We start from the raw sequence: 57,671 nt of genomic DNA, 5'->3' as shown, positions 1-57,671 counted from the left end.
ACAATGGGACCTTCTGCATGCTCATAGTGAATTGTGCTCGCATCAGTTAAGACTTCATTGTTACTTAACTCACGAATTTGCAGCGGAATATCTCGCCAATGAGGATAGACTGTTAAGTTATCGGTTTTTAGAAGTGGTTGATGAAGTAATGATTGCTGAGTTGGCTCCGCCAGCTTCAGTAATGCTTCGGCCGCTTGCCCTGCATTGTGCATTGTGACTTCATGCATAGAAATCATACCTGCACACATCATGCAAAGCGGGATAAAACTATTTACACCTAAGGTTATTAATAGAAAAATAACTCCCCACACTTGATAACTACGCTTGAGGCTAAGTTTAGGCGCTTGCATTGATATCATCTCTAAGGCTTAAACCGACGCCACGAATCGTATGTAATATTTGCCGTTCAAAGGGGCGATCGATCACTCGGCGCAAAAGATGAATATGGCTGCGCAAGCTATCACTATCAGGTGTACTGTCGGGCCAAAGCATTCGCTCAATCTCTTCTCTACTCACCGTTTCTGGACTACGCCTAGCTAATAAAGCCAAGATCTGCCATCCGGTTTTAGACAAAGCCAGCAGTTGCCCTTGCCGATACACCATGTGGTTTGCAAAATCGATTTCTAGGTCGCCAATCGTCAACCTTTGGGGCGCGGGACGACGCTGAGCAACCACCTTCAATCGCGCGACTAGTTCCTCCATTGCAAATGGTTTTACTAAATAATCGTCCGCGCCCACAGCAAACCCACTCAAGCGATCATTCAGACTACTACGTGCAGTTAACATGATTACTGGTGAAGTAATGCACTGTGCTTTCCAGCGTTCACACGCTTCAATCCCATCACCATCCGGCAAATTTAGATCGAGAATAATAGCGTCGAACTGCTGCTGACTAATGAGCATATCCGCTTGTGCCAGGTTGAAAGCGTAATCACACTCTATACCACTCAATTCAAGATATTGAATGATGTTGTTAGAAAGAAGTCGATTATCTTCAACCAGTAATATCAACATTTTTAAATCAACTCATATTGATGGGCTAAATGGATTAAATTTGCTCTATTTGTAGCCCCAAATTTCTTACGCATAGATTCCATATGATATTCAACTCCTCTGACACTTATCGGGAGCTGAGTTGAAATTTCGTCGTTTTGAAGACCGTTTGCGACCATAAGTAGGATATCTCTCGCATTATCTTTAAGCAGAGAGCTTTGTAGAAATGGATTGAACAATTGTTTATTACATTCAAAAAGCTTGTTCTGAGCCTCTTTTAAGGTTGCACTCAAACCCGTTAATAGGATGTCTGAATCACTCAGATGACTCAGCAATATAAAACGACCCGCCCAATGTCGATTGCTATGACATGTAACGGGCCAACTTAATACGGTTTGAATATGATGCTTACTAAAAAGTAGGCTAGCTTTATCACCTTTATCACACGACAAGCGATACATATAAGATTTTGAAGTATCTAACGAAAAACCAAAATTAAAATCATTAGCGGCAACCTGACTTAGATAAAAACGCTGCAGTTCAGCAACTACAGGTGATGAAGCTACGCTGGCATTAGATTTACGCAGCGAAGCTTGTGAGAACAGATTGGTTTCTTTTGGAAAGTGATAGTTTTCATACGCGCAATGAGGGACTCCTTGAAACCAGAAACCACAAAAACCATGTAGCTTCAAAGAGTAGTTTATCGCCTGAATAACGTCCTTCAGCGTTGATGCCGTATCTGCATTTGATCGCGCCAGTTTAGCGTCCATAAATACCCTCCAAACGAAATAACATAGAAAGGTATCTCAATACAAAAATAAACAAAACCCATTGATACAGATACTTACATCTTGTCGCAAAATTAAAACTTATTCATTTTTACGCAGTATTTTTGACATAATTTTGACATACACAAAGATATAATGGAGCAATGCTTTTAACCTTTTTAAATATCATCCAACAAGCCTGGCGCCTCTGCCCTTGCCAAACACCATACTTGAACATGCACATAACGCGCTTCGAATAAGCGAGCAATTTCAGAGACTGTAGTGCCGGTGGTCACCACATCATCCACCAATGCAACACGCTGGAACGCAAAATCATCCGCTAACATAAAGGCATCATGTAAGTTGCGTCGTCGCTGTGCACCCGAAAGCCCCGCCTGCGATCGAGTGTCTTGTTGGCGCGTTAACCCTTCGCTCACTAACGGCAGTTGCAAGAGCTGTGATAACTCATGGGCAATTAACCACGCCTGATTAAATCCCCGTTGTTGTAAGCGTTTTGGATGCAATGGGACTGGCACTATCGCTTGAGGCAGCGAGATTAATCCTTGCTGTTCTAATACCTTAATGCGTGCCACTAAGGCGCTACACAGCACGGGCAAAGCGGCAAGTTGACCTTGATATTTAATCGCACCAACCCAAGCACCCAAACCTTGATGATAACTACAAGGCGCAATGACTTTACGTGGCTGGCGCTTTTGGCATTCACCGCAATAATCGACTTCTATTTGCATCGACTTACCGCAACCTAAGCAAATAGGCCCATGATATAAGCCAGATTGAAGACAAACGGCGCAAATGCCAGTCTCGGGAAGTGATATGGATTGGTGGCACAGCAGGCAACGGTTAGGTAAACTGCCCGCCAACCACCTTGTACCGAGTTGATAGCCTAAACGCATTATCCGTAAAGCAGATTGCGGCCAAATCCTTTTGACAAAGTGCGGCATACATTCACCTAATCCATTTTTGAGGCACTCAAGTGAGCCAAGTCACATCCACAAACCAAGCAAATTTGCATATTGAAATCAGCGGCCAAGGGCCAGATCTGGTGATGCTTCACGGTTGGGGAGTGAATAGCGCTGTGTTTACGCCATTACATGAGTCACTGTCTCAGTATAGGGTGCACTATGTAGACTTGCCGGGCTTCGGCCATAGCCAAATGGTTGAAGGTGGCCTATCAACCTGGGTCGATACCTTAGTCGCTGCATTACCTGAACACGCTATTTGGGCCGGCTGGTCACTCGGTGGGCTCGTTGCGACTCAGGCAGCGTTAAGTTATCCACAAAAAATCAAAGGCTTGATTACTATTGCCTCATCCCCTTGCTTTATGGCAAGGGAAGACGAAGCATGGCCGGGCATTCCGCCACAAGTCCTTAATCAATTTAGAGAACAACTCGGCCAAAATTTACCTAAAACTATAGAGAGATTTCTGGCGATTCAAGCCATGGGTAGCGAAACCGCCAAGGAAGATATCAAACAACTGCGCGATCTTGTCCTCGCACGTCCTTTACCCAATACCAGAGCCTTAACTCAAGGCCTAAATATGCTAACCGACGTCGACTTAAGGCAGCAACTGATAGAGTTGCAACAACCTTGGCTAAGGATCTGGGGCCGACTCGACGGGCTAGTGCCCAAACGCGTACCACCTAAAATGCCCATCACAGCTCAAAGTGTGGATGTGATGCTCGCCAAAGCCTCTCACGCGCCCTTTATTTCCCATCAGCAGGAGTTTTTGCAGGTATTTATGCCTTGGTTAACGTTACAGACACGTTAACGCTTTATCTTTGAGCGATTAATGACTAGTATTTAACCATTAATGTGCCAAGGAATTTTCCATGTTAGTTGTCAGTAACTACCCCCAAGTCCCGCTAGCGACCAGTAATGTCGCGACGGACTCGGCTCGGGTCGACAACCAACTGAAACCTGTGGTCATCCCACCACAAGCGGCAACTAAAGGTCACGAAGAACGCGCCTTTAATCCACAGAATGAACGCACTGCGGATCAAGCTCAACAACAGGCAAAAACGCTCGAGCATAATCAGCAGCAAGTTCAAGAAAAACAGCAGCAACAGCAATCCTCACAGCAACAGAACCAACAACAGCAAGAGAAAAAAGCGCCCCTTGTAGTGACCGAGCGTGTTTTACCTAAAACGCTAAAAATTGCAGCAAGAGGCCAAGCGGCGCTGCAACGTAAGGATATACGCTTAAAGGTCAGTCAAGGTGCAACAAGTTATGCCAGTAGTAGCGCTAAAGCGAATACCAGCAGTACGGCAAGGCAATCGCTTCAAGGCGAATCGAGTCAATTTTATCAACAACTTGGGCAGCGCATTGGTCAGTTCTATCAACAACAGACTCAGCCAGAGCAAGAATCTATTATGTCGACGTGGATTTAACCTATTCCAATCGTATGAATCCGTTTGCGCACAAAATTAACCTGAATGATAAACAAAAATGCCGCTAAAAATAGCGGCATTTTCCATTCTGTTTAACGCTTATTTAGGCAAACGATACAGCTCTTGCTGGTAGGCCAAACTGCCCCACAATGCCCAACTTAAGGCTTTCTTCTCTAGCGCGGCAGCTGCGGGTGGATGAGGCGTTAACTGCTCGGTTTTTTCGTTATACTCGAAACCTTGAGCCGCTTTTTCTGGCTGCAGGATCACAACCTCTTTGCCTTCCATCAGTGCAAAGTTTTTATCGTATTGCATTAACGCGCGCCCCGGCCAATCATCACTCACTTGGGTTAAATCTCGGCCCAGCATAGGATAAGAATCTGAAATACCAATCAATGATAACAGTGTTGGCGGTAAATCAATCTGGCTCACAATACGATGATCGCGTTTTGGTGCAACATTATCCCCAAGAATTAATCCCGGAATACGAAAACGTGACACTGGCACCAGATCCGCACCACCCACTCGACTGTCATGGTCGGCAACTACAATAAAAATCGTATCTTTCCAATAGTCCGCGTTTTTCGCCAATTTGAAAAACTCACCAACCGCATAGTCGGCATATTTCGCCGCATTATTGCGAGTTTGCTTAGGTTGTTCATAAAGTTCGATACGATCATCTGGGAATTCAAATGGATCATGGTTACTCGAACTAAACACCAAACTAAAGAAAGGCTTACCTTCGCTATGCAGACGCTCAAACTCACTGTTCGCCTTGCGCATTAAATCTTCGTCTGACGCGCCCCACGAACCCACGAAGGCCGGAGATTTGTAATCTTTCTGATCTATGATGTCACTAAAGCCGTTGCCCAAGAAGAAGCTACGCATATTGTCGAAATGGCTCTCACCACCATAAATAAACTGCGTTGTATAACCATGATTTTTAAGTAATTCAGCAATACTGAAAAAGCCAACTTGGCTCTTACCTAGCTTCACCACAGCACGAGCTGGCGTTGGCGTAAAACCTGTTGTCACGGCTTCGATTCCGCGTACAGATCGTGTACCAGTAGCGTACAAGTTATCGAAATACCAACCTTCTTTAGACAAGGCATCGATATTCGGTGTCAGGGGTAACCCACCTAAACTACCGACAAAACGGGCGCCTAAGCTCTCTTGCAGTAGGATCACTAAGTTCTTTGGCTTACCAGTATAACTGGCTTGGTTAAAGCTCAGTGATGGGATATCCGTTGAAGTAAAGGCACTTTCAGGGCGACCACTTTCCAGCCTAATCGTTGCAATAACCTCCGCGTTATCTAGCTTGCCATACACTTTAGAAGCATCTTCTTCACTATCCATCTGCTTGATGGCAAACACCAAGGAATAAGCAGAGTTAATCACTAAAGAGTTCACTAATGGATCGTCAGCAAAGGCCACCAGAGCGGGGTTAAGCGGACGATGACCCAAGGTTGAACGGGCACCTAATATCGTAATTGCGATAACGATTAACGCTAATACTGGACGCCAATACCAGCGTGGAAAGCGCAGGTTTCTCGTCAGTTTACCGCTGAGAACCCAACCGCCCCAGAGTGTACCTATGGTTAATAATATTGAGAAAATAAGCTCAAGCTTACGACCCGCCCACAGCATAGAAAGCACTTCTTTCGGGTAGATCAGATATTCCACATACAAACGATTCGGACGAAAACCGTATTCTTCAATAAAAGCGGGGGTCGATGCTTCTAAAAACAGCATGATCCACAGACCGACGGTTAACCACACCCGTAAAATCGGCTGCCATAGACGGCCAATAAAATGATCACCTGAAAATAATGCGGTTCCTAAGGCAGCAATACCCCATAACCAGCACAGAGTTGCAATATCGACGCGTAAACCTTGGATTAAGAGATGCGACCAACCATCAACAGCGGCCACGCGATCGGCTTGCCACAGCCCTAAAGCGATACGGCTCGCGGTGGCAATGAAAAGCACTAATAACGAAAAGATAAAGATGGCGCGAAAAGGCCCATGGGCATTGTTTCGCCCGCGAGGTGATAAACCAGATTGCATGTGTTACCCCAAAACGTGTAAAAAGAGCCACTCTGCTTTGGAGTGTCAATATTGAAAAATCGGTGAATAAGCTGTGCTATGACAACCGATTTTGCTTAACGTTGCATTAAATGCCGACTTTATATTCCCTAAGACGACATTTATGCAACAATTTTGTGAGTAACAGGTTAAAAAGTCGACTCGGACATGACGTATGTCCGAGTATTTACATTACAGCGTCTACTTTTTCAGCTTAGCGAAGGCATCGGCAAAGGCATTGCCCATGGCCGCGTTTGCTGGCGCTTTAGGTGCTTGCTTTTGCGCAGGACGCGCAGCCGGTTTCGCTGACTGCGGTGTTTTACCATGATTAGTTCTGGCAGGATTGTGTGGTCTTTGCTGTGGCTTGCTCTGGTCGATAGCTTCATCCAAACGCATGCTCAAACCGATGCGGCGGCGCTCAACGTCAACTTCCATCACTTTGACTTTCACCACATCTCCCGCTTTCACCACAGTGTGCGGGTCGCTGATGAACTTGTCGGTTAGAGAAGAGATATGCACGAGCCCATCTTGATGTACGCCAATATCAACGAAGGCACCAAAATTAGTCACGTTGGTCACTACGCCTTCGAGTACCATTTCAGGTTTCAGATGTTTAAGTTCTTCAACACCATCTTTAAACTTGGCAGTTTTGAACTCACCGCGGGGATCGCGTCCTGGTTTATCCAGTTCGGCTAAAATATCCGTGACCGTCGGCAGGCCAAATTCCGCCGTAATAAACTCTTCAGCCTTGATGCTGCGCAGCAAATCTGAGTTACCCATCAGGCTCGCCAACTCTACTTGCTTAGTCTTAGCGATAGTTTCCACTAGCGAATAAGCCTCTGGATGCACAGACGAGGCATCGAGTGGATTGTCCCCTTCTCGAATACGCAAAAAGCCCGCCGCTTGCTCGTAGGCTTTAGGCCCTAAACGCGGTACTTTCAGCAGCTCTTTACGATTCTTAAACTGACCATTGGCATCGCGATAATCGACCACGTTTTTCGCTAACGTCTTATTTAAACCAGCCACTTGTGACAATAACGGCACTGAGGCCATGTTGAGATCTACACCCACGCCGTTTACACAGTCTTCCACCACGGCTTCCAACGAACCCGATAATTGGCTTTGACTCACGTCGTGTTGGTATTGACCGACACCGATAGACTTAGGCTCAATCTTCACCAATTCGGCTAATGGATCTTGCAAGCGGCGGGCGATAGACACAGCGCCACGAATCGACACATCAAGATCAGGAAACTCCAACGCCGCCAATTCCGATGCAGAATACACAGACGCACCCGCCTCACTGACCGTCACTTTGGTCAAATGTGGATGGGTATCTTTCACTTCGGCAATCAGCTCAGCGGCCAGCTTGTCAGTTTCCCTTGATGCAGTGCCGTTACCAATCGCAATCAACTCAACCTTGTGCATTTTGACTAAGTTAGCCAAAGTACGGATCGACTTTTCCCACAGATTTTGCGGTGCATGTGGGAAAATAGTCGCATGGCACAACAACTTGCCCGTGTTATCGACCACAGCGACTTTAACACCCGTACGCAAACCAGGATCGAGTCCCATGGTGGCTTTCGCGCCCGCAGGAGCGGCCATCAATAAATCACCTAGATTACGGGCGAAAACTTTAATCGCTTCGGCTTCAGCGCGTTCGCGCATTTGCGAAATAAACTCAGTTTCCATCTGCAGGGCAATCTTAATACGCCATGTCGCCGTCACCACGGTTTTCAACCATTGATCAACGCTGCTATCGCCTAATTTCAGCCCTAAATGATCACAGATAATCACTTCGCAGTAACTACCTTGGCCCGCTTCAGCGGCTGGGTCGGCATTCATAGATAAGGTTAAGAAACCTTCATTACGCCCACGCAGCATAGCCAGCGCACGGTGTGATGGGATCTTAGCTAACTGCTCTGTATGCTCAAAATAATCGCGGAACTTCGCACCGTCTTTCTCTTTGCCAGCAATTAAACGGCTTTCTAACACACTGTTTTGGCTTAAATACTCACGCACTTTACGCAGTAATTCAGCGTCTTCGGCGTAGCGCTCCATCAGAATATAACGCGCGCCCTCGAGCACAGCTTTAACATCGGCAAAACCCGCTTCGCTATTGATATAGCCTGCCGCGGTGGTCTCGACATCTACGCTACGATCAGCCAGTAATGCATCGGCTAATGGCTCAAGCCCAGCTTCGATAGCGATTTGGCCCTTTGTACGACGCTTAGGTTTGAAAGGCAGGTATAAATCTTCGAGACGTGTCTTACTGTCTGCCTCGTCAATCGCCCATTGTAATTCTGGCGTTAACTTACCCTGAGCTTGGATGCTAGACAGGATCACTTGGCGTCTGTCGTTCAGCTCACGCAGGTAACCTAAACGTGTGTACAAGGTACGCAGTTGCGTATCGTCTAAACCGCCTGTGGCTTCTTTACGGTAACGGGCAACGAAGGGAACTGTCGCGCCATCGTCGAGCAGAGTGATGGTTGCGGCAACTTGTTGCTCACGAACATTCAGTTCTTGAGCGATAATCAGAGCGATGTTATGTGCATTAGTTTGCATAAATAAAGTGTCGTGCCTAACTGTAAAGTAAATCGTTATTGCGCCAAAGATACCACAGGCGCCCCGTATGTTTCATGCTAAAGCCTAGGTCAAATCAGAGAGTTTGATCTTTCCCGCAATCCAGTGACTACCGCCGCTATTTTAAGAGCGGCAAGTCTGTGGTTAATTCGCCTCGCTGGCGAGAGTAGTTTCAAAAGGGGTATAACGGATCTGATTGATATACCACTCTTTTGGACCCGATGGCGTTTGCACTAGCACCTCATCATCCACTTGCTTGCCGATTAAGGCACGCGCCATGGGCGAGTCGATGGTGATATAGCCTAATTTTGTATCGAGCTCATCTTTACCGACGATCCGATAACGCACTCGATCACCTGCTTCATTTTCAAGCTCAAACCAAGCGCCAAAGAATATTTTGCCTTCCTGCTGCGGCGAGTAATCGACGATTTTTAATTCTTCTAACCGCTTAACTAAGTATCTGACTCGGCCATCAATTTGTCTTAACAAACGCTTGTTGTAGGTGTAGTCCGCGTTCTCACTACGGTCGCCCTGCGCCGCCGCTTCTTGGACTTTAAGGGTGATTTGCGGCCGATATTCCTTCCACAAATACTTCAATTCTTTATCTAAAGTTTGCCAACCCTGTCGGGTGATCAAATGCGCTTTCATACTCATTACTCAATCGTTGGATTAAACGACCACAATTGATGCGGGATAATATATTAGACTGATGATACTCAGACTGGACGCTAAAGTTAACTCACTAAATCATCTCTGTGCATAATGGCTTTTAAATCACCTCTTTTACTGATGCCAATTTAGTTACAATTTCAGCTATAGCGTGAATAAACGCGAGTATTCCCATGCAATTTCATTTGCTTAGTATTAACATTGGGCAATCAATGTCAGCATTTATCGCATTCAAGTTACTAAGGTGAGCTAGTCGCCTTGGTTGAATGCGGCTATATTAGGCAGATTCGTTTTCAATTTCAGCCAGTTGGTTAATCTTAACTGTTTCTCGTCAGTAGAATAAGCACCAATCTGAGCAATTAAAGGACATCCCATGGGACAAGAAACCTCGAAAATCCTCGTCGTCGATGATGATATGCGCCTGCGAGCGTTACTCGAGCGTTACCTGATGGAGCAAGGTTATCAGGTGCGAAGCGCGGCCAATGCCGAGCAGATGGACCGCCTATTAGAACGCGAAAACTTCCATTTACTCGTGCTCGACTTGATGTTGCCCGGTGAAGATGGCCTGTCTATCTGTCGTAGACTGCGCCAGCAAGGTAACCCCATTCCGATCGTGATGCTGACGGCCAAGGGCGATGAAGTCGACCGCATTATTGGTTTAGAGTTGGGTGCTGACGATTATCTGCCAAAACCTTTCAATCCACGGGAATTACTTGCGCGGATCAAAGCCGTGATGCGTCGCCAAACCCAAGATGTGCCCGGTGCGCCCGCTCAGCAGGAAGCACAAATTAGCTTCGGTGAGTTCTCGCTGGATTTAGCGACCCGTGAGATGTACCACGGCGACGAATCCATCGCACTCACTAGCGGTGAGTTTGCCGTACTTAAAGTGCTCGTCACCCATCCACGCGAGCCCTTGTCTCGGGATAAGTTAATGAACCTCGCCCGTGGCCGCGATTATTCGGCGCTAGAACGCTCCATCGACGTGCAAGTGTCACGTCTGCGCCGCTTAATCGAAAAAGATCCCGCGAATCCTCGCTACATTCAAACAGTTTGGGGTTTAGGTTATGTGTTTGTACCCGATGGTGCCGCGCGTCGATGAGCCGCGCCGCCATCTTAATCTACTGCGGTTATTGAGCCCACGATGAAACCTAAGTTTTGGTGGCGGTTTGTTCCACGCAGCGCATTTAGTCAAACCGTGATGCTGATTGGTTGCCTATTACTGATCAATCAGCTGGTGTCTTACGTCACGGTAGCCGTCTATGTACTTAAGCCAAGTTACCAACAAATCAATCAGTTAATCGCTCGCCAAGTCAAATTGCTGTTTGTCGACGGCATAGATATTGGCCGCGAACACTTAACCATAGTCGATGCCCTTAATGCCAAAGTCCACGACGATGGCATGAAAATCTACAATCAACAGCAAGCGCATGAAGCGGGTATTGAGCAAGCCACTTACTATGGTTTCTGGTCATCGCAGATGTCGGAATATCTTGGCGGCGATGCTGAAGTCCGCGTCACCCATGGCAGCGTATTACAGATTTGGATCCGTCCACCACAGGCGCCCTCGATTTGGATAAAAGTGCCACTTATCGGCCAAAATGTTTCAGATCTTTCGCCACTCACCCTTTATTTAATGGTGATTGGCGCACTTAGTGTCGCTGGGGGATGGTGGTTTGCTCGCCAGCAAAACCGCCCACTTAGGCGACTACAAAAAGCCGCGATTTCAGTCTCCCGCGGTGAATTTCCCGATCCCTTGCCGCTAAAAGGTTCGAGTGAAATTGTCGAAGTTACCAATGCTTTCAACCAGATGGCGAACAGCATGAAGCAACTGGAGCAGGACAGAGCGCTATTGATGGCGGGGATCTCCCACGACTTGCGCACACCGCTCACCCGTATTCGCCTCGCCTCTGAGATGATGGTTGAGGAAGATCAATATCTTAAAGATGGCATAGTCAATGATATCGAAGATATGGACGCCATCATCAGCCAGTTTATTGCGTATATTCGCCAAGATCAGGAAACCAGCCGTGAGCTAGGCCAAATCAATAAACTCATTCAAGATATCGCTCAAGCAGAAGCCAATCGCGCTGGTGAAATTGAAGTGGTGTTAACTGACTGCCCAGAAGCCCAATTCCAAGCGATTGCCATTAAACGGGTACTGAGTAATTTAGTCGAAAATGCCTTTCGCTATGGTTCAGGCTGGATCCGCATTAGCTCACAGTTCGATGGTAAACGTATCGGTTTTAGCGTTGAAGATAACGGCCCTGGGATCGACGAGTCACAAATCACCAAACTATTTCAACCCTTTACCCAAGGTGATATCGCCCGTGGTAGTGTTGGTTCGGGCCTAGGCCTCGCCATTATCAAACGGATTATCGACAGACACCAAGGGCAAATTACCCTCTCCAACCGCGCCGAAGGCGGTTTAAAAGCCCAAGTGTGGCTGCCGCTGGAATAACGCGAGATCACATATTTGCAAATCAAATGACAACGCTGACATCCAAGTGAGCACTTGTCATATTAATGTCACCTTAAATTCATAAACTCAGCACAGTTACTGGCTCTGACCATTATGAAGATTGCAAAATGAAAATTTCAACGCTGTCGCTTTCTGCTTCTGCCCTGTTGTTATTGCTCGCGGGATTGCTAGCAGCCGTAGTGCTGTGGAGCAGTGATCAGCGGCAACAAATTGAGCAGCAAACACTTACATTACAAGCTATTCAGCAGGATTTTCTCGTCGGTGTACGCCGCGATCTCGATGGCTATTTAGCCAGTGGCAACGCTAGCCAACTTGAACAAGCGAAAACCAAACTCAGCGCCATTAAGAACCAGCTCACGCAGCTTAACCTCGCAGCCATGGGCGCTACCGACAATGACTTGCAAGCCAGCCTAAGCAACTTCATTCAAGATTTAGATACCAAGTACCGCGCCGCGGGTAAACTCGCAGGCAATCCTAGGCAACTGCTCGCCCACGCCGAATCTGAAATGCTCGACTACAACCGTCGTCTGGGCAGCTATGCCGATAAAGGCTTAGCCACAAATGCGGCGGTCGCCGAACAATATCTGCAATTGAGCCGCGATTTACCTTCTATCGTCTACCAACTTTCCCAGCTGACCGATGGTTATCTGATCGGTAAAAATCAGCAGCTCAAGGGTATTTTAGACAGCACCAGCAAAGAGCTAAATACGTGGCACGACTCCCTCAGCGCACTGCCGTTAATCGGCGTATATGAACAGCAAGAAGCAGATGAATTTGCACTCGGTGCCAGCGAACCGGAACAAATTGAAATAGGCGAGAGTGACCGCAGTGAACTGCTCAGTCTCGCCAATCGATACAACAAAGAAGTCGCCAATACCCACCAATTACTGCAAACCAACCAAGAGATGCAAGATCAACTCATTCAAGCGATTAGCAATGTGGAACAACAGCTTATTGGTTTAGGTGAGGCTCAGGCAGCAAAGAACCAGCAGCTGAAATATGAGTTACAGCTAATCCTCTACACCATGGTTTCCATCATGGCCTTGTTTGCGATTGGTTATTTAATCCTGCAGCAAAATCGTGTCGTCAAACCGCTAAAACGTCTCAACCAAGCTTTTATGAAATTAAGCGAATCGAACAGCCGCGAGCGTTTAGATATTAATCGTCGCTGCGAGACGGGCCAAATCGCAGGTCATTTCAACCAGTTACTGCACAGGTTTGAACAGGAAGACGAGGCACAGCGCCAGCAAATCACGAAGGTTTCTCAATCATTAAGCCAACTGGTAGCGCGCATTACTCAGCTATCACAACACACAGAGCACACCCAAACGATTGTGGCCGATACGCAAACACAGACCGAGCATATCCGCAGCCTCGCCAATGAGGTGAGCCACACTTCGGCACTCGTGGAAGACAGCGCAGCCGAAACCATGCGCCAAATGCAGTCGAGTCAAGCACAAGCAGAGGCGGTATTGAGCGCGACCGAGCAAACACAAACCGCGGTCGGTCTGTGCAATTCGTCCCTTGAAAGCCTAAATAACTCAGTGACGGATGTATCGAAAATCATTGATGTGATTGGCAATATTGCCGAGCAAACTAACTTACTCGCCCTTAATGCTGCCATCGAAGCTGCGCGGGCTGGCGAGCAAGGTCGCGGCTTTGCCGTGGTGGCCGATGAAGTGCGTAATTTAAGCCAACGCACCCAAGTGTCTTTGAATGAGATCGTGAAAATTCTGCAACAACTTACCCAATCAAATCATGCTCTCAGTGAGAGTGTCGATGGCATAGCACAGGCCACCAGCAGCCAGAAACTGCGTGCTCAGAGCCTGTGGCAAGTGGCGCAAACAGTGCAAAACCAAGCAAGTGAAATGGCTAATACCGCCAAACAAGGCTCGCTAAATGCCAAAGAGCAAGTCGATTATCTCGATGAATTTGTTCGCACTATGGATAGTTTAAAAGAACAAGCGCAAACCAGTTCACAGCAAAGTGAGGTCATCGCCCAAGAAGTACAGCAGAGTGTAGAAGATATTGAAACCAGCTTGGGGATTGAGCAAAGCCAAATAAACCGTGCGGCCTAAAACCGCACGTTTACTCACTTAATTTCTCTATTTGTGTTTAATCGTCGATTCGACAATTGTGGATATTAGAGCCATCGAACTGACATTCGACATCAACCCATTTGCCTTCAAATGGCGTTAATGAAGCATCAGTCGCTTGATAGCCCCACAAGGTCTTTTGCATCACTAAACCCGACAAATCAAGCTCATTGCTTCGCACTTCAAGGTCAACTTCTTTCACTAACCACTGGTTGTCTGCGAGTTCAACTCCTTCTATTTGAATCCATTTTTGGTCAAGTGTCGCTAAAGTTAAACCGTCATCGAATTGAGTTCTGGCATCAATATCAAATGTAAATCCATTAATTTGTAGCTGATTATTGGTAGTCAGTGTCGCCAGACCTTCTAGCTCGAACTTTTTACCTAAGGTTGGAGGTATTCCACCATTATCATGTGATGTTTCAAATTCAACTTCTCTGGCCCATAAACCCTGCGGCATAGATTGAATATCTACATCGACTAGCTTGCCTTCAACCAAGTTAGCTTGCTTGCCATCTTCAAATTGAGTATTTGTAGTGACATAGAGTCGAGTACGGGCATTCAGCTCAAACTGCGTTTTATCTTGGTTGACCCAAGTAATAGTCCCTTCTAGCTCCATATCGTTAAAAGACGCCGTATCTTCCACTTCGACTTCAGAGGCCAAAAATGAAGCACCACTTTGCTGGCCTTCCACTTCAACCCATGCGCCTTCCTGTAAGCTGCCTTCTAAACGTGCGTTGGCATAATTAATCACTGCCGAACCGATATTGAATTGTTGCGCAGTCTTATTTAATCCAGAGACACGTCCCTCGATTTCAGCAAACACAAAATTGGGGATAAGGTTTATAGAATTAACCTGCCATTCTCCCATTACCGTTGGATAACCATTTACCGCCACCCAATCGCCTACTTTATACTGGGTCGCGTCCGCTGGTTTAACGACTAAATTAATCCCATTAACGGCAATAGTATTTTGAATAACGGAACTGATTTCACCCACAAGGCTTGGATCTAATATGACATTTTTAGCCTGTTGGCCTTCATTATCTATTTTGACCCTCATCCCCATTTGAATGGCATTAACCGCTAACGGCTGTCGTCCATAGTGAATCTTAGCATTAGCGATATTTACGCTATATCCGTTGACCGTAATCGAATTATTGTCAGAAGCGATATTTGTTACTGTACCGTTAATTTTTGCGGGTAACGTAGGTTGTGGAACGATAGGATCGGGTTTAGAGGTGTCTGTTGATGAATCATTACCACCACAACCTGCCAGCAAAATGGCCGTAATACAGACTAAGAGTTTATTCATTTTCTTCCCTATTATGTCTTGTTAAATCAGTGCTGGGCATCTTAGTATGAAGATCGTCAAGCAAATGTGAAGAAATTAATTAACCTATGAAAGTATTAATTGTTGATGATAATCATGATGTTATTGAAACAATCATGGATTATTTAACCCTAGAGGGTATTATTGCCGACTGTGCATATCACGGGGAAAGTGCAATCAATTTAATTCAACAAAACCATTACGATGTCATCATAATGGATATTATGATGCCCAAATTAGACGGTATTAATACGGTCAAAAAACTGCGTGAAGAAATTTATTGTAATACACCGATTATATTTTTAACCGCCAAAGATAGTCTGCAGGATAAAATTGATTCTTTTACATCAGGTGGGGATGATTTTTTAAATAAACCTTTCGCGATGGAAGAATTATGCTTACGACTGCATTCACTGCATAATCGTGGCCCACGTTTAGATGTGGGTATTTTGCGCTTCAGTGATATCAGTTTAAATTTGCAAACCCATCAAGTTACCCGTGCTGGTAAAGAAATTAAGCTCAGTAAAATTCAGCGCACCATTCTTTCACTGTTACTAAAACATGCGCCCGCTATCGTGAGTAAAGAGCAATTGGTAGATACCGTATGGGGAGATGATGCTCCTTCGAGTGACTCACTTCGCAGCCACATATACAGCTTACGCAGTGCACTCGATAAAGGTTTTTCAGACTCAAAATTAGAGACTATCCATGGCCAAGGTTACCGACTTATCCCCTGAGCATTTTCCGAGTTTATATAAAAAAATCCGCCTCACTTTTTTAGTATTAACTAGCTTGATGTTTGCCATTTTTTGGAGCCTCATTTATATCGCCGAAGAACAAATTGAGAAGATTAGCCTCGAGCAAACGCTGGCCACAGAGACTCGCGAATATCTAAAGAATTATCAAAGGTTTGGTGATAAAGCACAGCTCCCCGATATCAATGAATTGAAAACATATTGGAGCAAAGAGTTTGTACCAGCTTGGCTGCAACCTTATCAAAATACCGGATTTTACGAACATCAACTGGGTGACGAAGATAAACACTTTTTGATATCCGCTCATCCTTCTGGGCAAGGGCTGTTGTATGTGGTTTATAAGGATGACGCGGACGATTTCCTTGATAGCTATGAAGATAGAATGCACATTTTGATCTCTATTATGGGGATAGGTTTGCTCCTGTTTATCATGGCGTATGGATTGTATTTTGTACGTCTGCTATCCAGTCCACTCGCTGAGATTGAAAATAAAATCAATCAACTATCACCAAAAAGACCGACATCAACACCGAGTACTTCATACCGTGAAACCCGCCAGATTGAGCAAACCCTATTAAGCAACAAAGCTAAAATTGCCGCCTACTTCACTCGGGAACAAGAATTTAGCCGTTTTGCCTCCCATGAACTACGCACGCCCATTATGGTGATCCAAGGTTCGGTCGAATTACTCAAAAAAATCCCCAATGCGACAACCGAGGCTCAACAATTAATGGTCAAAAAAGCCATTACACGTATTGATTACGCAGGGCATCAAATGAAAACGCTCACCGAGGCCTTTTTACTTCTCGGAAAAGAAGACATTGAATCCCAGCACTACAGCCAAATTGATTTAGCACCACGCCTTGAACACATTTTAGCTGAAATGGCGCAGCATTTTGCCAAGCAAGAAATCACCTACAGCTTAACGCTTAAAGATTGCTTGAGCATCAAGGCGCCACTGAGCTTTATTGACATAGTGATAGGTAATTTAATTAAAAATGCTTTCAATTACAGTGCCGGAAACATTGAAATTACGATGCAAAGCAACCAATTATGGATACTGAATCCACTAAGCACTCAAAGTACTGATACATCAGGCTATGGCTGCGGATTAATTATTATTGAACGTATTTGCGAGCGAATGGGCTGGGCATTTTCAACCCAAAACGATGGTGCTAGCTATCAGGCTTATGTTCAGTTTATAGATAATGCCCATTAACTGAAGTTAGCTTGGATAAATGACCTCGTTTTAGCAAATTCTGAGTTGCAAACCCAATCTTCACAACCGCTTCACGCTTGTCTTGGCACTATGCTCGCAACACTGTAATAGCCATTGAGGCTGAGTTACATAAAACCATAGAAAGGACAAACAGATGAATAAAATGACTCTTACCGTTTTCGCAATGGCACTTTCATTCACGACTATGGCCAGCCAAGCAGGCTTTCAACCTACAACGGGTGAACCTCAAATACAGGGTGGCTTCCAAGGGCCGAGCGCAAGACAAGTGATTCATGATGTGGTGAGCGCGCTCAATGCCAGTGATGACGCCCAAATTGAGTTAACGGGCCATATCATTTCTTCCATTGGACACGATGATTATATTTTCCGTGACGCTACGGGTGATATTAAGGTCGAAATTGATGATGATTTATGGCGCGGCAACACAGTAACACCTGAGACTCAGGTCATTATTCGTGGTGAAGTGGATAAAGATTGGTCTGAAGTGACCATAGATGCAGACAACATTCAAATCGTACAATAAATTGATTTAGTTAAAGCCAGCCAATGAATGGCTGGCTTTGGTCACATTCAAACTTCATGTCTTAAATACGCTTAGATAGCAGCCAAAACAACTTCAGCTTTACTGGCTTCAAAAGCCTTTGGCTCTTCTACATTCAGTAGAGTCACTACACCATTATCGATGATCATGGCGTAACGTTGTGAACGCACGCCACCAAAACCGGCAGTATCCATCTCTAAACCTAAGGCTTTAGTAAAGCTGGCATCGCCATCGGCTAACATCATTAATTCAGAGGCATTTTGGGCTTCGCCCCACGCTTTCATCACAAAGGCATCGTTCACAGCAACACAGGCAATCAAATCCACGCCTTTCGCTTTAAATTGATCGGCTAATACCACATAGCCAGGTAAATGCGCTTCAGAACACGTTGGAGTAAAAGCACCTGGCACTGCAAACAATACGACTTTTTTACCCGCGAACAATTCGGTAACTTGGTGATTCACCATGCCATCTTTAGTCAGTTGACCTAATGTGGCCGCGGGTAATGTTTGACCTTGAGCAATCATGTCTTTCTCCATTTAGTTAAAATAACTCATCCATACTAGCCCTATTTACCGCAGATAAACACCGAGAGAAATAAGGGCGATTAGACTCGAGTTCGATTCAACCGCAGCCCCGCACACAAACTAAGACATAACAAACCTAATACTGAGAAGGCGCCGCCACTTTCCTCAACAACGATAATGTCGGGCTCTCTGTCTCGATCGCTACTCTCCAATGGCAGCGCATACAAACTATCGGTCTCATCGGCGCTAATGGTCGCAACAATATCGCTGTAACCCACTTCATACACATCAATCAACACATCATAGTGATCCGTCGCATAACCCGTGTAGAGCGTGGTCAACACTTCGTAATCGTCCTGTGTCGAATCGCCGTAAATGGTAAATACGTCTGTGGTGTAGTAATGCACCCAAGGGCCACCATCACGACTGAGATAAAGCTCGGCAAATAAATCAGCTCTTTCATTAAGATATGAACCATTGACATCAACGTCGAAGGTCACGCTAAACGTTTGATAAAAACCATCGTAGTCAAAGTCTTCAAACAAACGACTGCTGGCATCAAAAATCGAAAAGCTGTGATACACAGGTGCGCGGTAGGGATCTTCACTGGTCGCGCTCGAACTCGGAATCCCTTGGCTCGCATGTTTCGCAGTTACTTGCTCACGCGTCATAGGCGAGGCGCCCATAAGTTGCACTCGGTTTGTCGTCGGCGCTTTGGATGATAAGGCTGCTGGCGCCAAGGATTTCACGGCCGCAGCGGCGACTTCAGTGACATTTTTTGCGGGCGCGGCTTGTTGTAACAAAGCTAAAGCTTGTTGTTCCTGCTCGGCAGCTTGCTCGCTATTTTCCGCTTTTTTAGCAATGCCAACGCTGGCTGCAGTAAATGGCGTTAAGCTTTGCGATGACTCCAGTTCGCGGGGCTGAGCGCTAGCGACAGATGACGCTAAAAACAGCGCAGCAATAGCCGTTGCCATAAACAGCTTAATATTAACTGTGGCTGCCATATCTTGCTTATTGAGTGTGTTCATCTTGAATATCCTATGGATAACCCGTTCAAATTGGAGCTATTAAAGTGCAATGAAGGTGAACATAAGCTGAACATCAACGCCCACTGTTCTCAGCCAGAAGATACGTTCAGCCCGAGTTCATCTGGAATGGGTAACACTTACAAAACTTAAACGATACAAGCGCGAGCATAGAGATAGACTCGCCAACAGAACTTCAGTTCTGTCACGAATAACAAAATAACTGCCAGAGTTAATTTTGAAGGAATTGTGCCAACCAATTGGCTGATCTCTATGTGTTTGTTAAGGTGATGAGGTATTCTTAGTCGACTCGATAAGTTATCCATCTCACTCATTAACTTAAGATCGCTGAACATTGCGGGTACCCGATATGAAACTTGGTTTGACCTTGGCCCTAATCACTTGCTTATCAGCCTCCTTTGGTTGCATAGCTGGTAATGATAGACATGATGATCGCAATCAGCCTCGTAACCAAGGTGCGAAGAATGAGCAGCGCCGTCTAGCGGTCAATAGCCCTGATCAAGCGGTGGCAATGGCGCAACGACAATTTCAAGGCAAAGTATTGAGTGTACAATCCAGCGGATCGGGATATCGTATTAAAATCCTCAATAATGATGGCCAAGTATTTTCTGTTTCAGTAGATGCCGCAACGGGCCGAGTCTCGAGGAACTAACGATGCGATTGTTACTAGTTGAAGATGATATAGAACTACAGACTAACTTAAAGCAACATCTCCTCGATGCCCATTACAGTATCGATGTGGCGAGTAATGGTGAAGAAGGCTTATTTCAAGCGCTCGAATACAACTATGATGCAGCAATTATCGATGTAGGTTTACCTAAACTCGATGGTATCGCCTTGATCCGTAGCGTGCGTGAACAAAAACGCGACTTTCCTATCCTGATTTTAACCGCAAGGGACAGTTGGCAAGATAAGGTTGAAGGACTCGATGCCGGTGCCGACGACTATCTGACGAAACCTTTCCATCCCCAAGAACTCATCGCACGACTAAAAGCCCTGATCCGTCGCTCCGCCGGTAAGGCCAGCCCCCTGATCTACAACGGCCCCTTTAGCCTTAACACCAGCAGTCTAGAAGTACGTAAAGGCGAAGAACTGGTTAATCTCAGTGGTTCTGAATACAAGCTATTCGAATTTTTTATGTTGCATCAAGGCGAAGTCAAATCAAAAACTGTACTCACAGAGCATATTTACGATCAGGATTTTGATTTAGATTCTAACGTCATCGAAGTCTTTATCCGCCGGTTACGCAAAAAACTCGACCCAGATAATCAATACAACTTAATTGAAACTCTGCGCGGCCAAGGTTATCGCCTAAAAGCGTTAACGTCCGGGCAAGCAGCCGATGAGTAAACGCGCCATGGCGTGGCAAGTGTTGAACTCCCTAAAAGCACGCTTAGTTGCCAGCGCGCTATTATTTATCTTAGTGTTATTACCTTTGATCGGCGTTGCCTTAAACGATGCCTTTACTGAACAAGTTAAAAGCGCAACCAAGAATGAACTCAGTGCCTATGTCTATTCGATTCTCGCGGTGACTGAAGTCGAAAACAAACAAATCTCCATCCCAGAGTTAGTGTTAGAGAATCGTTTTAACCTCATTCAATCAGGACTGTATGCCATTGCAACCACTGAAGACGCCAGCGGCAAACAAGATATAGTGTGGCACTCGCAATCTTTTATGGGGATTACGCCACCGCCACATTTTACCATCCCAGCCACAGGTCAAAGCGCATTTGAGCAAATCGAGCTCGCCGATCAACTCCATTTGATTTATAGCTTTAGTGTCAGTTTTGCCAGCCAAAATCAAAACGTGCCAGTGACAATCCACATCATTAAAGACGAGCGAGAATTTCAGCAGCAAATTGATCAGTTTAATCAACAGCTTTGGACTTGGCTGCTGATCTTAATGTTAGTCATGTTAGTGTTTCAATTAAGTTGGTTACTGTGGACGTTGCGACCTTTAGCACGCTTTACCCAAGAGTTACATTCCGTCGAGCAAGGTAAGTCGATGCAGCTAAGTAGCCAATACCCCACTGAATTACAAGCGGTTGCTCGGCAGCTTAATATTTTGCTCAATACCGAACAAACCCAACGAAAACGCTATCGTAATGCCTTGGCCGACCTAGCCCATAGCCTCAAAACACCACTGGCGGTGATCAAGAGTCAGGCCGACTTAAGCGAATCCTCTAGTGAGCAAGTATCAGTGATCAGCAGGATCATTGGCCACCAGCTAAAACGCGCCCAAACCGCAGCGGCGGCCTCGTGGCATTTAGGTATTCGTGTCGATGAAGTCGCCGCTAAGTTATTACGCACATTAGCTAAAATTTATCGAGAGCCACAAATCAATCTCAGCGGCGAGATGGTAGAACACGCAGTATTCAAGGGGGATGAAGCAGATCTGACTGAAATTCTAGGCAATTTACTCGACAACGCCTGTAAAGCCGCGAAGTCTACGGTGACATTAACGGTCACAGGCGATGCCTATCAACTGCTAATCTGTATCGAAGATGATGGCCCAGGGATCAGTGAAGCCCTGCAAAATCAAATCTTTGAACGTGGTATTCGCGCAGACTCCTACCTTCAAGGTAATGGTATTGGGCTTGCTATCGTGCGCGATTTAGTCGACAGCTATAACGGCAGAATTTCAGTCTCTCGTTCAGAAACCTTAGGTGGTGCCAAATTTAGCATCAGCTTTGCACACTCAGTTTAAGTCTTTATTTTCAATGCGATAGATTTATGACTTCTCTTAAAGTTTGGCTATGAATAAATATTTAACTGCAAAACACTTTCAGCTTATGTTCATATTCACGCGCCTAATATGCCCATAACATCCTCGAACAGGATTATTGGAGCAAACCATGAACAGACTACATCGATGGAATTGGCTAGTGTTAACGGCGGCATTAGTGGCCTTGCCTTTCACTACCACAGCACAGGCTGCGGGCATATCTGTGAGCCAAGGCTCGAGCACAGCGGCAAGCCAAGCCGAACTCGAACAAATGCTGGCGCCTATTGCCTTGTATCCCGATAGCTTACTGACCCACATACTTATCGCTTCAACTTATCCACTCGAATTAGTGCAGGCGCAGCGTTGGTTAACCCTGCGCCCCAAATCATCGATCGACCAAATTATGTCGCAAGCCGAAGATCAGGACTGGGACCCGAGCGTCAAAGCCTTGCTGGCCTTCCCGACTCTGCTGCAAAAAATGAGTGAAGATCTCGAATGGACTCAAAGACTCGGTGAAGCCTTCTTAGAAGATGAAAGCCAAGTGATGAACAGCATTCAGTCCCTAAGACAACAGGCTGATAAAGCGAATAGCTTAGCGGACATGGATAACATGGCAATTACCCGCGCCAACAATCAGATCATCATAGAACCCGCTAAGCGAGAAATCGTCTACGTCCCCTATTACGATCCACGCGTGGTTTACGGCACATGGCGTTGGGGTGTGGCTTATCCACCTGTATATTGGGAATTTGGCGGCTATGCTGGCTATCCCTATCGTCCGAGTCATAACCATTTCTACTGGTCACCGGGCATCCATATTTCCTTTAACTACTTCTTCAGTTCGTTCCACTGGCACAACCATAAAGTGGTGGTGATCGACTATCGCCATTCACACCGATATCGCCCACGGGAAAGATACAGTGTTAGCCATGGCGCACAACCTTGGAAACATAAACCCGAACATAGACGCGGTGTGAGTTATCACAATCCAGTAGTGAAACAACGCTATTACAATGATGATAAATATCGCGGCAGAGATTCACACTCAAGCGGCAGTAAACAGCACTTCAATAGCCAATATTCGAAGTCTAAAGAACGTCAAGATACCCATAGTAATCTGGGTAATATGAGTAATCAGGGCAATAAAAGTCGTGATAATAAAGACTATCATAACGTCAGCCGTGAACGTGATAACCGCGCGCCGAGTTATCAGAAAACGCAAGCCGAGTTAAAGGAACGTCGCTCCGCCCCTATGGTACAAACACCAACCCACAAGGAGCGTAATGACATGCAATCAAGACCCGTGCAGTCAAAGCCAATGTCATCAAAGGAGCCTCAGCAAAGGCAATACCAAACTCGGGAGTCACAGCCGCGTAATGTCGATCAACAAAGGGCACAGTCACAAAGGCAAGAAAAACCAAGAACTATGACCCCAAGAGTTGAAACGCCACGGCCTGAAACAAGACGTACAGAGCCACAACGGATTGAACAACCAAGACAAGCGGCGCCTAGACAACGCGAAGAAGTGAGAGTGAGACAAAGTGAGCCACGCCAAAATGCGCAAACCGCTCGCTCGGTAGAACATAACCAAGGTCGATCAATTCAAATCCAAGAACGTCGTCATAGGGAATAACAAGATATAAACTGAAAACGAGTGCCCAGAAGACTCACCCTCTTACTGGGCATTTTTATGGATTATTTATCTGTAACATCACCTCACAAAGGCAACTTCCTCCAGAGTTAAGATCCTAAATATATCTCATATTCCAAAATGAACTACAAATAACAATTTTAATAACCAAATTTGTAGATATAGTCAGAGTGCGAGTCAAACAGGCTTCATCCGGTCGTCATTTGGCTCTCTTATAAACTCACATCTTGGAGGATGAAATATGGCAACCTTATTAATTGTGCCAGGGTTTGGTGGTAGCGGCCCTTTACATTGGCAAAGTTGGATTGCACAAAAATATGAATCAGCTATATGGGTCAATGACTTACCACTATTGGAGCCTAAGATTCATATCTGGGCCAATGCCATTTACCGCGCAATCGATCAAATCGAAGGTGAAATCCTCATCCTCGCCCACAGTTTTGGCTGTTTAGCGACAAGCCTTGCCATCGCTCATCATCCACAGCGGGTAGCAGCAGCTATTTTAGTCGCGCCAGCATCACCAGCACGATTTTCTGAGAATGGACACATTCTGCCTGAACACGATGGCAATCAAACGATCAAACACTTGTTGCCAAAACATCCCTTAGGTGTCGCAGGGCTTGTCATTGCCAGTGAAAACGATCCTTGGATGCCCTTTAATCAAGCTGCAAAACTGGCAAAAAAATTGGGATTCCCAACAATCAACTTAGGGTTAAGTGGCCACATTAATGTCGATTCCGGACATGGACAGTGGCCCCTCATTGATGTGCTTATTGGTAATCTTATCTATCAAATAGAAAGTGCAACTCAGAGCCAGTCTAACGATCTCGTAAACTCAAACACACAAAAGACACACTTATTACATAAAAGAATATCAAATCGCAAAATGTAACTTTTTAGTTATCAATATTTGATTATAATTCCAATTACGTTGTCAAAAACCACTTACATGAGGACTGATATGGCAACCAAAGAAGATCTACAAACCGTGATCCCCTTGCTCGTCAATAGTTTAGAAAAACTACTGGGTAGAATTGAGTTTGGGACAGTGGAATTAACCTTTCACCATGGGAAATTAGTGCAATTAGAAAAGAAAGAAAAAATTCGTTTAGACCAAGTTACGCCGTCGAAATAAAACGAAATTTACCACCCAATCAACACAGTTAGACCACATCGCTGACCGGTCAACCGGAAGCCTTATTAAATAATATGAGGATTTCGGTATGAATATTTTATCTCACCTACAAAAAGCAACACTCACCTTAGTTTTGGCCTCGGCTAGTTTTCTCGCACTCGCTGAAGATACGCTATTGAATGTTTCCTATGATCCAACCCGTGAATTCTATCGGGAATATAACCAACTCTTTAGCCAATATTGGCAAAAACAGGGCCATAAAGCCCCAACCATACGTCAATCTCATGGTGGTTCAGGCTCGCAAGCTCGCTCAGTTATTGATGGATTAGAAGCGGATGTTGTCACTCTGGCACTGGCCTATGACGTTGATGCATTAAGGCAAAAAGCGGATTTAATTCCTGAAAATTGGCAAAGTCGCCTGCCACACAATAGCTCGCCCTATACCTCGACCATAGTGCTATTGGTTCGCAAGGGAAATCCCAAAAATATCCATGACTGGAATGACTTAGTTCGAGAAGGTGTAGAGGTCATTACCCCAAATCCTAAGACTTCAGGCGGGGCGCGCTGGAACTATCTCGCCGCTTGGGGTTATGCACTGAAGCAATACGGCTCAGAAGAAAAAGCGTTAGAGTTTGTCACTCAGATTTATAAAAACGTACCTGTGCTGGACTCTGGCGCCCGTGGCGCAACCAATACCTTTGTACAGCGTAAAATTGGCGATGTGTTCATCGCTTGGGAAAATGAAGCCATATTATCTGTTGAGCAGTTAGGAAAAGGTGAATTTGAAATCATTGTTCCAAGTGTCAGTATTCTTGCCGAGCCACCAGTGACAGTGGTAGATAAAAATGTCGATCGCAAAGGGACACGTAAGTTAGCAGAAGCTTACCTAGCACATCTCTATACTGATGAAGCACAACACCTAGCAGCAAAACACTTTTATCGCCCGACAAACCCAGACGTTGCGTTGCAATACAAAGATAAATTTCCACAACTGACGCTCTTTACCATTGATGAAGTTTTTGGTGGCTGGAACAAAGCACAAAAAACGCATTTTAATGATGGTGGTCAATTCGATTCTATTTTAACCAAGATTAGCAAGTAATCTTTTACGCGGTTTCACTCATACGAAACCGCCCATTGGTTTCACTTATCTCGCGACGGAATAATGATATGAGCAAGGTTGTCATAAAATCTGTGCTACCTGGATTTGGTATTACCTTAGGCTTCTCAGTTTTATATTTAAGTTTGCTATTTCTTATTCCTGTAGCCGGATTAGTTCTGTTTACGCTGCAAATGAGTTGGGCTGACTTTTGGGTCGCAATTAGTCATCCTCAGGTTGTAGCCTCATACAAGCTGTCATTTACGGCGTCTTTTATTGGCGCCAGCATTAATGCCATTTTTGGGACTCTCGTCGCTTGGGTGTTAGTACGTTATCAATTTTTTGGTAAAAAAGTCGTCGATGCTTTAGTCGATCTGCCTTTTGCCTTACCGACGGCTGTCGCAGGTATCGCGCTCGTAACGCTTTATTCGACTACCGGGTGGGTAGGTCAATATTTACACTTATGGGGCATTAAAGTCGCCTACAGTCAAATTGGTGTTGTAATCGCCTTAACTTACATTGGATTGCCCTTTGTCGTACGAACAGTGCAACCGGTTTTGGCTGACTTTTCAAAGGAACTTGAAGAAGCCTCAGCATCCCTCGGTGCTAATCGATTAACCACCATAAGAAGAGTAATCCTACCTGCGATATTACCTGCATTATTAACGGGTTATGCCTTAGCCTTTGCACGTGCAGTGGGCGAATATGGTTCCGTCATTTTTATCTCGGGCAATTTGCCCTATCGCACCGAAATTACTCCGCTACTGATAGTGTCCAAAGCTGAGCAATATGACTATAACGGCGCAGCGGCTATCGGCGTGGTCATGCTCGCAGCAGCTTTCCTCTTATTGTTATTAATTAATAGCCTACAGTGGTGGGCGAGTAAAAGAGGTTAAGTCTATGGGTCAAATATCGACTGTAAATCATCACGCTACCACTGAGGCACCTTGGATAAAGTGGAGTTTAATCGGGATCGCATTAAGCTTTCTCGCACTGTTTCTGGTTTTGCCATTAGCGGTTGTGCTCTACGGCGCCTTCGAAGCGGGTCTCAAGGTCTGGTGGCAAGCCGTGACCGATCCCGATGCGCTCGCTTCCATTCGCCTCACCTTGTTAGTGTTAATTATTGTTGTACCCACTAATGCTATTTTTGGTGTCGCCATCGCTTGGGCCATTGCTAAATTTGAGTTTAGAGGCAAAACCATACTGATCTCGATAATCGATATGCCCTTCGCCATTTCACCCGTAGTGGTCGGGCTGATTTTTGTGATCCTCTTCGGTGCCCAAGGCTGGTTTGGGCCTTGGCTTGCTGCCCATGATTTAAAAGTGATTTTTGCCGTTCCGGGCATAGTCATTGTCATCATGTTCGGCACTTTACCCTTTATTGCCCGTGAACTCATCCCACTGATGCAACAACAGGGCAAAGATGAAGAAGAGGCCTCACTCACCCTAGGTGCCAGTGGTTTAAAGACCTTTTGGTACGTCACACTGCCTAACATTAAGTGGGGCTTACTCTACGGCGTGATCCTGTGTAATGCCCGCGCTATGGGCGAGTTTGGGGCAGTAGCAGTAGTCTCAGGGCGCATTCGAGGTGAGACCAATACTATGCCGCTACACATAGAAGTGCTTTATAACGAATACATGTTTACGGCCGCGTTTGCCGTGTCATCCCTACTCACAGGTTTAGCACTGGTCACTATCGTGCTGAAAAGCCTTGTGGAGTGGAAAGATGAGCGCAAACATCAAATTAACTAAACGCAAAGTCCTTAGGAACAGAGCATTATGAGCATACACATTCAACAAGTTAATAAGCGTTTTAGTGATTTTGTTGCCGTGGACTCGGTCAATTTAGAGATCAAAACCGGAGAGTTGACGGCCCTTTTAGGTCCATCCGGCTCAGGCAAAACAACTTTACTCAGGATTATTGCCGGACTCGAACAGGCCGACAGTGGCATAGTCAGATTTAATGGCGAAGACATCACCACACAGCATGTGAGTGAACGCGGTGTCGGTTTTGTATTCCAACATTACGCCCTGTTTAAACATATGACTGTATTCGAAAATGTCGCCTATGGACTCACAGTCAGACCACGAAAGACACGTCCGACTAAGGCAGAAATTGCCGATAAGGTGCATTCATTACTCAAACTCGTCCAATTAGATTGGACTGCTAATCGCTATCCATCACAACTTTCAGGCGGTCAAAGGCAACGCATCGCACTCGCCCGCGCGCTTGCGGTCGAACCTAAGGTTCTACTGTTAGACGAACCCTTTGGCGCGCTCGATGCAAAAGTCCGCGCAGAATTACGCCGCTGGTTAAGACGCTTACACGATGAGATTAATGTCACTACCGTATTTGTGACCCATGATCAGGAAGAAGCACTCGAAGTCGCAGACAAAATCGTAGTGATGAATCAAGGGCGTATCGAGCAGCAAGGTACGCCAGAAGAAGTCTATGATAATCCAAGCAATCCTTTTGTGTACGAGTTTCTTGGCAATGTGAACCTATTTCATGCCCGGGTAAAACAAGGGAATAGCACTATAGGCAATATCCACATACCCTCACCTGAACACACAATTAGCGAAGAGCAACAAGGCTTGGCCTATGTTCGCCCACACGAAATCGAGGTACTGACACAACCAACTGAAAATGCCCTTAAAGTCAGTTTAGACTTAGTGACCATAGTTGGCCCAGCAGTGAGATTAGAAGTCCTAACTGAGCTAGATAACCAACTGATCCATGTTGAATCATCTAAAGTGCAATTTAAACAGCTTGGCATAAACAAAGGTGATAGCGCTTGGATCCAGCCGCGCTATACCAAAGTCTTTTTAGGGGAAGGTATTTAGCCACTCACCGCCCTAATCAATAGATTAGAACTTCAAGGTCAAGGACTGACCTTCTCCCATTCCCTGCCACTCAACACTCAAATCCATAATCTCATTGAGAATATGATCAAAATCTGTTTGGTTAACAGTAGGAACGGCCAAGTCTCGACTGCTACAGGCTTGCTCTAACAGATAAATAAAGCCGTCATAGGTTGGCGTTTCACCCGACCACAGTAACGACTGCAGGGTCTCAACTATGGATTCAGCTTGCCACACCTCCGTTTTATCAGCGATGGCGCGGGAGGTTTCATTATGCTCTAAGGTAAAGCTGATATCGGCGCCAGCTCTGATCTGCGAGAAGAAAGCGCCTTGAATATGCAGGCGTTTTTCAACCACATAGTGGATCATATCGTGAGGTGCTATACCTTGTTCTGGCATTTGGGTTTGGGTCGCACTACCGTCCATGCGCACACAGCGCAACTGGCCATAACGCTGAGTACCTTTAGTGAAGATGACTTGCATAAAACCATCCTTAGTATTTTGATTAACGCATGCATAATGCGAACTCAAGTATAGTCCAACTCTGCGCCAGCATTAGAAAAACAACAACACTCTGCCGTTATAAATTACGCTGGATAAAGCGGAAACACTCTTCTGCCGCTAAGGGTTTACTAAAGTAAAACCCTTGCACTAAGTCGCACCCCATGCTCGACAATAATACCAATTGCGCCTCGTTTTCAACCCCTTCAGCGACCACAGTTAACCCCAATTCATGGGACATAGAAATAGTTGCAGCGCTAATGGCTGCATCGTTCGAGTCGGTCTCAATATCCTTCACAAAGGATCGGTCGAGCTTTAACCTGTCTAAGGGCAAGAGTTTCAAATAGGATAAAGAGGAATATCCTGTACCAAAATCATCGATAGCGAGCTCGATACCATGTTGACGCAATTCCGCTAATAGGCGCGCATTCTGCTCAGGATATTGCATCGCCACACTCTCGGTAATCTCCAGCTCCAGTGCGCCTTTGCCCAACTTATGCTTCACCAGCACATTGGTAATATCGGCGACTATCGTATCCTTACGGAGTTGATGTGCTGACAGATTCACTGCCATTCGCAACTCAGTGGCACCCGCTGCGCGCCAGACAGCAAGTTGCGCCATCGCCGTTTCTAATACCCATTGGCCAATTGGGATGATCATGTCGATCTCTTCGGCAATGGGAATAAAGCGGTCAGGCGCTATCATGCCAAATTCGGGATGCTGCCAGCGCACAAGCGCTTCGACACTGACCACTTGCCCGCTTCTAATATCAATTTGTGGCTGATAATGCAGTCGTAATTCGTCGTTTGCTAACACTTGCCTCAGGCCAGTTTCAATATGCTGGCGCTCAGTGATCAAAGTGTTCATTGCCGCAGTAAAGAATTGATAGTTATTGCGTCCAGCCGCTTTTGCGCGGTACATGGCCATATCGGCATTTTTCATCAAGGCTTCAACACTGTCACCATCATTGGGAAATAAACTGATCCCTATACTTGGCGATGAATGTAATGCTTGATTATTAATCACATAGGTTTGACTCAAACCACTGCGCAGCGCCTCGGCTAAACTGGCCACTTCATCATGGTTTGTATCAGACAAGGCAACCACAAACTCATCGCCCCCCAAACGCGCCACAGTATCATTATCACCAACGATGTATTTCAAACGGCGGGCCACCTCTAGCAGTAGTTGATCGCCCACATGATGGCCCAAGGTATCGTTGATATTTTTAAAGTGGTCCATGTCGATAAACATTACCGCTATTTGGCTGTGGGATACCAGAGCATCCTTAAACACCACTTCGAGGCGCGACTGCAAGCTCAGTCGATTAGGCAATAAGGTCAAAGAGTCATGATGGGCAAGGAAATGAATGCGTTCCTCACTGACTTTACGCTCACTGATATCGGTAAAGCTGCCAATATAGTGACTCACGGCACCAGAATCATCCCGCACCACAGACATCATCAACCATTTCGGGAAATCGTAGCCTTGTTTATGCCTATCCCAGACTTCACCTTGCCAGAAACCCGTTTGCTCGAGGGCAGCACGGACTTGAGAATCGATACTTTTGTCCGTTCGTTCAGCCTCTATAAAACGGCAGTTTTTACCAATAATGTCCTCTCTGGAATAACCCGTGATCTGAGAAAATGCGCTATTCACATCCACAATGATATCGTTGGCATCCATAATCGTGATGCCTTCACCACTCTGCTGAAATACTTGCGCCAAGAGATTTACCCGCGCAACGGTACGCTCCTGCTCGGTAATATCTTCGACGATAAACAAAATTAGCTGTTCACCATTAGCACCAGTAACTAAAGCCCCGTTGAGGCGCACCGCCACTAATTGGCCATTTTTATGTAAATAATGCTTCTGATAGGGGCCGTAACGGCGCGTCTGCTTTAAGCGCTCTAATTGCTCAGTTTCACTTAATTGATAACGCTTTGGCGTGAGATCCCAAGGGTCGAGCTGATTTAACTCATCGAGTGAGTAACCCGTCATGGCTTCGAATGCGGGGTTAATCGCCACAAACTGACCATCATCTAAACGTTTAAGCACATGCCCCACGGGCGCCTTATCAAATAGGTTTCGATATTTTTGTTCACTTTCAACCAAGGTAGCTTGAAAAGCCTGACGGCGGGCAATTTCCTTCGACAATGCCATGGTTTTTTCTGTCACTTTTTCGGCAATACGTTGGCGCTCGCCGGAGGAAACTAGTGTCATGCCGCCCACGACCGCACAAGTGATAAAAGCGAGCAGCAGCATTAGTAGCGATAAGCTAAAAGTATCGCCCATCAGCACCGCATAGGATTGATAAATCACTATATGCCAATGACGATCCGCTAACATCAGATTTGCCTGAAAATACTGCCCAGTTTTATCGCTGAAGAGCTTGCTGCTAAATTCAGGAAACGATTTTTGAGTATTGCTATAAAGTAAGGTACCGCCCGCACTCATATCTGTCAGTTGCCACTGCAACCCTTTTACACTATCAACATCATCAATAATGCCTTGCAAATCAATTACGGCTGAACAGAACCCTGAGATCTTACCCAATCTGTCAAAAGCAGGAGCTATGAGTAAGGTGCCACCAGGGCCATTGGGATCTTGTGCTAATTGAATCTTGGCTGTCATCACGGGTGCTAACGTCGCACGCACTTTTGCGATGGCAGCGGCTCGCGTCGGCTCACTATTGAGATCTAATCCCAATGCCGCTTCATTACCTATGAGTGGCTGAATATACATCACAGGGACTAGCCAACCATCAGTATTCGCCTGCCAGCCTTCGGGACGAGTCACTTTGTAGGAACCACCAACCACAGAACGAATGGATGCCTCAAAACTTTGCTGATCGGCTGCCGCCACAAGCGGTGACCAAGACCAAGCTCTAAAGCCATCCTTCATCAACATATTGCGTTTGCCAAACTGTACAAACTCATCCTCAGAAACCTGCTCGCTATTATCGAACAAGCTTGCTAAGGCAACAATTTGTTGAAGGTTCGCATCTTGAAAACTTTCAATATTGCTAATAATCGCATTAGATTGAACCAGAAACTTATCCTGTAACTGTTGGCGCTGATTCATATCTGAGTAGTAATAAATCCCCACACAAAATAAAAAACCCACCAGCAAAGGCACACCCGTCTGAATGCGGCGAGAACGCCAAATAACTCGCTTATCAAATAACAACATAGTCAGAGGGATAAAAATCACGGCACCGAGCAAATCCCCAGTCCACCAATTTATTAAACTACCCAGTAAATCGGACTGTGGAATCGTACCGTTAATCACTAAGGAGAAATTGCCAAAAACAGTCGCTACAGTACAAGTTAAAGCTAAACTCAAGCAGGATTTAATGACGGCGTTAGGATTATCTAGGGTGAATAAATGATCGACTCGCCCAAGAACATAGGCAGAAAGCACTGCCTGTATAGATGAACCAATTGAAATCGCAAAGGGCAACCACCCCCAATGGATATGTCCGCTGATGTTGAGATTAATCAACAAAGAACCAATGAACACGCCAATCCAAGGCGCATATTCCTTCCATAAAACACAAGCGGCAATAGCAATACCTGCGGCAGGCCAAATTGCAGCAGAATATCCAGGCGGCAAAGCAATCATCAAACCAATTTTACCTACAATTATGTAAGCTAAGGCGATGAAAATGTTTACCTTAAGGTATGGGGTAATTGACTTTATGTGTAGTCCTTCATGCTGACGCACTTCAAGAATTGAGAAGCATCATGCCCTACTCACAGGCTCAATCTCAAGCACATATCAGGGGCGAGATAAGTTCACAGTTTAATAATCGGTTTATCTAATGTAAATAGCGTAAATGACTGACACAATCACTCATTTAACGTGATGTTTTTATTTGGGATGCCGATCTCAAATGCACTTAATCACACAGCCAAACTTGGCGAGCCCAATCTTGCGACAAACAAGCTAACCCATCAAGACAACTATCGGCAACATTAGCCCCGCCATAGAAGTTAAGCTTAGTCTTTTTACGGGTAAAGCTAACATGTTTATAGGGGCTATAATCAACTCAATGACACCACAAGCAAATCAACTTTAGTCAAAATGAATAAATGAGAGGCTTCACAATTTTTTATTTTATGAGAACAAAATCAGTTTAAATACTGTTAATTTTGTAAAATTAACGATCGCATTTAGTTTTAATTAAGGTTTTTTTAATACTTAAGCCCTTTTACTACGGGGATCCGCTTTCATTCAATAGCCGCTTCTTGGTATCCTCCTGCCGCATAAAAAAGTTACATGCTGAATATTTTTTGTTCTGCCAACTGACTCCTTTTCCCGTTCAGCCGGACTCATTAATTGAAATTAGCTCTTAGCCAATTCATTGTTGAAAGATTGAACCTAACTATTCGGCTTTCAACCTTTAGCATGACAAACCTAACCCTGTTTTTCGGGTTATTGTTTGTGCTGCCTGTAGCTGACGTTTTATACGTATTAATCGGCGGTTGTGTTGATATTAGTGAACTCATCAGCCTCAGCAATGGCTTTTTGGTCGAGTTTATCGGCGCTAGTTTGCTCAGCCTGTTATTACTCAATCCCCTCGTTATTCTGCAGTTATGGCATTTAATCGACTGCTGCTTCAAATTTTTCAATCATCTCGATTTAACTAACGCTTCACTTTTTTTAGCACCCCCAAGGCTAAAATCCCTCGAACATACCGCCCACGGTTGTCGCGCTCCGCCATTTTAACCCTCTGTTTTTAAATTCAAATTAAGCATTAAGCGCTGAAAGCGGATCTTAGATTTGCCTCGGGATGGCGGCACATTATTGTGTCATGCCTCTTGGGTTTCAGGATTTGCGCTCAGATAACGCCGCTTAGTGCGACTGCCGGTTAACGCTTGGCAGAGTTGTAAACCTTAGGGTTAGAGGAATCTTCCTTTGTTAATTCGAAAATTAAGTAAAGCAGCAATCGCGGCACTAGCACTCATGCTCGCGGGTTGTGATGGCGGTGTATTGGACCCTAAGGGCCAAATCGGTATCGATGAAAAACACCTGATTATCGTCGCCACCCTACTCATGCTCATTGTCGTTATCCCTGTGATTGCCATGACATTGTACTTCGCGTGGAAATACCGCGATGGCCGTGATCAGGAAATCTATGCGCCTAAATGGGCACACTCAACGGCGATTGAAACCGTAGTGTGGATAGTACCGATTGTGATCGTGATAGTGCTAGGTGTGATCACTTGGGGTTCGACCCATGATCTTAATCCATACAAACCTTTAGATCACGAAGCTAAACCCGTCACGGTTGAAGTGGTGTCGCTGGACTGGAAATGGTTATTCATTTATCCAGAACAAGGCGTGGCATCGGTCAATGAGTTGGCGTTCCCAGCCAATGTGCCGGTGAACTTTAAGATCACCTCTGACACTGCGATGAACTCCTTCTTCATCCCTCAGTTAGGCAGCCAGATTTACTCTATGGCGGGCATGACCACTAAGTTACATTTGATCGCTAACGAGCCCGGCACCTTCGACGGTATCTCGGCTAACTACAGCGGCGCCGGATTTGCGGGCATGAAGTTTAAAGCGATTGCCACTCAGACACCTGCCGACTTCGAGGCATGGGTTGCCAAGTTAAAACAACAGGGCAAGACATTGAACTCAGCGGCCTATGCCACACTGGCTAAACCGAGTGAATACAATCCAGTTGAATACTTTGGCTCAGTAAGCAAAGGGATGTTTGACCAAATCGTGATGCAATACATGCACATGGACTCACATGAGGGCATGAAAGGTCACGAAGGAATGGACATGCACGCAGGCATGGAACACATGGGCACTGAGCACACATCTGACATGGCAGACATGAAAGGTATGCACGACATGGCACATATGGCAGGTGAGCACGCGATGGAAAATACACAGAACATGGCCGACATGGATAGCTCAGCACCTTCTGTACCGTCATTAACACAAGACTCATCCACAGAACCTTCATCATTAGAGCACTCATCCACTCACAAAGTGGAGGCGGAGTAATCATGTCATTTCTCGGTAAATTAAGCTTAGATGCGATTCCGTATCACGAGCCCATCATCATGGTGACCCTAGCGGTCGTCGCAGTGGTAGGTTTGTATATCGCTGCCTTGATCACTAAACACAAAAAATGGAGTGTACTCTGGAATAATTGGTTAACCTCAGTTGACCATAAACGCCTCGGTATCATGTACATAGTGTTGGCTTTGGTGATGCTCATTCGTGGCTTCTCCGATGCCATTATGATGCGTACCCAGCAAGCACTCGCCACCAACGGCGCCGCAGGTTATCTGCCGCCAGAACATTACGACCAGATCTTCACCGCCCACGGCGTGATCATGATTATCTTTATGGCGATGCCATTTATGATAGGTCTAATGAACTTAGTGGTGCCGCTGCAGATTGGCGCCCGCGACGTTGCCTTCCCCTTCTTGAATAACCTCAGTTTCTGGCTGACCGCCTCTGGCGCTGTGCTGATCAATATTTCATTGGGTTTAGGTGAATTTGCTAAAACAGGTTGGGTGGCGTATCCCCCCCTATCAGAACTGGCTTACAGTCCGGGGGTTGGAGTCGATTACTATATCTGGGCACTGCAAATTTCAGGCATAGGGACAACCTTAACCGGGGTGAACTTTATCGCCACCGTACTTAAGATGCGCGCCCCCGGCATGAAGCTGATGCAAATGCCAATCTTCACTTGGACTTGTACTTGGGCGAACATTTTGATCGTCGCGTCGTTCCCAATCTTAACCGCCGTGCTAGCCATGTTAACGCTCGACCGTTACATGGATTTCCACTTTTTCACCAATGACGGTGGCGGTAACGCCATGATGTATATCAACCTATTTTGGGCGTGGGGACATCCTGAAGTTTACATCCTGATTTTGCCTGCTTTTGGTATTTTCTCCGAGGTGATCTCAACCTTTACGGCTAAGCGTTTGTTCGGTTACACCTCTATGGTGTGGGCGAGCGGTGCGATTTCAATTTTAGGTTTCATCGTTTGGTTACACCACTTCTTCACTATGGGCTCAAGTGCCAACGTCAACGCCTTCTTCGGGGTGATGACTATGGTGATTGCGGTTCCAACCGGGGTGAAACTGTTTAACTGGTTGTTCACTATCTACCGTGGCCGCCTAAGGTTAACTGTACCTGTGTTGTGGACGCTAGGCTTTATGGTGACTTTCACCATAGGCGGTATGACAGGTGTGCTATTAGCCTTACCGGGAGCCGATTACGTTCTACATAACAGTTTGTTTTTAATCGCGCATTTCCATAACACTATTATTGGTGGTGCGGTATTTGGTTACTTAGCTGGCTTTGCTTACTGGTTCCCGAAAGCGACAGGTTTCCACTTGAATGAACGTTTAGGTAAAGCGTCATTCTGGTGCTGGCAAATCGGTTTCTACGTGGCCTTTATGCCGCTGTACGTATTAGGCTTTATGGGTATGACGCGCCGAATTAGTCATACGGATAACCCAGCATGGAACCTGTGGATCTACTTAGCCGCAGTGGGTGCTTGCATCATCATGGTCGGTATCATTCTGCAGTTTATCCAACTGTACGTAAGTATCCGTGACCGCGACCAAAACCGCGATACTACGGGCGATCCATGGAATGGCCATACTTTAGAGTGGTCAACCGCTTCTCCACCCCAGTTCTATAACTTCGCTAAGCTGCCACAGGTTGCTGATATCGATGCCTTTACCGATGCGAAAGAAAAAGGCTTGGCTTATCAAGGCCTCAAACACTATCAGCCAATCCATATGCCGAAAAATACCTCAAGCGGTATCTTAATGGCGCTGGGGATCACTGCCGCGGGTTTTGCCGCTATTTGGCACATTCTCTGGTTAGCCATTGTGGGCTTAGTGGGCGCGTTTATCGTGTTCTTATTCCGTGCCTATAACAATGACGTCGACTATTACGTGCAACCCGATGAAGTGGCTCGCATTGAAAATGCCCACTTAAACAATGTAGTAAGGGGCTGATATGAGTATTGCAATCCCAGCAGATTTAGAAGTAGCTCACGCAGAAGATCATCACGAACACCATGATACGAGTGGCAACACTCTGTTTGGTTTTTGGATTTACCTGATGACCGACTGCATTTTGTTTGCCTCGGTTTTCGCAACCTATGCTGTGCTCTACATGAACACGGACGGTGGCGTTTCGGGTAAAGACATTTTCGAATTGGACTTTGTGCTGATCGAAACTGCCACCCTGCTCGTTAGTAGTATTACCTATGGCATGGCGCTGATTTTTGCTAAACGCCATAACAAAGCCGCGACCTTGGCTTGGTTACTCGTCACCTTCGCCCTCGGTTGTGTGTTTATCGGGATGGAAGTCTATGAGTTCCATCACCTGATTGAACACGGCAATGGCCCACAGCGTAGCGCTTTCCTGTCGTCCTTCTTCACCCTTGTCGGTATGCACGGCTTGCACGTGACCGCAGGTCTGATTTGGATGGCGATCATGATGATTGAAGTGGCGAAAACCGGTTTAGGTCATCGCAGCATCACCCGCCTGAGCTGCTTAAGCCTGTTCTGGCATTTCCTCGACATAGTGTGGATTTGTGTATTCACGGTCGTGTATTTATTGGGAGCACTGTAATGCGCGCACATAGTCATACTGATAAGCCTAGCCATGGCACTGACGATCTGGCCGCGAGCATTAAGTCATATCTAATGGGCTTTGTGCTGTCAGTGGTATTAACCGCCATTCCATTTTGGGCCGTAATGACCCATCACTTCGAGAAAGCGACCACCCTTAGCTTAGTGCTAGTGATGGCGATAGTGCAGATAGTGGTACATCTTAAGTACTTCTTGCACTTAGATTTCTCGAAAGAAGGCAAAGTGAATACCTTCTCCTTCCTGTTTACCGCCCTGATTATTGTCATGGTCGTCGGCCTGTCGGTGTGGATCATACTCGAAGCCAACGCTTTGATGATGTAACGAGAAACAGTCTATGCAAACACAAGACAGATTTATGTCACCGCAATGGAAAGCACGCTTCAAAGGGTATGTGCAGGTTACTAAGCCTGGCATCATTTTCGGGAATCTGATTTCCGTTGCTGGCGGTTTTTTATTAGCCGCCAAAGGCGACGTAAATTTGGTCTTGATGCTGGCGAGCTTAGTAGGATTGTCCTTGGTTGTAGCCTCGGGCTGCGCTGTCAATAACTGTATTGACCGTGATATCGACGCCAAGATGCAGCGAACCTGCAAACGCGTAACCGTCACGGGCGAAATTGCCGTGGGTAACGTACTCGCGTTTGGACTCGCCTTAGGTGTGTTAGGCTTTAGCATCTTAGCCTTGTTTACCAATGCATTAGCCCTGCTATTTGCCGTTATTGGTTACATCGTTTATGTGGGGGTTTATAGCCTCTACATGAAACGTAACTCAGTGTACGGCACTTTAGTTGGCAGCTTCTCGGGCGCAGTACCGCCCGTGGTGGGCTATTGCAGCGTGACAGGGCAAATGGACATGGGCGCAGCTATTTTGCTGTTGATGTTCAGTCTATGGCAGATGCCACATTCTTACGCCATCGCGATTTTCCGTTTTAATGACTATGCGGCCGCTAATATTCCTGTGCTGCCCGTTGCAGAAGGCATGACCAAAGCAAAACTGCATATCGTGCTTTATATTGCCGTGTTCGCCTTAGTCAGTGCACTGTTGCCACTCGCGGGTTACACAGGTATCGCCTTTATGGCGGTCACCTGCGCAACCAGCCTGTGGTGGCTTGCCATGGCATTAAAAGGTTATCGCCACGGCGTCGACATGCAACACTGGGCTCGCCAAGTGTTTGGTTTTTCAATCATCACTATTACGGCGCTCAGTGTGACTATGGCGCTCGACTTTCAAGTTGTGAGTCAGGCGCCACTGCTCACCTTAGTGAAGTAAACCCTAAGCTTTCAGCTAGTTGCCTAGTCCTGAAATAAGTTGATAATAAAAAGCGCTAACCAAGATTAGCGCTTTTTTTCTCTCCTAAAACAGCCCCTGAAGCATCACTTCTAAGTGAACATCATTCGCCACCACATACCGGGTAGGCTAGTAAAGCCAGTCGTGTAGTGTTTTAACTCACCCTCTTTAAAGATCATAATGGTTGGCGTCGCCTGCAATGACCAATCACGGGCAATCTTGCTGTCACTATCGTTAATAGTGTCAAAGCCATAGCCTTGATGCTGAAGATATTTTCTCAGTTTCTCATCCTCCCCCGAATTCATGGCAACCGTCACCACGGGGTAATAGGCCGACATTTGATTGACTGCCGGACTGACAAAATTACACACAGGGCACCAAGTGCCCCAGAAGTACACTAATACCGCCTGATCTTGGCTTAACTTGGCAATATCAAGCGCTTCCCCAGCCAACGTCGTCCCTTGGAGCTGCGGCAAATTATCCCTCGGGATATCTTTGCCGCGCCAGATGTCCATCACGCTGGTCACGATAAGAGCAATGAGCAGCCAAAGTGCCAGCTGCTTAATCCAGCCCAATATGCGTTTAGGTAAAGATGTCGAAACCTGTTCGGCGCTCATATTTTCAGTTTCCTTTGGCGGCATCTTAACTGCTCTTCTGCGTCTTATCTTTAGCGGCAATCGCGGCTTCAAGCTGCTCTTTTAACACTTCGTAAGGCACTAATCCGGGAATAAGCGTATCGGCCACTATCATACTTGGAGTGCCACCTATGCCTAACTCATTCATTAAATTAACATTGTCATCGACCATTTTAGCCACGCGCTCATCTGTGTTGCCAACCCAACGCTCGGTTGCCGTCAGTTTAGCGACCTTAGCGATGGCGGCGGCATCGAGTCCACGCGGGCTCGACATCAACATATCCTTCACCTTGAGATACTTTTCAGGCTCGTTTAACCAAACCGTTTGGGCAAAATCGACCGCCATTTTGGAGCCTTCGCCCTGCAGCGGTACCATTTTTACTATGATTTTTAACTGCGGAAATTCTTCAATCAGCTGGTTCAGCGAAGGCTCGATTTTCTTGCAGTATGGGCAGTTAAAATCGGTGAAGTACACCATCTCAATCTCAGGTGTCGCAGCGCCCTTCCACGGATCGCTTTTGGTCTCATACATGGCTTTATGATGAGTCACAAGACTGGTTTGCATGGCTGTATTTGCACCCTCTTGCTCCCTTGCTTGCCACGCAATAATTGCTTCTCTCATTAGGTCAGGATCATTGATCAAGGCATCTTTAAGAATCGCTCGCACCTCTTGCTGCTGCGCCGCCGATAAACTGCTGTCCTTGGCATAGGCCATGGTGCTCACCGAAGGCAAGGAAACCACCAGCATTGCCATGGCGACACCCGAGACAGCAAACATCTGCAACTTGCGATGTTTGAATAAAGAGCTAAATTTCGACATCTTAGTGCCTCCGATGACTTGAGTATTCTGCATTGATTCAGTGATGTTTTTTGCTTCAATTGTCTGTTTCATAATCGATTTCCATTGTTTCAGGTCAGGGGCTTCCTGACCTGAGTATTTGTTGAGTGTCACTCGGCGAGCTACCGTACGAGATTGGCTAGTGATATTGCCGAGTGAACGGCTAGTCGTTAGCGTTATTTCCCTGCCGCTACGGATGACTTTTCAGGGGACGCAGAGGCCTGCTCAATCGCAGCAAGCACAAGGTCAGTCGATAGAATTTCCGGTAACTCAATCCCTTGCGGCGCACCCGGGCCGTAAACCACGTTGAATGGCACTCCAAAACGATTATGGCTTTGCAGGTAGTGAGTAATGGGCTCAGAAGGCGTAGTCCAATCGCCCTTCATCGGCAAAATATGCGACTGTTGCAACAGGCTATAAACAGGATCTTGCAAGATCACGCCAACTTTATTGGCCTTACAGGTAATGCACCAATCGGCAGTCACATCAACAAACACAGTTTTGCCTTGGGCAACCTGCTGATTAATCAATGCTTGATCCAATGGCGTCCAAGCAAGATCCACAGGTAAAGGTTTAGCCCACTGGTTCGCCGTCATAAATGCAATAACCGCCGACAGTAAAATGCCGATACCTAAGCAGCTCACGATGGCAATCGCGCCATACTTTTTAGCCATAAACACCATAAATATCAGTGTAATGACACCCGCTAACGGCCACAGGTAGAGCACATCAATAAAGCTGGCCAACAGGCTAATGAGCCACAAACTGGTGATGAGCAACATGCCGGAGAAAAACACTTTAACTGTGTTCATCCAGCGGCCAGGTTTAGGGAAATAACCCGCTACTTGCGGGAATGCCGCCACGATTAACCAAGGGAACGCCATACCCACGGCCAACGCGGTAAAGATGGCAAACAGGCTCAGTACATCGGCGCCCAAGGCGAAAGCGACCGCAGTCCCCAAAAATGGTGCACTGCACGGTGTCGCCAGCAGCGTGGCGAACATGCCCTGTAAAAAATGGCCGCTGTTATTATTGCCGCCCGTTGTCGCCAACTTGGTTTGCACGTTAGAGGGTAAGTTGATCTCAAACACACCTAACATATTGAAGGCAAAAACTGTGGTCACCAGCGCCATAAAGCCGATAAACCAAGGATTTTGGAACTGCACGCCCCAACCAATCGCTTGACCCGTGAGCTTAAGCATTAAGATAAAGCCAGCCAGTAACCAAAATGAGGCCAATATCCCCAGCGCTGATGCGATGAACTGTTGACGGATTTGATTACGCTTAAGATCAGGTGCTGCAACCACTGAACTGAGCTTCATGCCGAGAACGGGTAACACGCAGGGCATGACGTTTAAGATCAAACCACCGATAAGCGCTAACAAAATCATGCCAAATATCGAGGTACTTGCTTGGGTAATCACCACAGGCTTAACTTCGGCGCTGTATTCCAACGCTCGCTCGCTATCGGCGACAGTCATGTTCAGCGATTTACCCAAAACTTCAGGCTCACCCAGCCAACTTTGACCGGTGAAAATACCGACCAATTGCTTGCCGTTAGCATCACTTTCGTTTGGTTTTAAGCTCACTAGCTTGAATGTGGTATCTGGCTCACCATCGATAATCACAGTGGGTTGCTGCCAGTTGGCATCATTGAGTCTGACTTCAAGTTGACCTTTGGCGGCATCCCAACCCATTGTCATGGCAGGATTCTGGCCCTCTTGGGTCAACACTTTTTGTGGCACAAGCGACACGGCCTTGTTGTAAGCCAACATAGCATCGGTATCCGCTTGCAGCGCATTAGGCGTGAAGTCGAGACTAATCTGATAATCCGTCAGTACACAGATGGTGGTACAGGTCGACAAGGTCACTTTGCCGCGCAGCTGAGTTGGCGCAGCGATATCATCAACTTTTAGGGTTAAGGGAAAGGTGGTATTACCTTTATAACCAAAGGTTTGTAACCCCAATAATGAGAATTCCTCTGGCGCTGGCCATCTCCAATCCACTTGCTGTAGATTGTGTGAGCCATCCCATTTTATCGTCGGCGCGATACCGCCTTCCCCAGGACTGCGCCAATAGGTTTTCCAATCGCCCTCAAGTTGTACTTCAAGCACAGCAGGCAAAGTATTCGTTGCAGGATCAACCTCCCCCGTTAGCATAAAACGTACTTTGGCTGGCGGGTGATTATCATTAACCAACCACCCCGTCGATGCGGCCATTAGCGACGGACTCGTCACTATCAAGGCGAGTATCCAGAATCTGGTTAACATGGATTTTAATGTACTCATTTTGTCCCCAAAATATGCATTAACTGTTTGTTATTCAATTGCATATTAATCTCTTCGATATATCGTCAGCATTTGCCATTGCAATACTTAAGCGCTGTTAGACCAAGCTAAGTTAAACAAGACTCTGTGATGCTGCGTGCATGCTTACCTTGCTTCTAGGCCATATAAATATTGGCTAACGCTATGTTCTGGTTACCAATATCGTAACGGCTTAAGAAACATCAGCGTGATAGAAGGCTTAAGTTCAAAAAGTCAGATAGGGAGGTGTGATGTGTAAAATCGGATGTTCTGCAGCCGCTTAACTTTCTTTTCTACCGGCAAACTGGCGAGAAAAGTCAAATATTGACTGAGAGAAAGCATGCCTAAACAAACCCACCTATCAAATTGATAAATAAGTTTTTATTCTTGAAAGCGACAATGTGTGAGATGTATTCGCCTAGGTTTAGCTTGATAACCTTGTATGGGTAACAGTGTTATCACGCGGGAGGCGCGGGGAAGTAACGGCAGTAGGAACAGCAGGATAAGAAATGGGATGGTACTCGGAGTGTCGATACAGGTTCGGATCGATTTTTCAGACAATTCACATTTTTTAGGTTCACTTTTGACCAGCTCAGTACCTGCCGCTTGAGCATCGGCGTGGCTAGCCATATTGTTTGAAGCTGAACTTGAGTTTAAAACTGAGTTGGCGCTAAAACCAGCACCAGAAAAAGACGTAACCGACATCGCTTGCGCGCTCGACTCCTTGAGCAACAAGTTAAGTATTCCACTATTTTGAGTCAAACAGAACAAGGTCAGGATGGTAAACACCATCACACCCCATAGGTTGCCTGTTTGCTTAGTCGATAACTTAGAAATTTGGATTTCCCTTCGTCTTATTCTTTGATAATAAAGATAAAAAATGAGTGTCTTTCAACAGATAGCTGAAGATAAGACCGGCGGATTGTAACAATAGTTCATCAACAAGCAAATTATTTTGCCTTGCCTGACTCAAGACATAGTCCACCATTTCAATAAAATCGCGCTTTGCTGACGGATAATTTGAGTAACAACGACCTAAGTTCTTACCATCATACCCAAGGAGTTTTTATGCTCTAACATATTGATTCTGCATAACTAGCCACAACTTAAGCAAAGCCCGCCAGAGTGACTCTTGTGCAGGCTTATTAATGACTGGAATCAAACTTTTTGCCTAAAAGATAAATACAGACAAAGCTTATGCAGAAAACCCACCATCAATCATCAAACTCGCACCAGTGATATAGCCCGCTTCTGGACCCGCGATAAAGGCGACAAAGCTTGCGATCTCTTCGGCTTTACCAAAACGCCCTAGGGCGCCCATCGCTTTAACGGGCTCAGATGAATCGCCGTTATCAGGGTTCATATCGGTATCCACAGGGCCTGGTTGAATGTTGTTCACCGTAATTGCACGTGGGCCTAAATCCCGCGCGAGTCCTTTGGCTAAACCGACTAATGCCGATTTACTCATGCCGTAAATCGCACCACCTACAAACGGAATACGCTCAGCGTTCGTGCTACCGATATTGATGATGCGGCCGCCATCATTCATGTGCAGCGCAGCTTCTTGACTGGCCACAAACACACTGCGCACATTAGTGTTAACAGTTCGTTCCCAGTCTTCTAGCGTCAGATTTTCAATGCTATCCCAAATCAACGTGCCCGCATTATTAACCACAATATCTAAGCCACCGAAATGCGCTTTGGTCTCGCGGATGGCACGACGGATCGCCTCCGGCTCTGTGCTGTCGGCCTTAATGGCAATGGCTTGACCACCATGGGTGATAACTTCGTCAACTAGCAATTGTGATTGGGCCTCAGATGACACATAGGTAAAGGCAACCGCTGCGCCGTCACTCGCCAATCTTTTAACAATGGCAGCACCGATACCACGACTGCCACCTTGTACAAAAGCCACTTTACCTTGCAGATTATTTGACGATTTCATAGTTAGCTCACTCAATAGGGGGTTAAGGTTGATTGTATAGAAAAACCTTTTTAATCAATTACAAAATGACGTTCGCTTGTACGTTAACGCTCATTTTCATACTGTGGTAGTAGCTTACGCGATTCACTTTCCATGATTAAGTCACTAAAATGACCATCACTGAGTCCTTCAAGGAATTAATTGCCGTGATAAATAATCAATTTGTTGAGATACGCCATTTCGTCACTGTTGCCCAGCTCGGCAGTTTTACCTTAGCGGCGCAGGCGTTAGGCATGACAGGTTCGGCGCTCAGTAAAAGCATAGTGCGATTAGAAACCCGCTTAGGCACTAAACTACTGCACCGCACCACAAGGCGTGTAAGCTTAACCAATGATGGCGATTCGTATCTCACAGATTGCCAAAATGCCATGGCAATCCTAGACAATGCACAGAGCCGACTCGGCAGCGAACAGCAAATTCCCTCAGGTCGAGTGCGAGTGGATTTACCTGTGACGTTTGGGCGGCGATATATACTGCCAACCCTATTATCACTATCGCAAAAATATCCCAAGCTCGAGTTATCCATTACCTTCAACGATAGAGCGACTGACTTGTTCAGTGACGGCATTGATTTGGCGGTGCGTGTCGGACAACTCAGCGACACTGTGGATTTAGTCGCCCGCAGATTAGGGGAACAACGCCGAGTGATCTGCGCGTCTCCCGCCTATTTCGCTCGACTTGGCACGCCACAAGACAAAGAAGATCTCAGCCAGCACCAATGCATTGTCGGCTGGCCGCTTGGGCAGCAACATCGCTGGTTACTTAAAAATGAGGATGGGAGCATCGAGGCTTATGACATTCCAGTACGCCACGAAATCGCTGATTGCGAAGCCATTTTAGCGGCCACACTGGCGGGAGTGGGTTTAGCGCAAGTGCCTATATGGTTGGTTGAGGACTATCTTAAAACTGGTGAACTTATCTCGGTACTGGACGAACTCGCCAGTGACGATACACCCATCCACTTAATTTGGCTTAAAACTCCTTACCTCCAACCCAAGCTACGAGTGATCATCGAAGAACTGGTCGACTTAGCGAAAGCGCCCAAAAGCAGATTTAAGGCAGAATAAGTGAAAGGCCTCGACTGAGCGCGACCTTTCACTTTGGGACTAACGGCTATTTATTTTGATGTACAGATTGGTCATAGAGAGTGATCGCTTTGCTGAGCGCGTCAAAATCCGCCGAACACAAATACCGCTTTAAGCTTTCAAACTTTTCGGCAGGCCAATCGTAGATTTTTAACACCAGTAACTCAGTAATAACGTCTTTATCAAACCGATACTTGATTAATTTCGCGGGTGATCCCGCCACAATACTGTAGGGTTCGATATTTTGGGTGACAACACTATTTGCGGCAACAACCGCACCTTCACCTATCGTCACACCTGGCATCAACATACATCTCATGCCTAACCAAGCCCCATCACCAATATGAGTATCACCTTTGCCTACGTAGGCATCCTCGATGAAATCCATAAAGGGGTATAAACAAAACCAATCTGCTCTATGCGTATGATTTCCGCCCATTAAGATCACAACTTCGGCAGCGATACACACATAATTACCGATATAAAGTTTATCGATAGACCACTTAGGTTCCCACTCACGGCTCACTTCATCGCCATGAAGATATCTCACCGCTGCTCCCTCAAAGCCAGCATCCCAGCAATCACTGTAATAGCTATGCTGACCTTTGACTATGATATTGGGATTGGTGACCACCTCGTGCAATAACTGAACTTTTGACCAATGCTTGTTCCGCATTGCAAATCCTCTTTATAAACAAAATAGTTAATACGAAACATAATGTTATGAGAAGTTTCACATTAGAATAGTCAGTGAATACGCGGCTGTTTTAGCAGAGGAATGAGTTTCATATAAAAAATCACAAGTGGGTATAAAAAAGAAAATAGCCCATAAAACTGAAATATCGGCATGGGCTAGCCGTTGTCACTGAAAGTGTCGCTGAAACCAAACTATGACATAGCAGTATACCAAGAAACAATTACTTAGCTAAATCATGTAACCATACATTGACATGAAATATACCCATAGTCTGACAAATAGGAGCAGCCACAAAATAACTTAAGTGAAAATGTAACTTTACTACAAATGACTATTAAGCCTTTGCAAACTGACAATTGCTCTAAACAGTATTGGTTGTATTGCTAATCTAGCCACCAGTGAATCAAAATGGGCATTGAAAAGTTGCTTAACTGAGTATCCAGCATTCGTTACTAGCGACCTATCTTCTTAAATCTAGATATTGCGCAAATTTCTTAGCGGTCTTTAATGACTCTCTATCTGTGAATTGTTCAACTGTAACTGTGGGGGAGCAATAAGTTTGATACTAAAATGGCAGCGATCGCATAGTTGCGCTGCCATTTCTAAATCGAAATTGCCCCAAAACTTGTTACGAGTTCAGATGAATGATCCTTCTGGCACAGCCCAGTTGACCAAATTTTAGTAATGATACAGAGTGACTACTCTATCGGTGTCTATTCACCCATTCCTTCTTTGCGACCAAGATATTACCAAGATGTACTATTAAAGGTGAGACAGTGAAAGCCGCATGATAGCTGGCTTTCATGTGTTTGATTTCCTCCTACACAGAGGAAGAGGAAAACATGTTGTTTTGACTGCAAATTAGATATAATTCTTCCTCTAAAAGTAGGTTTTTGCGCGCAAACTGAGAAGGATTTGTTATGAGTAAGTTCAGTGGGTTGAATACTGAAATGACCATGTCTGAAGCTGTGGATTATCTTGATGGCGTGCGAGAAAGTCTTGATGAAATATATTTGGCTGAAGAAGCACCATCAGGTCAAGCTGGTACAGTTTGGCGATATTTTTGGGGGAATCCTCGTAAAATTACACCTCTAACTGTTTACTTTCGAGAAATTATTGAAGAAGAAATTGAAGCTAGTGAAGCTTTATTAAAAGATAAAACAAAAAAGATACGCGAACAGGCCAAAAAGAAACTTCATATAGAGTTGCAGAAGTTAAATGAAAAAAATGAAGCTAAAATTAGCGAGGCAGAAGAAGCGCTTGAGTATTTAGATGCAACATTCGATGAAAATGAGGATCTTAAAACCAAGCTAGAGGATGAACGCTCTATTTCTCGTAAGTTTAGAGCCCATTTAAATGCTTCTAAAAACTCTAAGATGATTGAGGCTCAAGCTAATGATATTAAATTTCTATTTGAAAAATTAACTAGATTTGAAAATGTTCAGCTAGATCAATTAGAGTCTGTAAAACTTATGAAGAATGTTAATTCTGATGAATGAGGTTTAGAGGGGATTATTTTAATCCATAAATTGTTTTAATGCGTGAAAACTTGGCCTCATGCTGCTTTGTATTAAATGGTGGCAGCCACTACAAATAGCTAAAAAGCCTATCAAAAGACATGTGAAAATCAGGAGCGAAGCGACACCATTTGATCCTCAATACCAAGATTACTTGGCGCAAAGGAGATTGAAAAAGGAGAGTCGTTACTCATGGCTTGAGCCGTATGCAGTGAAAGTTGCACGTATGGTTCTTAGGAGGGCGGCACTTGGTAACAGGTGTCGCCTATCCGACCAAAGCTTACTAGAGATTGATCAATATTTATTGTCACTTCTACCGTCTGGTTGGTAGTAATTTTCCTCAAATTTTAGCTTTTTAATGGCTATAAATAGCTTAAAAAGGCACATTTCCACTCAAACTATTATCCACAGACAATTGGGGCATTGCCAATAAAAAGCCTCTTCCTACATAGGGTAAGAAGAGGCTTTTACTGCCTATCCGGCAGTTTGCTGTATTAACATAAACGTCGAAACGATTGTTTTTATTTTCAGCTGCCTATTCGGCAGGTCACACTTAGATCATCCACCTCGGACTCTCTGATAAATTTTCAGCTGCCTATTCGGCAGGTCACTATGCACTTATAAAATAAACCTATATAAAATCAATTACTAGAGCCAAAATCAAGGAAATAACCATATAATTTCTCAAACAGATAATTAGTTTTAAAATTAAAACGTTACAGTAACCACGAAACCAAAAGGTCAAATCTTATCTACAAGACGAGATAGCTCCGGTACTGTTCCATTTTGTTGTAAATTGCTAGCAAACCCATAGCTACTAAACAATGGTTCAGTTTGCTCCTTTGCTACCATTTTCTGAATATGGAGAAGGTAATCTTGCTTATTACTACCGCTGCTCATTGCTATACGATGGAAAGCGCTAAACTCTCTAGGCTGAGTATTTTTTATAGGATTAAATGTCTCACCTCGAGCTAATGCTCGTTTTTCCAAACGTTTTAAGCGTCTGCGGGCCTCACCAACAAAAATCTTTGCAATTGCCTGATTACGTTTGAACATCACTTCAGCACAATCATTAGGTACAACGTCAACGTTACCAAGACTAAAAAAGCCACATTCTTTCATATCTTGAAAATAGGATTGCTGCTTCAGCTCACTCAATACAATTTCATCAGAATGAACAAAAGCAATGAAATTACCGATAGAGGCGTCCGACCAAGCAGGAAACGTCACCCCAAGACCTTTAATTTCATGTTTGCAGATGTACCCATGCATTACTGAGATACAACGCCCCATTAGCAGGGCCAAGTTTGCTTCTTGTGGTAAGAAACGCACCATAAAATAGTAGCGCTGCATATTATGCCTTCTTCGTTTCGGCTTTCTTCTGGAACATGCCACCCTTTATCAGGACAGCAAAAAGATAGTAAATATTAGGATGAATTGAATGCCCTGGCTCTGTTGCCTGTTGCTTGAGTTCAGCTAAATACAGCTCTGTATTTACAAATAAGGTATAAAAACTCAGTGCAGATTCAGGTGAGCGTCGTGCAATACCCAGCTCTTTGTCTGCACCGTACTCATGTACTCGTAATCGTTTAACATCGTCCTGATCCCACCAATTATCAATTGATTGAATAGCCGCACCTATCTTGACCGAATTAAAACTCACCGCATAACGACCATCAGCACATTTAACCTTAGTAAACTGTTTTGAAGTTTCACCTTCTGCGGACTTTTCACCAAAGGTTTGGCTTGGGTAGATCTCTTGGCAAAAGACAGTCTCAATTTTTGCCGTAATATCAGCGTTCCAAAATACATTCGGATCAGTCAAAGCTAAGTGCACCTCTTTACTTAATTCATCAAGAACAGTCCGGGCTTCATCAGACCAAATATTCCAAGCTAACTGCCTCGTATTACTGATTTGATAACACTTTCCCGTACTGGTTTTAATATCTATTTGAGTGTGACCAGAGTTTTGATTACGCCAGAGCCAAGTTCCTAACAGCAGATTTTTACAAAAACGGGTCGCCAGCTCTTGGTAACCGTCGCACTCCTTAAATGCTGCGGACAATTTTTCAAGCAAACTAGAAACTTCAGGATCGCTGCAGCCAGAGGGTTTGAGCGAGTTAGCTTGTACTCTTAGCGAGAAGCGGCAATAGATGTGATCTACATTTGGCGGAACATAACACTCTTCAATCGTTAGAGGATTACAGTGTGTAAGGTCCTGGGGTGCTAAGTTTTTCGATTTAAATTGAGGAGTAAATGCTTCAGTGAATCCAGCTTTTTGACCACGTATACGAGTGATTTCAGCTTCAAGAGGAACAAAATCAGAATCGGCCGTTTTATAGAAAAATACCGCCTTACTTGGGTAGAGGGATCGGTCATACTTTAAAACATTGCATAGCTCCATAAACCTTCCTTAAATCCGTTTCATCAGCATTGAATGCTCTTTTGCCTCTAACATCCAAAACGCTCTCTTAAAATAGTTTATTTGCCCCTGTAACCTTATCTCAATTGCCGATGCACACTCAACTACGCCAAGCGCTGGTTCAGCATAGCAATGCAAAGGCTCTAGGCTACCGACTCGGCTAACGGGTTCAGTCAATGGTAAATAGCCAAACATAGTGGGACACAGCGATGAATTTTTATCCAACAAAAACAGAAGATCACTAATATTACCCATTGAATATCTAGTCGGCATAATCCATTTTCCTGACATAGGCAGTCTTTTCAATGTTGAGAAAAGTTCAGCTTCAGATTGATAAAGCTGGCACCACGCATCAACAGCATCTAACTCGGGAGGATGCATTACTCCACCGGCAAAGTTCGCCGGAAAACTTGCTTTCAACATTTCAGTTTGATTATCTAAGATAGCTAAATCGTCTTCATAACCATCAATGTGAATGACAAGATCAAACACTAAATCACAATGTCGATTATCAATTATTCCAGCTCGCCTAAATTGATTCTCTTTCGCTCCTTGCATGCCGAACTCAGGCAGTTTTTTGCCCGAGACAGATGAGTACTGACGAATAAACCACGAAAAGGAGGTCAATCTAAGCTGAGTACCCAATCCTTCATTTAATCGCCGCTGGTAGTTATGCATCATTCCCCAAACAGCTGTGAGAGATGGAATGCCAACACAATAGGGATTAGATAAAGCTTGGGCATCAAACACCCGAATACCTTTCAAATGTAAATATCGCTGGAAATGCTCATCCTCAGCATCTTTTTGTAGCAAAGGTTCTTTATAAGCCAAATGAGTTAACAACCATTTCAAGCTATTTCGAAGAAGGGGCATCAGTCTCTGGTGAAATGCATACTGACTTATCATTGTAGAATGCGACATCACCGAATTTAATCTGCCGAATAGATTCGCTAGCAATTCAGGTAATAGCTCATTCTCAAACGTTAAAAACTGATACTCTAATGAGCCATTAATAGGCTCAAGCTCGCTAAGAAGAATCGGCCCCTCTTTAACCTCTAATCGCCATTCCAACATTGGCGCAAGCCACTCAGATAACATCGCTCTTATCTGTCTAAGGTTAGCGACTTTTTGTTGCCTGCGTTGCTTTAACGCCAACGCTGATTCACTCGATAACAGTTCATCCAATACCCTCACAAATCGAGGCTGTGACAATACATTTTGATTCAATACATCCTGACCAGATAAAACCCTAGCCAGTAAATTATCGCCTAATCCGTGAGTTTTTTTATTAATACGAGGGGGATAATTCAGAGCTTTAACATTACCGCCAAGAGATGCGACTAGCTCACTGACTGCCGCGGAACGAATAAACTCAAGACCAGTATATCGGCCCTGTTTTTTGATTGCTGCTTGCTGGAGTTCAGACTGAAGTGCATGGCTTACAACGGGGGTAACCGCTATATATCCATCACGGTATGGCATTCGAACCTGTACGGAGTATTTATCGACTTTATCTGGGCTTAACTGCTCAGGTAAAAAATGCTTCACCCTACCGCAAATATTCATAAACTGTTTAACAGGCATGCCAAGTTCTTGAAAAGCCTCTTTCCAGTGTTTTGGTGCTTCACACATTAACGTTGCAAGGCAAGTTACTTTACCTTGCCAAATAAAATGACAAACAAACAGTTTGGTAAAATTGACTTTAGCACTGTCATGAGACCACCCTAAAGTACGCTGGCAATTAACGCTACTCAATATGCTGGGATGTAATTGAGGACTGTGGGCAACGAGCCTTTGTTTACTGACCCGAATATCTGGGTACTTGAGATTATGGGTATGCAGCCATTGTACTTCGTCAATGCAAACATCAATATGGGTTTGGTTGTTAACAGTTTTTCTGGCTAACCTTTTATCTAATAAGTCATCCACCAACTTTTTCGGATAGGTAAGATTGAGCAAAATAATTAGGGCAGCACTTTCCTCACCAGTCACATCTAACGGTTCTGTATAAGCAGCAAATGCACGCCTCAACGCTGCCGAACGCGCTTGAACATCTTCAATACCTAGCAGTTCTCGCAAATGTAAATTCTTTACCATGCCGATAAGTACATCCCCTGTCTATCACTGCCGAAGCTACTTTTATACTCGATCACTTGCCTTAAATAAAATACAGCTGCGTGAGGGTCAATCCGCTGCTTCATTTTTTGTCTAAACGCCGAAGTTAATATCCCATCTTGATGAAGCCGATAAACCTGCTCTTGGGTTGTTGATAGTAAAACAGCTGTTTCTGCGACGCTGACTAGCATATCGGCCACGTTAGGCTTTTTCGATTTGGGATGTAACACCACCAATCTTTGCAAATACCCCATTGAAGCATAATAGATAAAATGTGGCTCTTTATCCTCTGGATAAAGACATCGTGAATGCAAAATCAACTCACCAAAAATAAACCGAAAAGCAGTACGATTAAATTGCTCTATCAGCCTTAGTTCAGCACCTTGAGTCACTATATCCAGTTCTTGATAAAAATTCTCAGGCCAGTTATAAAAATACTCAATTGCATCGCTAAAAGAATTGTCATTACTTCCGCCATAACGTTTTTGGTACCAAAGTAGAGCCGCAAGTCGGTGAGTTGCAGATGTTTCATTAAGAAGTGGATTTGTAGACGTAACATCACCATTGATAAGGCTTCGCGCTAATATGAGATCTGATTTTTTAGCGCTAATAACTGCTGCTTTTGAAAGCTCAAATCCACACGAACAATAGCTAATCGATTCATTCTCGATGTAGTTGAGCGGTGCTTTGCATTCAGGACAATGATGAATCAATGCACATTCATGCTTGGCACAAGCAGTATATGGTTTTAAATGCCAAACTTGCCGAATATAAGGCTCATCCTTTAAGCACTCAGTGCAAACGGGCACACTCTCAACATCATCCTCATTTGCATAACGGATAAAACTTAAAGGAATATCGATACCATTACGATGCACTGCAACGCTAGACCCCATAAAGACTCTGTTCGACCTAAATAGGGCTATTTTCTCCAGTTCATGGGGAGGTAAACCAAGAAGGGACTCAAGCAAACTCAGTGCCCTCATCCTAAAGTGGCTATTGTGCTTGGCATGATAAATATTGAGGCGTTTTAGCTCGATAGGGAAAGATCCATGGGCCTCGAAGTCTAGCTCATGAAGCTCTTCTCTAATAGCAAGACTGAGCTGCTGATAAGAATCAAAAAAGTTCTCCGATACGATTCGAAGCAAATAACTTTCAAGCGATTCATCAATAAATGCACGCGCTCTAGGGGAAAATAAAAATGTCACACCACACCAAAACTAAGGAAGTCTTAGCTTAACTTATAAGCCTTTATCTGAAATTACAAGAAACTCTTCTGGTATGTTTATATACCGATGAAATAGTATGCATAATCAAACCAAAAACTTGACCGAAAACCATCACTTACTGCAAATTAGTTGGTAAGATGATCACCAATATTTTTAAGTCGTGCTTCTAAGCACTGCAAGGCCTAATCGACCGCTTACCAACCAGTTTTTAGTCTCTTTTAAAAAGCGTCAGGGCAAACCATATTTCACTAACATCAAAGTCAAAACTTGCTGCTAGTACCATATTTCAATAGGTATAAATTACATATGTTTGAACAAACATTTAAGAACATCGATGACATTTTTCATAAAGACGCAGGTTGTTCTAGCGAGCTAGATTACACCGAGCAATCATCATGGATGTTGTTTCTTAAATACCTTGATGACTTAGAGTATGCAAAATCACTTGAAGCACAGCTAATGGGCCAGGAATATCAATACATCATCGATGAGGACTATCGCTGGAGTAAATGGGCTGCGCCAAAAGACGCTGACGGCAATTTTGACCACAACAATGCCCTAACCGGTGATGACCTAATGGATTACGTCGACGGTGAGCTATTCCCTTATCTAAAAGGCTTTAAACAACGCGCAGAAAGCCCTAACACTATTGAATATAAAATTGGTGAAATTTTTGGCGAGATTAAAAATAAAATTCAGAGCGGTTACTCATTACGTGATGCTTTAGAAAAGGTCGACCAATTAAGTTTCCGCTCGCAAGATGCCACTCACGAGCTGTCTCACCTATATGAAACCAAAATTAAAAATATGGGTAATGCTGGCCGAAATGGCGGCGAATACTACACCCCAAGGCCACTTATTCGCGCCATGATAGACGTAGTAAAGCCACAAATTGGTGAAACAATTTACGATGGCGCAGCCGGTTCTGCAGGCTTTTTATGTGAAGCCTTTGATTATTTGCGCCAAGGCGGCCGCGAGAAAAAGCAACTTTCAACCAGTGACTTAAAAATACTGCAAGAAAGCACCTTCTACGCCAAAGAGAAAAAGTCACTGGCTTATGTTATCGCCATTATGAACATGATTTTGCATGGCATCGAAGCTCCCAACGTATTACACACCAATACCTTGGGCGAAAACTTGGCAGACATACAACCTAGCAACCAGCACGATATCATATTAGCTAACCCACCTTTCGGCGGCAAAGAGCGCCCAGAAGTACAACAAAACTTTCCGATTAAAACCGGTGAAACTGCCTTCTTGTTTTTACAGCACTTTATTAAAACCCTAAAACCTGGTGGCCGCGCCGCCATTGTTATCAAAAATACGTTTTTAAGTAATACAGACAATGCCGCCATCGCCCTACGTAAAGAGCTGTTAGAAAACTGCAACTTACATACAGTGCTTGACTGCCCAGCTAAAACCTTTTTAGGTGCAGGAGTTAAAACCGTCGTATTGTTTTTTACCAAAGGCGAACCAACTCAAAACACTTGGTTTTACCAACTCGAACCAGGGCGTAGTCTTGGCAAAACTAACCCGCTTAATGACAACGACCTGAAAGAGTTTATCGAGCTGCAAGCTGCATTTAAAGACTCAGATAAATCTTGGTCATTGGATGTAACCAAGCTTGAGCCAACAACTTGGGATTTATCTGTCAAGAACCCCAATGCCGAAGAAGAAGTTACACTTCGCTCCCCCCAAACAATTATAGAAGAAATCATTGCTCTGGATAAAGAGAGTGAAGTAATTCTGGCTAAAGTTCAGGAATTGCTATGATGAAAATCGCAGACTTTTGTAAAACGGCTGCAGGTGGGACTCCACTAAAAAATAATAAGTTATTTTACACTGAAGGTAATATACCTTGGTTGTTGAGCGGTGAAGTCGGCCAAAAGAATATTACAGAAACAAAGAATTTTATTACACAGGCAGGGCTTGATGGGTCATCTGCTAAGATATTCCCTGTAAACTCCATACTTATTGCGATGTATGGTGCTACGGCGGGTGAAGTTGGAATTCTTCGTTGTAATGCATCAACAAATCAAGCTGTATGTGCGATTTACCCAAATGAAAAAGTAATACCTGAATATTTGTACTACTTCTTCCTTAATCACAAAGAACTGTTGGTTGCACAAGCGGTTGGAAATGCCCAGCCAAATATATCGCAACAAAAAATTAAAAATACAGAGATAGATCTTCCACTTATTTCTGAACAAAAGCGTATCGTTGCCATTCTCGATCAAGCCTTTGCTGAAATTGAACAAGCTTTCGCCAAGACAGAACAAAACCTTGAAAATGTCCGAGAATTGTTTGAAAGCTATTTGCAGCAGGTATTTACAGCAGGTATTAATGAAGGAAAAGTAAGTCGATTAGAAGACCTATGTACTTTTAGCAGCGGTAGTACTCCATCGAAAAAAAATGATCTCTATTGGGGTGGTAACATACCTTGGATGTCTGGTCGTGATATGAAATCGACTCAACTGTTTAACTCATTTCTGCATATTTCTCAATTAGCAATAGATGAGTCAACAACTCGTATCGCTCCTAAAGGGACAATTTTGATACTAGTTCGAGGTATGGGATTAGCGCATGGAGCTCAGGTGTCGGAGCTCATGGTTCCTAGTGCATTTAATCAGGATATAAAAGGACTTACCCCAAACTCCAATATTGTTTCTAGATATCTTGTTTTTGCACTTCGTCATAGAATAAATTTTGGCGATAACATTCTAAGTAGTGCTGCCCACGGAACACTTAAAATTAATATGGACGAGTTAAAAAACGTCGTTATTCCTGTTCCGCTCAAAGCTCAGCAAGAGCATCTTGTAAGTCAATTTGATATTTTAATTGAAAAGATAAATTGCCTTGAGTCTATTTATCAAAGAAAACTCGCAAACTTAAACGAGCTAAAAAAATCAATCTTACAAAAAGCCTTTGCAGGCGAATTAAGTAAGAGTATTGCTTAACTAGTAAGTTGTTAATAATAGAAATTAGCCAATAAGGATGTATAGCTATGGCGATGAATGAAGCCGATACCAGAGCCAACTTGATTGACCCTAAGCTCGTTAAGGCTGGCTGGGGGTAAGCGTCCATTTTAGGACGTCCTATTCCCACTTAAGATCGCGCGATAAGCTGTGCACTCATCATTACAGGAGAGTGATATGGCAAAGCGAGCTTACCGCAACGCTGCACAATGGCAGCAATTAATCGACTTATGGCACACATCAGAGCTGAGCATCACTGAGTTTTGCCAAACCCATCAACTGAGCACCATGTCATTTTATAAATGGCGGCAACGTCTATCACCACAAACTGAGCAAGCTAATGTGGCTGAGCATCACTGAGTTTTGCCAAACCCATCAACTGAGCACCATGTCATTTTATAAATGGCGGCAACGTCTATCACCACAAACTGAGCAAGCTAATGTG

General features: G+C 44.9%; 52 protein-coding genes (1 of these 52 running past the window's edge). 30 read left to right on the top strand and 22 right to left on the bottom strand.

What is annotated here, in order from left to right; all coding sequences use genetic code 11:
* From L5M11_RS13915 to L5M11_RS13900, 4 genes are all read right to left on the bottom strand, one after another.
* Positions 1-350 carry the start of a sensor histidine kinase gene (locus tag L5M11_RS13915; protein WP_263192497.1) on the bottom strand. Its footprint begins 895 nt before the window's first position, so only the first 350 of its 1,245 coding nucleotides appear in the window; the start codon lies at positions 348-350; its stop codon lies beyond the left edge, outside the window.
* Positions 337-1,014 carry a response regulator transcription factor gene (locus L5M11_RS13910; RefSeq protein ID WP_263192496.1) on the bottom strand — a complete coding sequence of 226 codons (678 nt, stop codon included), beginning with the start codon at positions 1,012-1,014 and terminating at the stop codon, positions 337-339. Before L5M11_RS13910 ends, L5M11_RS13915 begins: the two co-directional genes overlap by 14 nt.
* 2 nt (positions 1,015-1,016) lie before the next feature.
* The gene (locus L5M11_RS13905) at positions 1,017-1,763 is read right to left on the bottom strand and encodes a helix-turn-helix transcriptional regulator (protein WP_263192495.1); all 747 of its coding nucleotides are present in this window, start codon (positions 1,761-1,763) and stop codon (positions 1,017-1,019) included.
* A 176-nt stretch (positions 1,764-1,939) separates the two neighbouring features.
* Positions 1,940-2,722 carry a ComF family protein gene (locus L5M11_RS13900; protein ID WP_263141465.1) on the bottom strand — a complete coding sequence of 261 codons (783 nt, stop codon included), beginning with the start codon at positions 2,720-2,722 and terminating at the stop codon, positions 1,940-1,942.
* A 32-nt stretch (positions 2,723-2,754) separates the two neighbouring features.
* Here L5M11_RS13900 and bioH point away from each other — a divergent pair, with 32 nt between their 5' ends.
* On the top strand, positions 2,755-3,549 hold the full coding sequence (gene bioH / locus L5M11_RS13895) for a pimeloyl-ACP methyl ester esterase BioH (protein WP_263147398.1): 795 nt from the start codon (positions 2,755-2,757) through the stop codon (positions 3,547-3,549).
* A gap of 61 nt (positions 3,550-3,610) precedes the next feature.
* Positions 3,611-4,168, top strand: coding sequence for a hypothetical protein (locus L5M11_RS13890; RefSeq protein WP_263185111.1), 558 nt, complete (start codon positions 3,611-3,613; stop codon positions 4,166-4,168).
* A gap of 99 nt (positions 4,169-4,267) precedes the next feature.
* Here the strand turns inward: L5M11_RS13890 and L5M11_RS13885 are convergent, their stop codons facing one another.
* From L5M11_RS13885 to greB, 3 genes are all read right to left on the bottom strand, one after another.
* Positions 4,268-6,232 carry an LTA synthase family protein gene (locus L5M11_RS13885; RefSeq protein ID WP_263185110.1) on the bottom strand — a complete coding sequence of 655 codons (1,965 nt, stop codon included), beginning with the start codon at positions 6,230-6,232 and terminating at the stop codon, positions 4,268-4,270.
* 219 nt (positions 6,233-6,451) lie between these two features.
* Positions 6,452-8,815 carry a Tex family protein gene (locus L5M11_RS13880; RefSeq protein WP_263185109.1) on the bottom strand — a complete coding sequence of 788 codons (2,364 nt, stop codon included), beginning with the start codon at positions 8,813-8,815 and terminating at the stop codon, positions 6,452-6,454.
* Between the two features lie 162 nt (positions 8,816-8,977).
* Positions 8,978-9,481: a transcription elongation factor GreB gene (greB, locus tag L5M11_RS13875; RefSeq protein WP_105250662.1), complete on the bottom strand. Its 504-nt coding sequence runs from the start codon at positions 9,479-9,481 to the stop codon at positions 8,978-8,980.
* 394 nt (positions 9,482-9,875) lie between these two features.
* On the opposite strand from greB, the gene ompR reads away from it, so the two are divergent.
* The 3 genes from ompR (at position 9,876) to L5M11_RS13860 (ending at position 14,059) form a co-directional block, all read left to right on the top strand.
* A complete protein-coding gene (gene ompR, locus L5M11_RS13870) occupies positions 9,876-10,601 on the top strand; it encodes a two-component system response regulator OmpR (RefSeq protein WP_006079507.1) in 726 nt (241 codons plus the stop codon).
* Positions 10,602-10,643: 42 nt separating this feature from the next.
* Positions 10,644-11,960 carry a two-component system sensor histidine kinase EnvZ gene (envZ, locus tag L5M11_RS13865; protein WP_263141451.1) on the top strand — a complete coding sequence of 439 codons (1,317 nt, stop codon included), beginning with the start codon at positions 10,644-10,646 and terminating at the stop codon, positions 11,958-11,960.
* Between the two features lie 128 nt (positions 11,961-12,088).
* Complete coding sequence (locus L5M11_RS13860) at positions 12,089-14,059, top strand: methyl-accepting chemotaxis protein (protein ID WP_263147390.1); 1,971 nt, start codon at positions 12,089-12,091, stop codon at positions 14,057-14,059.
* A 37-nt stretch (positions 14,060-14,096) separates the two neighbouring features.
* Here the strand turns inward: L5M11_RS13860 and L5M11_RS13855 are convergent, their stop codons facing one another.
* Positions 14,097-15,389 carry a DUF5666 domain-containing protein gene (locus L5M11_RS13855; RefSeq protein WP_263147387.1) on the bottom strand — a complete coding sequence of 431 codons (1,293 nt, stop codon included), beginning with the start codon at positions 15,387-15,389 and terminating at the stop codon, positions 14,097-14,099.
* An 86-nt stretch (positions 15,390-15,475) separates the two neighbouring features.
* Between L5M11_RS13855 and L5M11_RS13850 the strand changes: the two genes are divergently transcribed.
* The 3 genes from L5M11_RS13850 to L5M11_RS13840 all read left to right on the top strand — a co-directional run bounded on the left by L5M11_RS13850 (position 15,476) and on the right by L5M11_RS13840 (position 17,925).
* Positions 15,476-16,144, top strand: coding sequence for a response regulator transcription factor (locus tag L5M11_RS13850; protein ID WP_131525518.1), 669 nt, complete (start codon positions 15,476-15,478; stop codon positions 16,142-16,144).
* Positions 16,116-17,381, top strand: coding sequence for a sensor histidine kinase (locus L5M11_RS13845; RefSeq protein ID WP_131525517.1), 1,266 nt, complete (start codon positions 16,116-16,118; stop codon positions 17,379-17,381). The genes L5M11_RS13850 and L5M11_RS13845 overlap by 29 nt, the downstream gene beginning before the upstream one ends.
* 154 nt (positions 17,382-17,535) lie before the next feature.
* Complete coding sequence (locus tag L5M11_RS13840) at positions 17,536-17,925, top strand: YgiW/YdeI family stress tolerance OB fold protein (RefSeq protein ID WP_113940229.1); 390 nt, start codon at positions 17,536-17,538, stop codon at positions 17,923-17,925.
* 71 nt (positions 17,926-17,996) lie between these two features.
* Here L5M11_RS13840 and L5M11_RS13835 read toward each other — a convergent pair whose 3' ends face one another.
* Entirely contained in the window at positions 17,997-18,470 is a 474-nt protein-coding gene (locus L5M11_RS13835) for a peroxiredoxin (protein WP_113940228.1), read from the bottom strand.
* 80 nt (positions 18,471-18,550) lie between these two features.
* Complete coding sequence (locus L5M11_RS13830; RefSeq protein WP_263147378.1) at positions 18,551-19,498, bottom strand: choice-of-anchor H family protein; 948 nt, start codon at positions 19,496-19,498, stop codon at positions 18,551-18,553.
* 367 nt (positions 19,499-19,865) lie between these two features.
* Between L5M11_RS13830 and L5M11_RS13825 the strand changes: the two genes are divergently transcribed.
* From L5M11_RS13825 to L5M11_RS13780, 10 genes are all read left to right on the top strand, one after another.
* Entirely contained in the window at positions 19,866-20,168 is a 303-nt protein-coding gene (locus L5M11_RS13825; protein ID WP_105250671.1) for a PepSY domain-containing protein, read from the top strand.
* 2 nt (positions 20,169-20,170) lie between these two features.
* A complete protein-coding gene (locus L5M11_RS13820; protein WP_263147376.1) occupies positions 20,171-20,866 on the top strand; it encodes a response regulator transcription factor in 696 nt (231 codons plus the stop codon).
* A complete protein-coding gene (locus tag L5M11_RS13815; protein WP_105250673.1) occupies positions 20,859-22,223 on the top strand; it encodes an ATP-binding protein in 1,365 nt (454 codons plus the stop codon). The genes L5M11_RS13820 and L5M11_RS13815 overlap by 8 nt, the downstream gene beginning before the upstream one ends.
* Positions 22,224-22,371: 148 nt before the next feature.
* Positions 22,372-23,874 carry a DUF3300 domain-containing protein gene (locus tag L5M11_RS13810; RefSeq protein ID WP_263192494.1) on the top strand — a complete coding sequence of 501 codons (1,503 nt, stop codon included), beginning with the start codon at positions 22,372-22,374 and terminating at the stop codon, positions 23,872-23,874.
* A gap of 259 nt (positions 23,875-24,133) precedes the next feature.
* Positions 24,134-24,784, top strand: coding sequence for an alpha/beta hydrolase (locus L5M11_RS13805; protein ID WP_263192492.1), 651 nt, complete (start codon positions 24,134-24,136; stop codon positions 24,782-24,784).
* A gap of 69 nt (positions 24,785-24,853) precedes the next feature.
* Positions 24,854-25,027: a YezD family protein gene (locus L5M11_RS13800; protein ID WP_011790691.1), complete on the top strand. Its 174-nt coding sequence runs from the start codon at positions 24,854-24,856 to the stop codon at positions 25,025-25,027.
* A gap of 88 nt (positions 25,028-25,115) precedes the next feature.
* Positions 25,116-26,129, top strand: a complete 1,014-nt coding sequence (locus tag L5M11_RS13795; protein ID WP_263162503.1) for a sulfate ABC transporter substrate-binding protein — start codon at positions 25,116-25,118, stop codon at positions 26,127-26,129.
* Positions 26,130-26,197: 68 nt separating this feature from the next.
* Positions 26,198-27,022, top strand: coding sequence for a sulfate ABC transporter permease subunit CysT (gene cysT / locus L5M11_RS13790; protein WP_263141424.1), 825 nt, complete (start codon positions 26,198-26,200; stop codon positions 27,020-27,022).
* A gap of 4 nt (positions 27,023-27,026) precedes the next feature.
* Positions 27,027-27,878 carry a sulfate ABC transporter permease subunit CysW gene (gene cysW / locus L5M11_RS13785; protein ID WP_198572436.1) on the top strand — a complete coding sequence of 284 codons (852 nt, stop codon included), beginning with the start codon at positions 27,027-27,029 and terminating at the stop codon, positions 27,876-27,878.
* A gap of 27 nt (positions 27,879-27,905) precedes the next feature.
* Positions 27,906-28,970: a sulfate/molybdate ABC transporter ATP-binding protein gene (locus tag L5M11_RS13780; protein ID WP_263192490.1), complete on the top strand. Its 1,065-nt coding sequence runs from the start codon at positions 27,906-27,908 to the stop codon at positions 28,968-28,970.
* A gap of 24 nt (positions 28,971-28,994) precedes the next feature.
* Here the strand turns inward: L5M11_RS13780 and L5M11_RS13775 are convergent, their stop codons facing one another.
* Together L5M11_RS13775 and L5M11_RS13770 are read right to left on the bottom strand one after the other, a co-directional pair.
* On the bottom strand, positions 28,995-29,471 hold the full coding sequence (locus tag L5M11_RS13775; RefSeq protein WP_263192489.1) for a cytoplasmic protein: 477 nt from the start codon (positions 29,469-29,471) through the stop codon (positions 28,995-28,997).
* Positions 29,472-29,568: 97 nt separating this feature from the next.
* The gene (locus tag L5M11_RS13770; RefSeq protein WP_263192488.1) at positions 29,569-33,216 is read right to left on the bottom strand and encodes an EAL domain-containing protein; all 3,648 of its coding nucleotides are present in this window, start codon (positions 33,214-33,216) and stop codon (positions 29,569-29,571) included.
* Between the two features lie 615 nt (positions 33,217-33,831).
* Here L5M11_RS13770 and L5M11_RS13765 point away from each other — a divergent pair.
* The 6 genes from L5M11_RS13765 to cyoE all read left to right on the top strand — a co-directional run bounded on the left by L5M11_RS13765 (position 33,832) and on the right by cyoE (position 39,405).
* Positions 33,832-34,221: a hypothetical protein gene (locus L5M11_RS13765; protein WP_168826289.1), complete on the top strand. Its 390-nt coding sequence runs from the start codon at positions 33,832-33,834 to the stop codon at positions 34,219-34,221.
* 189 nt (positions 34,222-34,410) lie between these two features.
* Positions 34,411-35,514 (top strand): ubiquinol oxidase subunit II, encoded by a 1,104-nt coding sequence (cyoA, locus tag L5M11_RS13760; RefSeq protein WP_263192485.1) that lies wholly within the window; start codon positions 34,411-34,413, stop codon positions 35,512-35,514.
* Positions 35,515-35,516: 2 nt separating this feature from the next.
* Positions 35,517-37,496, top strand: coding sequence for a cytochrome o ubiquinol oxidase subunit I (cyoB, locus tag L5M11_RS13755; RefSeq protein ID WP_173248333.1), 1,980 nt, complete (start codon positions 35,517-35,519; stop codon positions 37,494-37,496).
* Position 37,497: 1 nt separating this feature from the next.
* On the top strand, positions 37,498-38,118 hold the full coding sequence (gene cyoC, locus L5M11_RS13750; protein WP_263192482.1) for a cytochrome o ubiquinol oxidase subunit III: 621 nt from the start codon (positions 37,498-37,500) through the stop codon (positions 38,116-38,118).
* Positions 38,118-38,459: a cytochrome o ubiquinol oxidase subunit IV gene (gene cyoD, locus L5M11_RS13745; protein WP_263192480.1), complete on the top strand. Its 342-nt coding sequence runs from the start codon at positions 38,118-38,120 to the stop codon at positions 38,457-38,459. Before cyoC ends, cyoD begins: the two co-directional genes overlap by 1 nt.
* Before the next feature lie 13 nt (positions 38,460-38,472).
* Complete coding sequence (gene cyoE, locus L5M11_RS13740; protein ID WP_263192477.1) at positions 38,473-39,405, top strand: heme o synthase; 933 nt, start codon at positions 38,473-38,475, stop codon at positions 39,403-39,405.
* Between the two features lie 110 nt (positions 39,406-39,515).
* Here the strand turns inward: cyoE and L5M11_RS13735 are convergent, their stop codons facing one another.
* The 5 genes from L5M11_RS13735 to L5M11_RS13715 all read right to left on the bottom strand — a co-directional run bounded on the left by L5M11_RS13735 (position 39,516) and on the right by L5M11_RS13715 (position 45,147).
* On the bottom strand, positions 39,516-40,040 hold the full coding sequence (locus L5M11_RS13735; RefSeq protein WP_219254368.1) for a protein disulfide oxidoreductase: 525 nt from the start codon (positions 40,038-40,040) through the stop codon (positions 39,516-39,518).
* Between the two features lie 25 nt (positions 40,041-40,065).
* Positions 40,066-40,950, bottom strand: coding sequence for a thioredoxin domain-containing protein (locus tag L5M11_RS13730; protein ID WP_263192475.1), 885 nt, complete (start codon positions 40,948-40,950; stop codon positions 40,066-40,068).
* Between the two features lie 122 nt (positions 40,951-41,072).
* Positions 41,073-43,184 (bottom strand): protein-disulfide reductase DsbD family protein, encoded by a 2,112-nt coding sequence (locus L5M11_RS13725; protein WP_263192474.1) that lies wholly within the window; start codon positions 43,182-43,184, stop codon positions 41,073-41,075.
* Between the two features lie 399 nt (positions 43,185-43,583).
* On the bottom strand, positions 43,584-43,994 hold the full coding sequence (locus tag L5M11_RS13720) for a hypothetical protein (RefSeq protein ID WP_263192471.1): 411 nt from the start codon (positions 43,992-43,994) through the stop codon (positions 43,584-43,586).
* A gap of 403 nt (positions 43,995-44,397) precedes the next feature.
* Positions 44,398-45,147, bottom strand: a complete 750-nt coding sequence (locus L5M11_RS13715) for a 3-oxoacyl-ACP reductase family protein (protein WP_012588862.1) — start codon at positions 45,145-45,147, stop codon at positions 44,398-44,400.
* Between the two features lie 185 nt (positions 45,148-45,332).
* Between L5M11_RS13715 and L5M11_RS13710 the strand changes: the two genes are divergently transcribed.
* Entirely contained in the window at positions 45,333-46,253 is a 921-nt protein-coding gene (locus L5M11_RS13710; RefSeq protein ID WP_263192468.1) for a LysR family transcriptional regulator, read from the top strand.
* 46 nt (positions 46,254-46,299) lie between these two features.
* On the opposite strand, the gene L5M11_RS13705 is transcribed toward L5M11_RS13710, so the two are convergent.
* Positions 46,300-46,947, bottom strand: a complete 648-nt coding sequence (locus L5M11_RS13705) for a CatB-related O-acetyltransferase (RefSeq protein WP_263182189.1) — start codon at positions 46,945-46,947, stop codon at positions 46,300-46,302.
* A 941-nt stretch (positions 46,948-47,888) separates the two neighbouring features.
* Here L5M11_RS13705 and L5M11_RS13700 point away from each other — a divergent pair.
* Positions 47,889-48,467, top strand: coding sequence for a hypothetical protein (locus tag L5M11_RS13700; RefSeq protein WP_263192467.1), 579 nt, complete (start codon positions 47,889-47,891; stop codon positions 48,465-48,467).
* 759 nt (positions 48,468-49,226) lie between these two features.
* On the opposite strand, the gene cas6f is transcribed toward L5M11_RS13700, so the two are convergent.
* Genes cas6f through L5M11_RS13680 form a run of 4 tightly spaced genes read right to left on the bottom strand, consistent with a single transcriptional unit; the run spans position 49,227 to position 54,230 of the window.
* The gene (gene cas6f / locus L5M11_RS13695) at positions 49,227-49,838 is read right to left on the bottom strand and encodes a type I-F CRISPR-associated endoribonuclease Cas6/Csy4 (protein WP_263192466.1); all 612 of its coding nucleotides are present in this window, start codon (positions 49,836-49,838) and stop codon (positions 49,227-49,229) included.
* 1 nt (position 49,839) lies between these two features.
* Entirely contained in the window at positions 49,840-50,889 is a 1,050-nt protein-coding gene (gene csy3, locus L5M11_RS13690) for a type I-F CRISPR-associated protein Csy3 (protein WP_263192464.1), read from the bottom strand.
* A gap of 9 nt (positions 50,890-50,898) precedes the next feature.
* Entirely contained in the window at positions 50,899-53,004 is a 2,106-nt protein-coding gene (locus tag L5M11_RS13685; protein ID WP_263192462.1) for a type I-F CRISPR-associated protein Csy2, read from the bottom strand.
* Positions 52,998-54,230, bottom strand: coding sequence for a TniQ family protein (locus tag L5M11_RS13680; protein WP_263192461.1), 1,233 nt, complete (start codon positions 54,228-54,230; stop codon positions 52,998-53,000). The genes L5M11_RS13685 and L5M11_RS13680 overlap by 7 nt, the downstream gene beginning before the upstream one ends.
* Positions 54,231-54,557: 327 nt before the next feature.
* Between L5M11_RS13680 and L5M11_RS13675 the strand changes: the two genes are divergently transcribed.
* The 4 genes from L5M11_RS13675 to tnpA (L5M11_RS23995) all read left to right on the top strand — a co-directional run.
* Positions 54,558-56,024: a type I restriction-modification system subunit M gene (locus tag L5M11_RS13675; RefSeq protein ID WP_263192459.1), complete on the top strand. Its 1,467-nt coding sequence runs from the start codon at positions 54,558-54,560 to the stop codon at positions 56,022-56,024.
* Positions 56,021-57,208: a restriction endonuclease subunit S gene (locus L5M11_RS13670; RefSeq protein ID WP_263192458.1), complete on the top strand. Its 1,188-nt coding sequence runs from the start codon at positions 56,021-56,023 to the stop codon at positions 57,206-57,208. Before L5M11_RS13675 ends, L5M11_RS13670 begins: the two co-directional genes overlap by 4 nt.
* Before the next feature lie 195 nt (positions 57,209-57,403).
* Complete coding sequence (tnpA, locus tag L5M11_RS13665) at positions 57,404-57,586, top strand: IS66 family insertion sequence element accessory protein TnpA (protein WP_263192457.1); 183 nt, start codon at positions 57,404-57,406, stop codon at positions 57,584-57,586.
* Positions 57,567-57,671: IS66 family insertion sequence element accessory protein TnpA (tnpA, locus tag L5M11_RS23995; protein ID WP_411569289.1), on the top strand; the 105-nt coding region annotated here is incomplete at its 3' end. The genes tnpA (L5M11_RS13665) and tnpA (L5M11_RS23995), both read left to right, overlap by 20 nt.

The organism is Shewanella sp. SM87 (genome assembly GCF_025653705.1).
In the GTDB taxonomy this organism is placed as follows: domain Bacteria; phylum Pseudomonadota; class Gammaproteobacteria; order Enterobacterales; family Shewanellaceae; genus Shewanella; species Shewanella oncorhynchi.
This window is presented reverse-complemented; position numbering and strand designations above follow the sequence as displayed.

Bases quoted from the DNA above. Each gene is read 5' to 3' on its own strand.
- L5M11_RS13835 (WP_113940228.1), bottom strand. From the start codon at position 18,470: ATGATTGCTCAAGGTCAAACATTACCCGCGGCCACATTAGGTCAACTG.
- L5M11_RS13720 (WP_263192471.1), bottom strand. From the start codon at position 43,994: ATGGTGTTTACCATCCTGACCTTGTTCTGTTTGACTCAAAATAGTGGA.
- L5M11_RS13705 (WP_263182189.1), bottom strand. From the start codon at position 46,947: ATGCGGAACAAGCATTGGTCAAAAGTTCAGTTATTGCACGAGGTGGTC.
- L5M11_RS13855 (WP_263147387.1), bottom strand. From the start codon at position 15,389: ATGAATAAACTCTTAGTCTGTATTACGGCCATTTTGCTGGCAGGTTGT.
- L5M11_RS13860 (WP_263147390.1), top strand. From the start codon at position 12,089: ATGAAAATTTCAACGCTGTCGCTTTCTGCTTCTGCCCTGTTGTTATTG.
- L5M11_RS13850 (WP_131525518.1), top strand. From the start codon at position 15,476: ATGAAAGTATTAATTGTTGATGATAATCATGATGTTATTGAAACAATC.
- L5M11_RS13670 (WP_263192458.1), top strand. From the start codon at position 56,021: ATGATGAAAATCGCAGACTTTTGTAAAACGGCTGCAGGTGGGACTCCA.
- ompR (WP_006079507.1), top strand. From the start codon at position 9,876: ATGGGACAAGAAACCTCGAAAATCCTCGTCGTCGATGATGATATGCGC.
- tnpA (WP_263192457.1), top strand. From the start codon at position 57,404: ATGGCAAAGCGAGCTTACCGCAACGCTGCACAATGGCAGCAATTAATC.
- L5M11_RS13905 (WP_263192495.1), bottom strand. From the start codon at position 1,763: ATGGACGCTAAACTGGCGCGATCAAATGCAGATACGGCATCAACGCTG.
- cysW (WP_198572436.1), top strand. From the start codon at position 27,027: ATGGGTCAAATATCGACTGTAAATCATCACGCTACCACTGAGGCACCT.
- L5M11_RS13685 (WP_263192462.1), bottom strand. From the start codon at position 53,004: ATGGTAAAGAATTTACATTTGCGAGAACTGCTAGGTATTGAAGATGTT.
- L5M11_RS13725 (WP_263192474.1), bottom strand. From the start codon at position 43,184: ATGAGTACATTAAAATCCATGTTAACCAGATTCTGGATACTCGCCTTG.
- L5M11_RS13885 (WP_263185110.1), bottom strand. From the start codon at position 6,232: ATGCAATCTGGTTTATCACCTCGCGGGCGAAACAATGCCCATGGGCCT.
- cyoE (WP_263192477.1), top strand. From the start codon at position 38,473: ATGCAAACACAAGACAGATTTATGTCACCGCAATGGAAAGCACGCTTC.
- L5M11_RS13840 (WP_113940229.1), top strand. From the start codon at position 17,536: ATGAATAAAATGACTCTTACCGTTTTCGCAATGGCACTTTCATTCACG.
- L5M11_RS13880 (WP_263185109.1), bottom strand. From the start codon at position 8,815: ATGCAAACTAATGCACATAACATCGCTCTGATTATCGCTCAAGAACTG.
- cysT (WP_263141424.1), top strand. From the start codon at position 26,198: ATGAGCAAGGTTGTCATAAAATCTGTGCTACCTGGATTTGGTATTACC.
- L5M11_RS13675 (WP_263192459.1), top strand. From the start codon at position 54,558: ATGTTTGAACAAACATTTAAGAACATCGATGACATTTTTCATAAAGAC.
- L5M11_RS13780 (WP_263192490.1), top strand. From the start codon at position 27,906: ATGAGCATACACATTCAACAAGTTAATAAGCGTTTTAGTGATTTTGTT.
- cas6f (WP_263192466.1), bottom strand. From the start codon at position 49,838: ATGCAGCGCTACTATTTTATGGTGCGTTTCTTACCACAAGAAGCAAAC.
- L5M11_RS13830 (WP_263147378.1), bottom strand. From the start codon at position 19,498: ATGAACACACTCAATAAGCAAGATATGGCAGCCACAGTTAATATTAAG.
- cyoB (WP_173248333.1), top strand. From the start codon at position 35,517: ATGTCATTTCTCGGTAAATTAAGCTTAGATGCGATTCCGTATCACGAG.
- L5M11_RS13775 (WP_263192489.1), bottom strand. From the start codon at position 29,471: ATGCAAGTCATCTTCACTAAAGGTACTCAGCGTTATGGCCAGTTGCGC.
- L5M11_RS13700 (WP_263192467.1), top strand. From the start codon at position 47,889: ATGAGTAAGTTCAGTGGGTTGAATACTGAAATGACCATGTCTGAAGCT.
- L5M11_RS13820 (WP_263147376.1), top strand. From the start codon at position 20,171: ATGCGATTGTTACTAGTTGAAGATGATATAGAACTACAGACTAACTTA.
- L5M11_RS13910 (WP_263192496.1), bottom strand. From the start codon at position 1,014: ATGTTGATATTACTGGTTGAAGATAATCGACTTCTTTCTAACAACATC.
- cyoD (WP_263192480.1), top strand. From the start codon at position 38,118: ATGCGCGCACATAGTCATACTGATAAGCCTAGCCATGGCACTGACGAT.
- greB (WP_105250662.1), bottom strand. From the start codon at position 9,481: ATGAAAGCGCATTTGATCACCCGACAGGGTTGGCAAACTTTAGATAAA.
- L5M11_RS13715 (WP_012588862.1), bottom strand. From the start codon at position 45,147: ATGAAATCGTCAAATAATCTGCAAGGTAAAGTGGCTTTTGTACAAGGT.
- csy3 (WP_263192464.1), bottom strand. From the start codon at position 50,889: ATGGAGCTATGCAATGTTTTAAAGTATGACCGATCCCTCTACCCAAGT.
- L5M11_RS13730 (WP_263192475.1), bottom strand. From the start codon at position 40,950: ATGAAACAGACAATTGAAGCAAAAAACATCACTGAATCAATGCAGAAT.
- L5M11_RS13845 (WP_131525517.1), top strand. From the start codon at position 16,116: ATGGCCAAGGTTACCGACTTATCCCCTGAGCATTTTCCGAGTTTATAT.
- cyoC (WP_263192482.1), top strand. From the start codon at position 37,498: ATGAGTATTGCAATCCCAGCAGATTTAGAAGTAGCTCACGCAGAAGAT.
- L5M11_RS13815 (WP_105250673.1), top strand. From the start codon at position 20,859: ATGAGTAAACGCGCCATGGCGTGGCAAGTGTTGAACTCCCTAAAAGCA.
- L5M11_RS13825 (WP_105250671.1), top strand. From the start codon at position 19,866: ATGAAACTTGGTTTGACCTTGGCCCTAATCACTTGCTTATCAGCCTCC.
- L5M11_RS13890 (WP_263185111.1), top strand. From the start codon at position 3,611: ATGTTAGTTGTCAGTAACTACCCCCAAGTCCCGCTAGCGACCAGTAAT.
- L5M11_RS13805 (WP_263192492.1), top strand. From the start codon at position 24,134: ATGGCAACCTTATTAATTGTGCCAGGGTTTGGTGGTAGCGGCCCTTTA.
- L5M11_RS13735 (WP_219254368.1), bottom strand. From the start codon at position 40,040: ATGAGCGCCGAACAGGTTTCGACATCTTTACCTAAACGCATATTGGGC.
- L5M11_RS13795 (WP_263162503.1), top strand. From the start codon at position 25,116: ATGAATATTTTATCTCACCTACAAAAAGCAACACTCACCTTAGTTTTG.
- L5M11_RS13900 (WP_263141465.1), bottom strand. From the start codon at position 2,722: ATGCCGCACTTTGTCAAAAGGATTTGGCCGCAATCTGCTTTACGGATA.
- L5M11_RS13810 (WP_263192494.1), top strand. From the start codon at position 22,372: ATGAACAGACTACATCGATGGAATTGGCTAGTGTTAACGGCGGCATTA.
- envZ (WP_263141451.1), top strand. From the start codon at position 10,644: ATGAAACCTAAGTTTTGGTGGCGGTTTGTTCCACGCAGCGCATTTAGT.
- L5M11_RS13800 (WP_011790691.1), top strand. From the start codon at position 24,854: ATGGCAACCAAAGAAGATCTACAAACCGTGATCCCCTTGCTCGTCAAT.